This window comes from Burkholderia sp. BCC0398, from assembly GCF_902833245.1.
GTDB lineage: Bacteria > Pseudomonadota > Gammaproteobacteria > Burkholderiales > Burkholderiaceae > Burkholderia > Burkholderia sola.
Genome location: NZ_CADFEM010000010.1, coordinates 228149 through 285819, shown reverse-complemented (window position 1 = coordinate 285819; position 57671 = coordinate 228149). Strand labels below are relative to the sequence as shown.

The 57671-nt window shown below is 66.0% G+C and carries 46 protein-coding genes and 2 pseudogenes (2 of these 48 running past the window's edge); 27 read left to right on the top strand and 21 right to left on the bottom strand.

Going from position 1 to position 57671, the window contains the following annotated elements:
- Window positions 1–390, bottom strand: partial view of a GNAT family protein gene (locus HWX76_RS22995; RefSeq protein WP_050016240.1) — the 5' portion only. Its footprint begins 147 nt before the window's first position; 390 of the gene's 537 nt are visible here — the first part of the coding sequence; it begins with the start codon at window positions 388–390; its stop codon lies beyond the left edge, outside the window.
- A 12-nt stretch (window positions 391–402) separates the two neighbouring features.
- Window positions 403–1035, bottom strand: coding sequence for a LysE family translocator (locus HWX76_RS22990; protein ID WP_050016238.1), 633 nt, complete (start codon window positions 1033–1035; stop codon window positions 403–405).
- A gap of 304 nt (window positions 1036–1339) precedes the next feature.
- On the opposite strand from HWX76_RS22990, the gene HWX76_RS22985 reads away from it, so the two are divergent.
- The 3 genes from HWX76_RS22985 (at window position 1340) to HWX76_RS22975 (ending at window position 5430) form a co-directional block, all read left to right on the top strand.
- Window positions 1340–2533, top strand: a complete 1194-nt coding sequence (locus HWX76_RS22985; RefSeq protein ID WP_050016236.1) for a porin — start codon at window positions 1340–1342, stop codon at window positions 2531–2533.
- 96 nt (window positions 2534–2629) lie between these two features.
- Complete coding sequence (locus tag HWX76_RS22980; RefSeq protein WP_176016376.1) at window positions 2630–3061, top strand: GFA family protein; 432 nt, start codon at window positions 2630–2632, stop codon at window positions 3059–3061.
- Between the two features lie 443 nt (window positions 3062–3504).
- The gene (locus HWX76_RS22975) at window positions 3505–5430 is read left to right on the top strand and encodes an SMP-30/gluconolaconase/LRE-like region family protein (protein ID WP_050016234.1); all 1926 of its coding nucleotides are present in this window, start codon (window positions 3505–3507) and stop codon (window positions 5428–5430) included.
- A 13-nt stretch (window positions 5431–5443) separates the two neighbouring features.
- On the opposite strand, the gene HWX76_RS22970 is transcribed toward HWX76_RS22975, so the two are convergent.
- On the bottom strand, window positions 5444–7612 hold the full coding sequence (locus tag HWX76_RS22970; protein WP_050016233.1) for a TonB-dependent siderophore receptor: 2169 nt from the start codon (window positions 7610–7612) through the stop codon (window positions 5444–5446).
- A gap of 396 nt (window positions 7613–8008) precedes the next feature.
- Between HWX76_RS22970 and HWX76_RS22965 the strand changes: the two genes are divergently transcribed.
- Window positions 8009–8455, top strand: coding sequence for a hypothetical protein (locus HWX76_RS22965; protein ID WP_050016231.1), 447 nt, complete (start codon window positions 8009–8011; stop codon window positions 8453–8455).
- A 122-nt stretch (window positions 8456–8577) separates the two neighbouring features.
- Here HWX76_RS22965 and HWX76_RS22960 read toward each other — a convergent pair whose 3' ends face one another.
- Both HWX76_RS22960 and HWX76_RS22955 read right to left on the bottom strand, forming a co-directional pair.
- The gene (locus HWX76_RS22960) at window positions 8578–9543 is read right to left on the bottom strand and encodes a PDR/VanB family oxidoreductase (RefSeq protein ID WP_050016229.1); all 966 of its coding nucleotides are present in this window, start codon (window positions 9541–9543) and stop codon (window positions 8578–8580) included.
- A complete protein-coding gene (locus HWX76_RS22955; RefSeq protein ID WP_089489674.1) occupies window positions 9540–10619 on the bottom strand; it encodes an aromatic ring-hydroxylating dioxygenase subunit alpha in 1080 nt (359 codons plus the stop codon). The genes HWX76_RS22960 and HWX76_RS22955 overlap by 4 nt, the downstream gene beginning before the upstream one ends.
- A 202-nt stretch (window positions 10620–10821) precedes the next feature.
- Between HWX76_RS22955 and HWX76_RS22950 the strand changes: the two genes are divergently transcribed.
- Window positions 10822–11310, top strand: coding sequence for a MarR family winged helix-turn-helix transcriptional regulator (locus HWX76_RS22950; RefSeq protein ID WP_050016226.1), 489 nt, complete (start codon window positions 10822–10824; stop codon window positions 11308–11310).
- 66 nt (window positions 11311–11376) lie between these two features.
- Here HWX76_RS22950 and HWX76_RS22945 read toward each other — a convergent pair whose 3' ends face one another.
- Complete coding sequence (locus tag HWX76_RS22945) at window positions 11377–12123, bottom strand: TetR/AcrR family transcriptional regulator (RefSeq protein WP_176016375.1); 747 nt, start codon at window positions 12121–12123, stop codon at window positions 11377–11379.
- Window positions 12124–12294: 171 nt separating this feature from the next.
- Between HWX76_RS22945 and HWX76_RS22940 the strand changes: the two genes are divergently transcribed.
- From HWX76_RS22940 to HWX76_RS22900, 9 genes and pseudogenes are all read left to right on the top strand, one after another.
- Window positions 12295–13476: an isovaleryl-CoA dehydrogenase gene (locus tag HWX76_RS22940; RefSeq protein ID WP_124556307.1), complete on the top strand. Its 1182-nt coding sequence runs from the start codon at window positions 12295–12297 to the stop codon at window positions 13474–13476.
- 31 nt (window positions 13477–13507) lie between these two features.
- Window positions 13508–15115, top strand: a complete 1608-nt coding sequence (locus tag HWX76_RS22935) for a carboxyl transferase domain-containing protein (protein ID WP_050016221.1) — start codon at window positions 13508–13510, stop codon at window positions 15113–15115.
- Between the two features lie 19 nt (window positions 15116–15134).
- Window positions 15135–15920 (top strand): enoyl-CoA hydratase/isomerase family protein, encoded by a 786-nt coding sequence (locus HWX76_RS22930; RefSeq protein WP_124595029.1) that lies wholly within the window; start codon window positions 15135–15137, stop codon window positions 15918–15920.
- A gap of 36 nt (window positions 15921–15956) precedes the next feature.
- The gene (locus tag HWX76_RS22925) at window positions 15957–17957 is read left to right on the top strand and encodes an acetyl/propionyl/methylcrotonyl-CoA carboxylase subunit alpha (RefSeq protein WP_176016374.1); all 2001 of its coding nucleotides are present in this window, start codon (window positions 15957–15959) and stop codon (window positions 17955–17957) included.
- A gap of 526 nt (window positions 17958–18483) precedes the next feature.
- A pseudogene (locus HWX76_RS22920) lies at window positions 18484–18914 on the top strand (STM2901 family protein).
- Window positions 18914–19252, top strand: coding sequence for a DUF1493 family protein (locus HWX76_RS22915; protein ID WP_050016211.1), 339 nt, complete (start codon window positions 18914–18916; stop codon window positions 19250–19252). Before HWX76_RS22920 ends, HWX76_RS22915 begins: the two are co-directional and overlap by 1 nt.
- Before the next feature lie 229 nt (window positions 19253–19481).
- Window positions 19482–19640, top strand: coding sequence for a hypothetical protein (locus tag HWX76_RS22910; protein WP_235356265.1), 159 nt, complete (start codon window positions 19482–19484; stop codon window positions 19638–19640).
- Between the two features lie 42 nt (window positions 19641–19682).
- Window positions 19683–21797, top strand: coding sequence for a phospholipase C, phosphocholine-specific (locus HWX76_RS22905; protein WP_050016208.1), 2115 nt, complete (start codon window positions 19683–19685; stop codon window positions 21795–21797).
- Between the two features lie 310 nt (window positions 21798–22107).
- Window positions 22108–23250 (top strand): DUF2827 domain-containing protein, encoded by a 1143-nt coding sequence (locus HWX76_RS22900; protein WP_176016373.1) that lies wholly within the window; start codon window positions 22108–22110, stop codon window positions 23248–23250.
- Window positions 23251–23692: 442 nt separating this feature from the next.
- On the opposite strand, the gene HWX76_RS22895 is transcribed toward HWX76_RS22900, so the two are convergent.
- Entirely contained in the window at window positions 23693–24124 is a 432-nt protein-coding gene (locus HWX76_RS22895) for a hypothetical protein (protein ID WP_162484456.1), read from the bottom strand.
- Between HWX76_RS22895 and HWX76_RS22890 the strand changes: the two genes are divergently transcribed.
- Window positions 24038–24841, top strand: a complete 804-nt coding sequence (locus HWX76_RS22890) for an EAL domain-containing protein (RefSeq protein ID WP_050016204.1) — start codon at window positions 24038–24040, stop codon at window positions 24839–24841. The genes HWX76_RS22895 and HWX76_RS22890 overlap by 87 nt on opposite strands.
- A gap of 70 nt (window positions 24842–24911) precedes the next feature.
- Window positions 24912–25328, top strand: a complete 417-nt coding sequence (locus HWX76_RS22885) for a hypothetical protein (protein WP_050016199.1) — start codon at window positions 24912–24914, stop codon at window positions 25326–25328.
- Between the two features lie 24 nt (window positions 25329–25352).
- Here HWX76_RS22885 and HWX76_RS22880 read toward each other — a convergent pair whose 3' ends face one another.
- From HWX76_RS22880 to HWX76_RS22840, 9 genes are all read right to left on the bottom strand, one after another.
- Complete coding sequence (locus HWX76_RS22880; protein ID WP_050016197.1) at window positions 25353–26489, bottom strand: DUF2827 family protein; 1137 nt, start codon at window positions 26487–26489, stop codon at window positions 25353–25355.
- 28 nt (window positions 26490–26517) lie between these two features.
- The gene (locus tag HWX76_RS22875; protein ID WP_124556315.1) at window positions 26518–27672 is read right to left on the bottom strand and encodes a DUF2827 domain-containing protein; all 1155 of its coding nucleotides are present in this window, start codon (window positions 27670–27672) and stop codon (window positions 26518–26520) included.
- 14 nt (window positions 27673–27686) lie between these two features.
- Window positions 27687–28832 carry a DUF2827 domain-containing protein gene (locus HWX76_RS22870; RefSeq protein ID WP_089489672.1) on the bottom strand — a complete coding sequence of 382 codons (1146 nt, stop codon included), beginning with the start codon at window positions 28830–28832 and terminating at the stop codon, window positions 27687–27689.
- 387 nt (window positions 28833–29219) lie between these two features.
- Entirely contained in the window at window positions 29220–29891 is a 672-nt protein-coding gene (locus HWX76_RS22865) for an OmpA family protein (RefSeq protein WP_050012208.1), read from the bottom strand.
- A 121-nt stretch (window positions 29892–30012) separates the two neighbouring features.
- Entirely contained in the window at window positions 30013–37464 is a 7452-nt protein-coding gene (locus HWX76_RS22860; RefSeq protein WP_176016394.1) for a YadA-like family protein, read from the bottom strand.
- Between the two features lie 960 nt (window positions 37465–38424).
- Window positions 38425–39327, bottom strand: a complete 903-nt coding sequence (locus HWX76_RS22855; RefSeq protein ID WP_050012211.1) for a hypothetical protein — start codon at window positions 39325–39327, stop codon at window positions 38425–38427.
- A gap of 93 nt (window positions 39328–39420) precedes the next feature.
- The gene (locus HWX76_RS22850; RefSeq protein WP_006480563.1) at window positions 39421–39639 is read right to left on the bottom strand and encodes a hypothetical protein; all 219 of its coding nucleotides are present in this window, start codon (window positions 39637–39639) and stop codon (window positions 39421–39423) included.
- 235 nt (window positions 39640–39874) lie between these two features.
- Window positions 39875–40525 carry an NAD(P)H-dependent oxidoreductase gene (locus tag HWX76_RS22845; RefSeq protein ID WP_050012212.1) on the bottom strand — a complete coding sequence of 217 codons (651 nt, stop codon included), beginning with the start codon at window positions 40523–40525 and terminating at the stop codon, window positions 39875–39877.
- A 317-nt stretch (window positions 40526–40842) separates the two neighbouring features.
- Entirely contained in the window at window positions 40843–41148 is a 306-nt protein-coding gene (locus tag HWX76_RS22840; protein ID WP_050012213.1) for an NIPSNAP family protein, read from the bottom strand.
- Window positions 41149–41429: 281 nt separating this feature from the next.
- Here HWX76_RS22840 and HWX76_RS22835 point away from each other — a divergent pair, with 281 nt between their 5' ends.
- Entirely contained in the window at window positions 41430–42248 is an 819-nt protein-coding gene (locus HWX76_RS22835; protein WP_050012214.1) for a GNAT family N-acetyltransferase, read from the top strand.
- Between the two features lie 121 nt (window positions 42249–42369).
- Here the strand turns inward: HWX76_RS22835 and HWX76_RS22830 are convergent, their stop codons facing one another.
- Together HWX76_RS22830 and HWX76_RS22825 are read right to left on the bottom strand one after the other, a co-directional pair.
- The gene (locus HWX76_RS22830; RefSeq protein ID WP_176016372.1) at window positions 42370–43722 is read right to left on the bottom strand and encodes a DUF3999 domain-containing protein; all 1353 of its coding nucleotides are present in this window, start codon (window positions 43720–43722) and stop codon (window positions 42370–42372) included.
- Window positions 43719–47105 carry a DUF2339 domain-containing protein gene (locus tag HWX76_RS22825; protein ID WP_050012216.1) on the bottom strand — a complete coding sequence of 1129 codons (3387 nt, stop codon included), beginning with the start codon at window positions 47103–47105 and terminating at the stop codon, window positions 43719–43721. The genes HWX76_RS22830 and HWX76_RS22825 overlap by 4 nt, the downstream gene beginning before the upstream one ends.
- On the opposite strand from HWX76_RS22825, the gene HWX76_RS36735 reads away from it, so the two are divergent.
- The 9 genes and pseudogenes from HWX76_RS36735 to HWX76_RS22780 all read left to right on the top strand — a co-directional run bounded on the left by HWX76_RS36735 (window position 47074) and on the right by HWX76_RS22780 (window position 54836).
- Window positions 47074–47400: a hypothetical protein gene (locus HWX76_RS36735; RefSeq protein WP_124654743.1), complete on the top strand. Its 327-nt coding sequence runs from the start codon at window positions 47074–47076 to the stop codon at window positions 47398–47400. The two genes, HWX76_RS22825 and HWX76_RS36735, sit on opposite strands and share 32 nt — an antisense overlap.
- Before the next feature lie 188 nt (window positions 47401–47588).
- Window positions 47589–48880 (top strand): annotated as a pseudogene (locus tag HWX76_RS22815) (glycine betaine/L-proline ABC transporter ATP-binding protein); the annotation flags it as partial.
- Window positions 48873–49769 (top strand): choline ABC transporter permease subunit, encoded by an 897-nt coding sequence (choW, locus tag HWX76_RS22810; RefSeq protein ID WP_021163994.1) that lies wholly within the window; start codon window positions 48873–48875, stop codon window positions 49767–49769. The pseudogene HWX76_RS22815 and the gene choW, both read left to right, overlap by 8 nt.
- Window positions 49770–49877: 108 nt before the next feature.
- Complete coding sequence (locus HWX76_RS22805) at window positions 49878–50876, top strand: GlxA family transcriptional regulator (protein WP_050012219.1); 999 nt, start codon at window positions 49878–49880, stop codon at window positions 50874–50876.
- A gap of 103 nt (window positions 50877–50979) precedes the next feature.
- A complete protein-coding gene (locus HWX76_RS22800) occupies window positions 50980–51927 on the top strand; it encodes a choline ABC transporter substrate-binding protein (protein ID WP_050012220.1) in 948 nt (315 codons plus the stop codon).
- 294 nt (window positions 51928–52221) lie between these two features.
- Window positions 52222–52848 carry a trimeric intracellular cation channel family protein gene (locus HWX76_RS22795; protein WP_176016371.1) on the top strand — a complete coding sequence of 209 codons (627 nt, stop codon included), beginning with the start codon at window positions 52222–52224 and terminating at the stop codon, window positions 52846–52848.
- Window positions 52849–53223: 375 nt separating this feature from the next.
- Window positions 53224–53775: a PAAR domain-containing protein gene (locus HWX76_RS22790; protein WP_080334163.1), complete on the top strand. Its 552-nt coding sequence runs from the start codon at window positions 53224–53226 to the stop codon at window positions 53773–53775.
- A gap of 28 nt (window positions 53776–53803) precedes the next feature.
- A complete protein-coding gene (locus HWX76_RS22785) occupies window positions 53804–54424 on the top strand; it encodes a M35 family metallo-endopeptidase (protein WP_235356158.1) in 621 nt (206 codons plus the stop codon).
- Window positions 54384–54836, top strand: coding sequence for an OmpA family protein (locus tag HWX76_RS22780; RefSeq protein ID WP_176016370.1), 453 nt, complete (start codon window positions 54384–54386; stop codon window positions 54834–54836). The genes HWX76_RS22785 and HWX76_RS22780 overlap by 41 nt, the downstream gene beginning before the upstream one ends.
- A gap of 61 nt (window positions 54837–54897) precedes the next feature.
- On the opposite strand, the gene HWX76_RS22775 is transcribed toward HWX76_RS22780, so the two are convergent.
- Complete coding sequence (locus HWX76_RS22775) at window positions 54898–55323, bottom strand: PACE efflux transporter (RefSeq protein WP_124638485.1); 426 nt, start codon at window positions 55321–55323, stop codon at window positions 54898–54900.
- Between the two features lie 147 nt (window positions 55324–55470).
- Here HWX76_RS22775 and HWX76_RS22770 point away from each other — a divergent pair, with 147 nt between their 5' ends.
- Window positions 55471–56415, top strand: coding sequence for a LysR substrate-binding domain-containing protein (locus HWX76_RS22770; protein WP_176016369.1), 945 nt, complete (start codon window positions 55471–55473; stop codon window positions 56413–56415).
- Here the strand turns inward: HWX76_RS22770 and HWX76_RS22765 are convergent.
- Together HWX76_RS22765 and HWX76_RS22760 are read right to left on the bottom strand one after the other, a co-directional pair.
- Window positions 56402–57556, bottom strand: coding sequence for an exo-alpha-sialidase (locus HWX76_RS22765; RefSeq protein WP_176016368.1), 1155 nt, complete (start codon window positions 57554–57556; stop codon window positions 56402–56404). The genes HWX76_RS22770 and HWX76_RS22765 overlap by 14 nt on opposite strands.
- A gap of 75 nt (window positions 57557–57631) precedes the next feature.
- Window positions 57632–57671 carry the 3' portion of a MoaD/ThiS family protein gene (locus HWX76_RS22760; protein WP_050012225.1) on the bottom strand. It continues 230 nt past the right edge of the window, so 40 of the gene's 270 nt are visible here — the last part of the coding sequence; its start codon lies off the right edge, out of view; it ends in the stop codon at window positions 57632–57634.

The window sequence follows — 57671 nt, the reverse complement described above, 5'->3', positions numbered from 1 at the left end:
CATGCGGTTGAAGCCGCCTTCGTCGAATGCCCACGCGGTGACGGCGTCGCACACCGCGCTCGCGATGCCGCGCCCCCAGTGCGACGGCGCGAGGTCGTACGCGATCTCCGCCGAACGGTTCACGGTGGACACCGTATGCAACCCGACCGTCCCGGCAAGTGCGCCCGATGCGGTGTCGACAATCGCGAGGCGCCGGATCGAATCGGGATCGGTCGATTCGATGTTGTCGAACAGCGGCAGCAGACCGTCGGGCGAGCGCAGGTTCCAGCTCGTGTGACGGAAAACGTCGGGGTTCGACAGGTACGCGTACCACGCGTCGAGGTCCGCGCGTTCGAGTTGCCGGAGCGACAGGCCGGGGAATCCGGCGCCCGGCGGCGCGGCGACTCTCATCGAACCGGGCGCCTACGCGGCATGGCGCCGGTACAGCGCGAGCGAACCGGCGAGCGCGAGCAGCATCGCGCCGCACGTGCGTTCGAGCCACAGCGCGCCCGAGCGCTTCAGCAGCCGCACCGCGCGTGCGCCGAGCAGCGCGTAGCCGAACATCACGACGCCGTCGAGCAGCGCGAACGTGAGGGCGAGCGCGACGTACTGCGGCGCGAGCGGCGCCAGCGGATCGAGGAACTGCGGCAGGAACGCGGAGAAGAACAGATAACCCTTCGGGTTCGTCACCGCGGTCAGGAAGCTTTTCGCGAAGATCGACGCGTTGCGTTCGGTTGCCGCACCGGGTTGCGCGGCCCCGACGTCGAGCGCCCCCTTCGACGTGAGCAGCCGGATGCCGACATAGGCGAGGTAGGCGGCGCCAAGCCACTTCACGACCGAGAACCAGAACGCCGACGCCAGCAGCAGCGCGCCGAGGCCGAGCGCGACCGCGACGACCAGCACGAAGTCGGACAGCATCGCGCCCGCGAAACCGTAGGCCGCGCGGCGCACGCCGTAGCGCGAGCCGTTGGTCAGCGCGAGCAGCACGGTCGGGCCGGGCGTCGCGATGCCGACGAACGCGACGGCGGCGAAGATCAGCAGGGTCGTTTCATGCATGAAGGAGCTCCCGATGGAAGGCGCGCAGCCGATTATCGTCTGCGTCGCGACGCGCTGTACAGGCGCGGCGACCGCGCTCCCGGCCGGTCGCCGACTATCTCAATTTTGACAAGAAACTGTTGCCATTATTCCGCTTTGGAAAGGAACCGGTTCCAACTACCATACCGGCCGCAGCGGGCATGCCCGCCCGTCGTCGCGCGCGGACGTCGCCGGTCTCGCACCGCCGGCGGATGTCGGCGCCCGCGCGTGATATTCGCAAACAGCCAGCCAGAACAACGGGTTCACCGCCCGGAGACAACCAACCATGAACAAGCAACTGATCGCAGCCCCGCTGCTGCTCTCGCTCGCCGGTGTCGCCGCCGCGCAAAGCTCCGTCACGCTGTACGGCATCGTCGACGCGGGCGTGACCTATCGCAGCAACGAACGGGTCGGCTCGGCCGGCGCGTACACCGGGCATTCGAGCGTTGGGCTCACGACCGGCAACCTGTCCGGCAGCCGCTGGGGCATCAAGGGTTCCGAGGATCTCGGCGGCGGGATGCGCGCGCTGTTCGTCCTCGAGAACGGCTTCGACATCACCAACGGCACGTCGGGCCAGGGCGGCCGCCAGTTCGGCCGGCAGGCGTTCGTCGGCGTCGGCAGCGACCGCTACGGCACGATCACGCTCGGCCGCCAATACACGTCGCTCGACGACTTCGTGAGCCCGGTCGGCCCGTCGTCGTTCATCGGCGGCTTCGGCGCGCACCCGGGCGACATCGACGATCTCGACCAGACCGCGCGCGTCGACAGTTCGATCAAGTACACGAGCGCGAACTACGCGGGCTTCACGTTCGGCGCACTGTACGGCTTCGGCGGCCAGCCGGGCAGCATGAAGCAGCGCAACACGTGGAGCGTCGGCGCCGCGTACGCGGCCGGGCCGCTGCGCGTGGGCGTTGGCTACGAGCGCTCGGACAACAGCAAGACGGGCGCGACCGATCCGACGGCGGGCAAGTGGCAGAGCACCGACGACGGCCTGTTCAATTCGTCGATCAACGAAGGCTATGCGAGCGCGCAGTCGCAGCAGGTGATCGCGACCGGCGCGACGTACGACTTTGGCCCGGCCGTCGTCGGGGTGAACTACAGCAACGTGCAGTACCGCAGCGGCGCGCAGTCGCTGTTCTCCGGGCATGCGACGTTCAACGTCGCGGGCGTGTTCACGCGCTGGAACGTGCAGCCGCAGACGCAACTGTTCGCCGGCTACAGCTATACGCGCGGCAGCGACGTCGACGGCATCGACAACCGCGCGCAGTATCACAACGTCACGCTCGGCGCCGTCTACGACCTGTCGAAGCGCACCAGCGTGTATCTGCTCGGCGCGTACCAGCATGCGTCCGGCACGACGCTCGACGCGCTCGGCCGACCGGTGGCCGCGACCGCATCGGTGTCCGACAAGGCGAACGGTCACTCGTCCGATTCGCGCTCGCAGGCGATCGTGAGCCTCGGGCTGCGCCAGAAGTTCTGACGCACGGTCGTTGCGCGTGCAACGGAGCCCGCGGCCGAGGCGAGCCCCGTTGCATGCATGCTCCTATACTGTTGCCTCCCTTTTCGAGGAGACGACATGACCCGAACGCTTTCCGCGCACTGCCTGTGCGGTGCCGTGACCGTCACGCTGCGCGGCGAGCCGGCCGCGCGGGCGAACTGTCATTGCGCGACCTGCCGCGATTTCTACGGCACGCCGATGCTGTCCGCGACCGCATGGCCGCCGGAGCAGGTGACGATCGACGGCGGCCACGCGACGTTTCCGCACCCGTCGAAGTCGATGGCGCGCACGTGGTGCGCAGCGTGCGGCGAGATCGTGTTCGGGACGAACCGGCTCGGCATGCGTGTCGTGCCGAACAGCCTGACTGCGCGGGCGTACGGCGGGCCATTGCCGGGCGACCTGCAGCCGACGATGCACCTGTTTTACCGGCAACGCGTGCTCGACGTCGTCGATGCGCTGCCGAAATACGTCGACGGCTGGGACGGCCCGACGCTCGATCCGGCGAACTGAACATCGCCGCCGCGTGCCGGTACGGCCGGCGCGCGGCCTTCCCCTCCGCATTCCTCTTTCCTTCCTGTTTTCCCTCCCGTGCCCGAAATCGCGAAAAGCCGATCGCGCCGCACAATAATTTTTCTCTTTCATTTTAATTTCGATTTGTAATAATCGAAAAGAATTCCGGGATGAAAAGGCAATACGGCATGTCAGAAAAAATGACGGATTTGTATTGGATGACCCGGAAGAAAATGCCGGGGAATGCGCCGGAACCGTGCGGCTGGCAGGCCGTCGCGGCGCGGTTTCGAAGATTTTTCGATCGTTGACGAAAAAGCGCCGGACGCCAAAAGGCGTGGAGTGAATAATTCGGGGGGACGGCGAATGCGCATTTGCCGGAATCACCAATATTTCATGCGCCGCGATTTACAGTGTCGACCATTGTTCGTCTGGGAGCATTATTCATGTCAATGAAACAAATCCGCGCGGCGTTGCTCGGAATGTGCATCGCACTGCTGGCGCCGGCAAGCCACGCGCAGGCGCAGTACTCGACCGACTGGCTCGCGAACACGTACGGCACGCTGGCCTCGCACGTCGGCAACGGCGCGCGCTCGATGTGGGTCGCGCCCGAAGGCGTGATCTACACGGCGTCGCGCTGGGACGAGAACGCGGGCGGCGTCGCGATCTACCAGAACGGCCAGCCGCTCGGCACGATCGGCATCCACGACGAATTCCACGGCGGCGCGATCACCGGCAATTCGACGTCGCTGTTCGTCGCGCTCGGCTACAACCGCACGTTCGGCAGCGGCTCGGTGGGTCGCTACAACCGCAGCACGAACCAGCGCGACCTGCGCATCCCGGTCAGCACGTGGACGGGCATCCAGTATGCGGACGTGATCACGGGCCTCGCGACGGGCGGCAACCTGCTGTACGTGAGCGACTTCTACGGCAACCGCGTGCGCGTCTATACGACCGACGGCGTGTGGCAGCGCGACATCGGCGTCACGGGCCCCGGCGCGCTGGCGCTCGATGCGGCCGGCAACCTGTGGGTCGCGCGCAAGAGCGCGGGCGTCGTCGCGCAGTTCAGCGCGACCGGTGCGGCGATGAACACGCTCCAGATGGCGGCCGGCGCGCGGCCGGCGTCGCTGTACTTCGATGCGCCGATGGGCCGGTTGATGGTGGGCGACGAAGGGCCCGACATGAACATCAAGGTGTACGGCGGGCTGCCCGGGATGCCGGTGCAGGTCGGTACGTTCGGCGTGCAGGGCGGCTATCTCGACACGACGACGGGCATCAAGGGGCAGGTCGGCGACAAGCGCTTCACGCGCGTCGCGGCGCTCGGCAAGGATGCGGCCGGCAACCTGTACGTGCTGAACAACGCGTGGGGCGGCGGCTGGGATCTCGGCCGCAACGGCAGCACCGATCTGCATTCGTACAGCCCGGTCGGCACGCTGCAATGGAAGCTGCAGGCGCTGAACTTCGAGGGCATCGCCGCGCCCGATCCCGCGACCGACGGCGCGTTGTTCTTCAGCGGCAACAATGTGTATACGGGCACCGCGGGCGGCACGTTCGTCGCGAACACGATCGACCCGTTCACCTATCCGAAGGACCCGCGCCTCGACATGAACGACTATCAGCGCGGCCAGCACTTCGGCCAGCTCGTGACGGTCGGTGGCAACCGGATTCTCGTCGCGTCGGGCCAGAACCCGGGCAACTTCAACTTCTATTACTTCAACACCGCGAGCGGCTATATCGCGATTCCGGCCGGCTCGCTGCCCGGCAAGCCGTTCAACACGACGCTTCAGGTGACGGCCGGCTTCGACATCGACGGCAACGGCGACGTGTGGGCCGGACTGAACGGCTCCAACGTGATCACGCGCTACCCGATGACGGGCTTCGACGCGACCGGCAAGCCGTCATGGGGCAAGCCGGTGACGACGGCCGTGCCGAGCAGCGTGGCGCCCGTGACGCGCATCCTCTACCAGGCCGACAGCGACACGATGATCCTCGCGCAGGGCCTCGCGGGCAACTGGGACTGGACCGCGATGAACGGGCACATCGAGGTCTATCGCGGCTGGAAGAACGGCAACACGAGCACCCCGAACCCGGTGATCAACCTGACGAGCGCGAACCCGAAATCGATCGCGGCGGCCGGCCACTACCTGTTCGTCGGCTATGTGCACACGGTGCCGAACATCGACGTATTCGACCTGAACACCGGCGCGCTCGTCACGACGCTGACGAACTCGAACGCGTCGGCGATGGACGTCGGCAACGACGTCGACTCGATGTACGGCGTGCAGGCGTACCTGCGCTCGACCGGCGAATACGTGATCACGAAGGACAACTACAACGGCTCGAGCATCGTCGTGTATCGCTGGCGTCCGTGAGCGCGTCAGGCCGTCAGAACGATACCGTCGTCGTCAGCGTGACGAGCCGCGGCTCGCCGACCGCGACGATCAGGTTGCTGTTGCTCGACGGATAGTAGGTCTTGTCGAGCAGGTTCTTCACGTTGAGCTGGAAGCGGGTCGGGAACTTGCCGATCGTCGTTTCGTACGCCGCGAACGCGTCGACGGTCACGTAGCCGGGCAGCGAGAAGCTGTTCGCGGTGTCGCCGGGCCGCGCGCCGACGAGCCGCGCGCCGCCGCCGAAGCGCCAGCGCCCGGGCAGGTTCGCGATGGCCGTGTCGTACACCGCGAACAAGCTGCCCGTGTGGCGCGCGACGTTGACGAGCGGCGTGTTGCTGTCGCGATCGTTCGCGTTCGTATACGCATAGCTGCCGATCACGCTCAGGTGGCGCGTGATCTGCCCGGCGACGTCCAGCTCGATCCCGCGCGAGCGCGCGGTGCCGATCGTCGACGTGATGTCGCCAACCGTGACCGCGACGTTGCGCTTGTCGATCTGGTAGACGGCGAGCGTGCCCGTGATCGCGGGCTTCAGGCTGAACTTCAGCCCGGCCTCGAGCACGCGGCCGTATTCCGGCGCGAGCGGCGCCGCGACGTTCGACGCGACGTTCGGCTTGAACGAGCGGCTCACGTTCGCGTAGGCGGTCAGCGCCGGCGTCAACGCATACGCGAGCCCGAACTGCGGCAGCCAGACGCTGCCGCGCGAGCGGTCGGCGAACACGAACGGCCGGCCCATCCCCGATTCCTGCTGCCAGTTTTCCCAGCGCAGCCCGCCGACCGCAGTGAGGCGATCGGTGATCTTCACCGAGTCCTGCACGATCGTCGAATACGCATGCACGACCGAGCGCGAATCGCTCTGCTTCGGATTCGGCACGCCGCCCGGCGCGAGCAGGTCGTACGCGGGATCGTAGAGATTGAAGCCCGTCGTCGCCTTGCCGCGGATTGTGTCGCCGCGGAAGCTGCGCTGCCGCTCGTATTCGCCGCCGACGTAGATCGCGTGTTGCATGCCCGCGAGCGTCACGTTGCCGAGCAGGCCGAGCGTCGCGATCTGGTCCGAATCGTTGCGCCCGAGGTTCGCATCGGACGAGCGCGTGAGCGCGCCGGTCCTGCTGTTGAACGCGGTGGCGCGGGTGATGTATTGGTCGTAACGGTCGCGGCCCCAGCCGTAGGTCGCGCGTACGCGCCATGCATCGGAGAAGCGGTGCTCGATGCGCGTACGCAGCGTTTCCTGGATGCCGCTGCTTTGCGACCACGCTTCCTCGTAGCGGCGATAGCGCAGCGCATCGTCGAGCTGGCCGTTGACGAGCACGGTGCCGCGGTCGAACGGCATCGTGTAGTCAACGTACTGGTAGCTGACGTCGATCGACGTGTTCGCGTCGTGCCACGACAGCGCGGGCGCGATCAGCGCATTGCGTTCGCGGCCGAAGCTGCGCCAGTAGCGGCTGGTGTCGTATTCGCCGGTCAGCCGGAATGCGAGCGTGCCGCCCGCGATCTGGCCGGGTTTGCCGAGCGGCCCCGTGAGATCGAACTGGGCGGTGCTGCCGCCGTGGTTCGTGCGCGACGCGGAGATCGAACCGCCGAACGTGTCTTCCGGCTTGCGCGTGACGAGATTGATCACGCCGCCCGGGTCCTGCATCCCGTACAGCAGCGAAGCGGGGCCCTTCAGCACTTCGACGCGATCGATCGTCGCGAGATAGCTGTGCAGCACCGGCGTGCGCACGCCGTCGACCAGCACCGAGCCGTCGTTGTTGGACCCGAAGCCGCGCTTGATGAACGCGTCGCGCGTGCCGCCGAGCGTGTTCGTCTGCGTGACGCCGCTGATGTTGCCGAGCACGTCGTCGAGCGAGCGCGCCTGCTGGTCCTGCATCACGCTGCTGCTGACCACCGCGACCGATTGCGGAATCTCCTTCAGTGGACGGTCGTCGCCGCCCGCGATGCTCGTCGTGCGCGGCTGATAGCCGATCGTCGGATCGACGGTGGCCGATGCATTGACGCTGATCGCCGGGAGTTCGTGTTCGGCGGCGGTCGCCGGAGCCGGTGCGGGGGCAACGGGTTCGGCGCCGGCCGCATGCGCGCCGGTCGCGGCGCACAGGGTGAGCAGGGCAGGCAGGCGCGTGTGCCACGGACGCGGGGTCCGGACACGGCAGGGCGTTCGACGGGATGGCATGAATCGAGGCGGGAAGAGGCGTGCTGAGGATGGTGGCGCGGGCCGCGGCGTTGCGTACAGGACGCGCATGATATATGTAATGAGAACCATTTGCAATTGTAATGGGGCGACCGGGCAACGCTTGGCCCTGGGTTGCCGGCCTGTCGGCCGTCTGCTACCGTAGCGGCCAAAATCAGACGCAGTGAAATTCAACGAGAGAGCCGGGGGCCGCACCATGTCATCTTCCTGTCACGTCGCGCTCGGCGCGACGCCACGCACCGCGCACGACCGCGCGGGCGACGAAGTGATCGCAGCCGTGTACCGCCATTCGAACGATTAAAGCGACGCAAGCGCATTCCGCCGGCGTTGCGCCGGGCTTCGATCATTTCAACCACCACGCTAGACGGGAGACCACCCTTGAAGAAGATTTCCGCGCCGTTCGCGGCGGCTGCCCTTGCGGCCTGCGCGCTGCTGACGGGCGTTCACCAGGCCGCGTGTGCGGCTTCGAACGCCGAACCTGCGATCGACGCGCACTACGGCGCGATGATCGAGGCTTATACGCAGGACATGGCCGCCGCGAAGGCGAAATACGACGGCAAGCGCGTCACGTTCGTCGGCGCCGTGATCCGGATGGGCAGCGACCCGGGCGGCACGTACTTCGGCGCGCTGACGGCCGACGGCGAGCAATTCGACACGCATTTCGACGTGGCCGACCAGGACGCGCTGAAGCCGAAATTCCCCGGCGGCGAGATCAAGCCGTTCGTTACGTCGGCGGCGTTCCGGTTCAGTTGCGTGAACGAAGGCTATGTCGATGCGCCGGTGCTGCCGGGGTTGAAGCTGTCGCATTGCCGGCTCGCCGATTGAGCTGACTGAGCGATGGGCGCGGGGCGGCGTGCGATGGTTGGGCGGGTTCGGATTGCAGCACCATCGATCGTCTTCGTTATCGTGGGGTCGGCCGCCGCGTGTCGGGCGGTCCGACTACCGATCTACAGATCGAGCACCAGCAGGTTGGTGCGCGATCGCGAGCAGCACGGCATGAACTGGTCGCCGGCCGCTTTTTCGTCGTCGGTCAGATACGCATCGCGATGATCGGGCTCGCCTTCGAGCACGCGGGTCAGGCAGGTGCCGCACACGCCTTGCTCGCACGACGTCAGCACGTCGACGCCGTTCGCCGCCAGCGCCGCGATCACCGTGCATTCGGCCGGCACGTCGATCACCTTGCCGCTGCTCGCGATCCTGACCTGGAATGCACGATCCGCGCCGGACGATGCGACCGCGCCGCCGAAGAACTCATAGTGCAGCCGTGCGTCGGGCCAGTCGCGCTCGCGCGCGGCGTTCAGCACCGCATCCATGAAGCCGCGCGGGCCGCATACGTACAGATGCGTGCCGTCGGGCGCGCCGGCCAGCACGGCAGCCAGATCGAAGCGTTGCGCAGGAGCGCCGTCGTCGACGTGGAAGCGGACGTGATCGCGAAACCCGGCCGCATTGATCCGCTCGACGAAGGCCATGCGATCGGCCGAACGCGCGCAGTAATGCATGTCGAACGGGATGCCGGCCGAGCACAGCCGTTCCGCCATGCTCAGGATCGGCGTGACGCCGATCCCGCCGGCGAGCAACAGATGGTGCGGCGCGTCGGGCGCGAGCGGGAATTGATTGCGCGGCAGGCCGATCCGCACGGTATCGCCTTGCCGGACTTCGTCGTGAATCGCGCGCGACCCGCCGCGGCCGTCGGCCTCGCGCAGCACCGCGATCTGATAGCGATCGCGTTGCGCCGGGTGGTTGCACAGCGAGTACTGGCGCACGAGCCCGCCCGGCAGATGCACGTCGATATGCGCGCCAGCGTCGAAGTGCGGCAACGGCGAGCCGTCGTCGCTGACGAATTCGAAGCCGCAGATGTCGCGCGCTTCCTGCCACTTGCGGGCTACGCGGACCGTCAATGTCGCGCCGCTCATGACGCTTCCCTGACCTGCGCGACTGGAATCGCGGGCCGCTGCGGGCTCGCCGCGTTTTCGGCGGCGAGCAGCCGGTCGATCACCTTGCGCGACAGCACGCCGCCGGCGTCGATGTTGAGCTTGAGCAGCGTGCGCTCGGGCCACTGCTCGAGATTGCGCTGCTGTCGCTCGAGCATCTCGAGATCTTCCGAGAAGATCTTGCCCTGGCCTTCGCGGATCTCGGCGGTCAGTGCGCGATCGTCGGGCCGGAAGTTGCGCGCCATCCCCCAGAAGTACCAGATCGACGTGTCGGTCTCCGGTGTGATGAAGTCGACCACGATCGACGACGCCTTCTTGTGCGCCGGCGCGTCGTAGCCGCCGTGGCCCGCATGCGCGACGCCCACTTCGATCATCACGTGGCTCGGCGGCGTGAAGCGGCAGATCTGCCAGCGGTCGACCGGCACGTCGTCGGCGAGCCCGTTGCCGCGCAGCGCCATCCGCCAGAACGGCGGCGGCATCACGTTCTCCATGAAGCGGCTCGTGACGACCTCGTCGCCATGGCTCACCGTCTTCGGCGGCGCTTCGTCGATTTCCTTCTGGCCGATGCTCGACGCATGCACGTAGGTCTCGTGCGTGAGGTCCATCAGGTTGTCGACCATCAGCCGGTAGTCGCAGCGGATGTGATACAGGCCGCCGCCGTGCGCCCAGGCCGGATCCTCGGCCCACGCCAGCGCGGGCAGTTTGGCGGGATCGGCTTCGGACGCGTCGCCCGGCCAGACCCACACGAAGCCGTACCGCTCGACCGCCGGGAAGCTGCGAATCGGCGGGAAACCGCCGACCCGCTGGCCCGGCATGCCGGCCGCCTTGCCGTTGCACCCCATTTCGAGCCCGTGATAGCCGCACACGAGCACGCCGTCGCGCACGAATCCCAGTGACAGCGGCGCGCCGCGATGCGGGCAGAAATCCTCGAGCGCGGCGACCCGGCCGTCCGCCGCGCGGTAGAGCACCATCGACTCGTTGCAGATCTTGCGGCCCAGCGGCTTGCCGTCGATTTCATCGGGCGTGCACGCCACGTACCAAGCGTTCTTGAGAAACATGTTCTTTGTCTCCTTCGGGGACGGTGCCGCCGGGGATGCGGCTCGATCTTCATTCCGTGTACTGAATGAGATTCAGTGTACGCATTGAGATTGGCGGAAACAAGGCGAGCGGTATACTGGTTTTCCCGGGAAATGGCGCGACGCAGCGCCATGCCGACGGCGCGCGCAACCGGCGTGTGCCGCCTATGTCATCGACTCATTCATGGAAAAAACGAATCCCGCCGACCTGCCGGCTTTCCCGATCGACCTGTACGACGAACCGGGGCACCTGATCCGGCGCGCGCACCAGATCGCGGTCGCGATGTTCTACGAGAAGCTGGGCCGGGACGTGACGCCCGTGCAGTACGCGGTGCTGCGGATGCTCTACGAGAATCCGGGGCTCGACCAGGTGACGCTCGCGCAGCGGGTGGCGCTCGACACGTCGACCACCGCGGATCTCGCGGTCCGGCTCGAAGCGAAAGGATTGATCGTCCGCGAAGTGCTGCCGCGGCGTCAGCGGCGTCTGTTGTTGACGCCGGCGGGCGTCGAGTTGCTCACCCACCTGATTCCGTCGGTGCAGGAACTGCGTGCCGGGCTGTTCGACGGGATGGGCGAAGATGATTCGCAGGAATTGATGCGGCTGTTGCGCAAGTTCGTGCATTTGAACAACGAGCAGAGTCGCGCGCCGCTGCGCGTCAGCGAGGATTCGTAGTGGCGCCGAGCCGTGAGCGACGGCGCAGAGGCTGCGGCGAGGCGGTCGCCGCGCTGCTCATCCGCGTCACGCGCGTGACGCTTTCCCTTCCAGCCGCCGCACCGCTTCCGCCACTTCATTCCTGAAGCGCACCAACGCCGCCTGCTCCGGCGCCGGCGGCTGCATCGCGGCCCACAGCATGTCGATCAACTGCGTGGCCGTCGTTTCCGTATCGAGCTTGCGGTGCCCGAGGATCGCATCCCACAGCACATGCTCCATCGGGCCGAACACCATCGAGCGCAGCAGGCTCAGCGGCAGATCCGCGCGAACCTGCCCGGCCGCCTGGCCGCGCGCGAGCACGTCCATCAGCGGCGCCGTGTAGCGGCGCTGCAGCGCGGTGAGTTCGTCGCTCAGCGCATGCTGCTTCGCGCGGCCTTCCGACAGCACCAGCGCGCACAGCCCCGTCCCGTTCACGAGCATCAGCCGCAGGTGCGTGCGCACGATGAACGCGAACTGCTGCTGCACCGATGCGTCCCGCGGCATCCCGTGTTCGAACGCGGCGATGATTTCGTCGTACCAGTCGGCGATCACTCGCGCGCACAGCTCGCGCTTGCCGCGGAAATAGCTGAACACCGTCGCCTCCGATACGCCCACGCGCTGCGCGATCTCGGCGGCCGTCGCATGCTCGTAACCCTTTTCGGCGAACACTTCACGGCCGGCGCGCAGAATGTCCTGCACGCGCTGCTGGGATTTGCGCCCGGCGGGTGCGCGCGGCGTGTCGGCGCGGTCGGCTTTGGCGGTGGCGGTCATGGTGTCGGCGGGAGCGGCTGTCATGCTCGCATCATATCTGAGTATCACTCAGAAAACTATTGACGCCGAACCCGGCGAGGCGCGAAACTGTGCAAAATTTCCGCTGCATTGGTCAATGAATACCCGTATTCATTCGATTTGAGCGAAACTCAGAAATCGGTGAGTGCGACACACTTTCTGGAAGACGGAGGAGACATGATCAACCTGCCCGGCGTGCAATTCATGCTCGGTGAAGACATCGAGATGCTGCGCGATGCCGTCGCGACGTTTGCGGCGAAGGAAATCACGCCGCGCGCGGCGGAGGTCGACCGCACCGACCAGTTCCCGATGGATCTGTGGAAGAAGTTCGGCGATCTCGGCGTGCTCGGCATGACCGTCTCCGAGGAATACGGCGGCGCGAACCTGGGCTACACCGCGCACATGGTCGCGATGGAGGAGATCTCGCGCGCATCGGCGTCGATCGGCCTGTCGTACGGCGCGCACTCGAACCTGTGCGTGAACCAGATCCACCGCAACGGCACCGAAGCGCAAAAGCAGAAATACCTGCCGAAGCTCGTGTCCGGCGAACACATCGGCGCGCTCGCGATGAGCGAGCCGAACGCCGGCTCCGACGTCGTCAGCATGAAGCTGCGCGCGGACAAGCGCGGCGATCGCTACGTGCTCAACGGCACGAAGATGTGGATCACCAACGGCCCCGACTGCGACACGCTCGTCGTCTACGCGAAGACGGACGTCGAAGCGAATTCGCGCGGCATCACCGCATTCATCGTCGAGAAGGGGATGAAGGGCTTCTCGGTCGCGCAGAAGCTCGACAAGCTCGGCATGCGCGGTTCGCACACGGGCGAGCTCGTGTTCCAGGACGTCGAGGTGCCGGAAGAGAACATCCTCGGCCAGTTGAACGGCGGCGTGAAGGTGCTGATGAGCGGCCTCGACTACGAGCGCGCGGTGCTGTCGGGCGGCCCGACGGGCATCATGGCCGCGTGTCTCGACGCGGTGGTGCCGTATATCCACGATCGCAAGCAGTTCGGCCAGTCGATCGGCGAATTCCAGCTGATCCAGGGCAAGGTCGCCGACATGTACACCACGTTCCAGGCGTGCCGCGCGTATCTGTACGCAGTCGGCCGCCATCTCGACTCGGCGGGCAGCGACCACATTCGCCAGGTGCGCAAGGACTGCGCGGGCGTGATCCTCTACACGGCCGAGAAGGCGACGTGGATGGCCGGCGAGGCGATCCAGATCCTCGGCGGCAACGGCTACATCAACGAATACCCGGTCGGCCGCCTGTGGCGCGATGCGAAGCTGTACGAGATCGGCGCCGGCACGAGCGAGATCCGCCGGATGCTGATCGGCCGCGAGCTGTTCGCGGAAACGATGTAACGCCCTACGTCACGCGAACGGAGCCCCGTCGATGCCGATCATCGAATCGAAACTGAACCCGCGTTCGGAAGACTTCCGCGCGAATGCCGCCGCGCTCGAGGCGGTCGTCGCCGACCTGCGCGCGAAGATCGAACAGCTCGCGCAAGGCGGCGGCCAGGCCGCGCGCGACAAGCACCTGTCGCGCGGCAAGCTGCTGCCGCGCGATCGCATCGCGCAACTGCTCGATCCGGGCGCGCCGTTCCTCGAGTTCTCGCAACTCGCCGCGAACGGCATGTACAACGACGACGCGCCGGGCGCGGGCGTCATCACCGGCATCGGCCGCATTGCCGGCCGCGAATGCGTGATCGTGTGCAACGACGCGACGGTCAAGGGCGGCACCTACTACCCGATCACCGTGAAGAAGCACGTGCGCGCGCAGGAAATCGCCGCGGAAAACCGGCTGCCGTGCGTGTACCTCGTCGATTCGGGTGGCGCGAACCTGCCGAACCAGGACGACGTGTTTCCCGATCGCGATCACTTCGGCCGCATCTTCTTCAACCAGGCGACGATGTCGGCGGCGGGGATCGCGCAGATCGCCGTCGTGATGGGTTCGTGCACGGCCGGCGGCGCGTATGTGCCGGCGATGAGCGACGAGTCGATCATCGTGAAGGACCAGGGCACGATTTTCCTCGGCGGGCCGCCGCTCGTGAAGGCCGCGACCGGCGAGGAAGTGAGCGCCGAGGATCTCGGCGGCGGCGACGTGCATACGCGCCTGTCGGGCGTGGCCGACCATCTCGCGCAGAACGACGCGCATGCGCTGTCGATCGCGCGCAACATCGTCGGCCACCTCGCGCCGAAGATCGCGCCGCCGGTCGCGCTGCGCGAGCCGAAGCCGCCGCGCTACGACGCGAAGAGCCTGTACGGCGTGATTCCGGTCGATACGCGCAAGCCGTTCGACGTGCGCGAGGTGATCGCGCGCATCGTCGACGATTCCGAATTCGACGAATTCAAGGCGCGCTTCGGCACGACGCTCGTCACCGGCTTCGCGCACATCTGGGGCCATCCGGTGGGGATCGTCGCGAACAACGGCATCCTGTTTTCCGAATCGGCCGTGAAGGGCGCGCATTTCATCGAGCTGTGCTGCCAGCGCAAGATCCCGCTCGTGTTCCTGCAGAACATCACGGGCTTCATGGTCGGCCGCAAGTACGAGAACGAAGGCATCGCACGGCATGGCGCGAAGATGGTGACGGCCGTGTCGAACGCGAAGGTGCCGAAGTTCACGGTGATCATCGGCGGCTCGTTCGGCGCCGGCAACTACGGAATGTGCGGCCGCGCGTTCGGCCCGCGTTTCCTGTGGATGTGGCCGAATGCCCGGATCTCGGTGATGGGCGGCGAACAGGCCGCGTCGGTGCTCGCGACCGTGCGCCGCGACGGCATCGAAGCGAAGGGCGGTTCGTGGTCGCCCGAGGAAGAAGATGCGTTCAAGCAGCCGATTCGCGACCAGTACGAGCGCCAGGGCCATCCGTATTACGCGAGCGCCCGGCTGTGGGACGACGGCGTGATCGACCCCGCACAGACGCGCGACGTGCTCGGGCTCGGCCTCGCCGCGTCGATGAACGCGCCGATCGACGACACGCGCTTCGGCGTGTTCCGCATGTAACGCCCGGGAGGACCGACCGATGCGATACGAAACGATCAAGGTCAGCGAAGCCGGCCGCGTGGCGACCGTCACGCTCGCGCGTCCCGACGTGCGCAATGCGTTCAACGAGACGACGATCGCCGAGCTGACCACCGCGTTCGAATGGCTCGATGCGCACGAAGGCGTGCGCGCGATCGTGCTCGCCGCGGAAGGCGCCGCGTTCTGCGCGGGCGCGGACCTGAACTGGATGAAGAAGATGGCCGGTTACTCGGACGACGAGAACCGCGCCGATGCGCGCAAGCTCGCGCGGATGCTCGAAGCGATTCATCGCTGCGGCAAGCCGGTGATCGCGCGCGTGCATGGCGACGCGTATGCGGGCGGCGTGGGCCTCGTCGCGGCGGCCGACATCGCGATCGCCGCGGACGGCGCGAAGTTCTGCCTGTCGGAAGCGCGGCTCGGGCTGATTCCCGCGACGATCGCGCCGTACGTCATCCGTGCGATGGGCGAGCGCGCGGCGCGCCGCTACTTCACGACGGCCGAAGTGTTCGACAGCGCGCGCGCCGCATCGCTCGGCTTCATTCACGACGCGGTGCCGGCCGACGCGCTCGACGAAACGGTCGCGAAGCTGGCTGCGACGCTCGTCGCGAACGGCCCCGACGCCGTGAAGGCGTGCAAGCGGCTCGTCGCCGACGTGGCCGGGCGCGCGCTCGACGCGACGCTGATCGAGCAGACCGCCGACTGGATCGCGAAGACCCGCGCCGGTGCGGAAGCGCGCGAAGGGATCGCGTCCTTCCTCGAAAAGCGCACGCCGTCGTGGCGTGAATGATTGCGTGACCTCAACCTTCCGGACGACATCGAAGCCATGTTCGACAAGATTCTGATCGCCAACCGCGGCGAAATCGCGTGCCGCGTCGCTGCGACGTGCAAACGTCTCGGGATCGCGAGCGTCGCCGTCTATTCCGACGCGGATGCGAACGCGAAACACGTGGCCGCGTGCGACGAGGCCGTGCATATCGGCGGCTCGGCCGCGGCAGACAGCTACCTGCGCATCGAGCGCATCATCGACGCCGCGCGCGCGACCGGTGCGCAGGCGATTCACCCCGGCTACGGCTTTCTGTCGGAGAACGAAGATTTCGCGCACGCGTGCGAAGAGGCCGGCATCGTGTTCATCGGGCCGCCGGTCGACGCGATCGCGGCGATGGGCTCGAAGGCTGCCGCGAAGGCGCTGATGCACGCGGCCGCCGTGCCGCTCGTGCCCGGCTATCACGGCGACGACCAGGACGCGGCCAACCTGCATGGCGAAGCCGATCGGATCGGCTACCCGGTGCTGCTGAAGGCGAGCGCAGGCGGTGGCGGCAAGGGGATGCGCGTGGTCGAACGCTCCGACGATTTCCCGGCGGCGCTCGCGTCGTGCCAGCGCGAAGCCGCGAGCAGCTTCGGCAACGACCGCGTGCTGATCGAGAAATACCTGATGCGCCCGCGCCACGTCGAAGTGCAGGTGTTCGGCGACACGCACGGCAATACCGTCTACCTGTTCGATCGCGACTGCTCGGTGCAGCGTCGTCACCAGAAGGTGCTCGAGGAAGCGCCGGCACCGGGTTTGCATGCGGACGTGCGCCAGGCGATGGGCGAGGCGGCCGTCGCGGCCGCGCGCGCGGTGGGCTACGTCGGTGCGGGCACCGTCGAGTTCATCATGACGGGCGAAGCGTTCTACTTCATGGAGATGAACACGCGCCTGCAGGTCGAGCATCCGGTGACCGAGATGGTCACGGGGCTCGATCTCGTCGAATGGCAATTGCGCGTCGCGTCGGGCGAACCGCTACCGCTGAAGCAGGAGGAACTGCGCGTGCACGGTCATGCGCTCGAGGCGCGCCTGTACGCGGAGAACCCCGCGCGCGGCTTCCTGCCGTCGACGGGTACGCTGAAGCATCTGCGGCTGCCGGCAGGCGTCGAATTCGACATCGGGGCAGCGGTGCGCGTCGACAGCGGCGTGCGCGAAGGCGATGCGATCACACCGTTCTACGATCCGATGATCGCGAAGCTGATCGTGCACGGCGCGGATCGCGCGGAAGCGCTGGGCCTGATGCAGCGTGCGCTGCGCGCGTGCGAAGTGGTCGGCCTGCACACCAACGCCGCGTTCCTGCAGCGGATCGTTGCGTGCGAGCCGTTCGCGATCCCCGATCTCGACACGGGTCTGATCGAGCGCAACCACGAGGCGCTGTTCGCGCCGCAACAGCCGCCGCGTGCGACGCTCGCACTCGCATGTGCCGCGCTGCTCGCACGCGAGCGTGGCGCCGCCGCGCAGGAAGGTGCGTGGCCGTGGTGTTCGCTGCCGGACTGGCGGCTGAACGGCGGCTATCGCCGCACGCTCGAATGGCACGCGACCGAGCGCGAAGCGGACGTGACGGTCACGTACGAGCACGACGGCGCCGGCACGCGCATCGCGATCGGCGACGCGGCGGCGCAACCGTTCGCATGGACGCGCGGCGCCACGCCGCTCGATTTCGACGTGACGCTGGGCGGCGTGCGCAGCAGCGGCCGCGTGTATGCGGACGGCGACACGTTCCACGTGTTCACGCAGGGCGCGGCCGAGACGTTCGAATGGCGCAACCTGCTTGCGCATGCGGGCGACGCGGAGCAGGGCGGCGGCCGCCTGACCGCGCCGATGCCCGGCAAGGTGATCGCGGTGCTGGTCGAGCCGGGCCAGAAGGTCGAAGCCGGTACGCCGCTGATCGTGATGGAAGCGATGAAGATGGAGCATACGATCGGCGCGCCGAGCGCGGGTGTCGTCGCGGAAGTGCTGTACGGCGTCGGCGATCAGGTCGCGGACGGTGCGCAGTTGCTGATGATGGCGGAAGGCTGAGCGTTGCATACACGTGAGGGCCGTTGCCGGCTCTCACGCACGGGCCGTCGTGCCCCGCATTATCCGGGCGTCCCCGACGCGATCCGGCTGCGAATACCTGATGTGCCTTTCATCAGGACGACATCGCATTCTTGTGCAGTGATCGTCGCTCTCGTCGCGCATAGAAAAAAACAAATAATTTGCGTGTCGCATCTTCAAGATTTTTGAATAATCCCGGATTCTCGCCGGTGACCGGCGCGCTCGACCCGCGCTACTTTGCCCCGGCCGGTTTGCTTGCCCATTGCAACAGTTGTTCAAAGATCGAAACCGGGCCCTGTCCAACTTCTTCGCCAAAACGCGCTGCCTGCTTCCTCTTGTGAAGAAAGGCCGCACGCGATCGCGACTGCTTTCCGGAGTGCCCGGAAAGTCCGGCTCGATTGGAGAAACGGCTGCGCGTTTCCGCCCGTGCGCGACATGGTTGCGTTAGCGTAATCGCCGGGATGTGCGGGCCAGTGTCCTGCGCAATGTAGCCGAGAGAAAGACTGAGATGGCGAACAAATATAAATACGGAATTCATATCGACCTTACCCGCCAGAACTTTTCTGCCTGATTGTCATCGACGTGGCCTGTGATGAATTGGGTATCGATGATGCTGTCGGGATCGCAATGATTTTGTTAGGTCAGAGGTTCGTGCCGACCCGAGGGAAATTCGGCGGAGCGGTTAAGGGGACTTCGATCGCATCCAGGGTATCGAGAAAAGTGTTGCCCTATGAAATCAAGTACAAAATTCTGCCGACGGTAACGTCATTCAGGAGCCTCCTGCTGCTCAAGATCAAATTTACCCGGGAGCTCGGCGCCTTTGTCGGTCGGGCCGTGCCGGTGGTCGGCTGGATCATTACCGCTATCGATATATCAGTCATCATGTATCGCTCGACAGTCACGTACAATGGCTTGGTCAAGCAGGAGGATCGCTTTTAATGGACGGTCGTCTGATGGAGATGGTGCGGGATGAGGCCGATTCGCCACTATGGGGCGAACTCGAGATTACCGAGGACACGGATCTCTGCATCGATCTTGAAATTTCCGACAGGGCCATGTTGAGATTGATGCGGAGATTTTCGGAAACGTTTGGTGTCGATATTTCCGGTTTCGACATTGATTATTATTATCCTGCGCGGAAACTGGGAATGAGTCGATTCTTGATGGCGGTATTCAGGTCGCCATTTAGCGCCGACGCCAGGGACAAAATACTGGAGCGTCCGCTCACCATCAAAATGATGGAGGCGGCGATTGAAACCGGACGGTGGACGATGTAACGGTTCGAAAAAGGGCCAGCCGATGGCGCACCTGTCATTTCCGCATCAACGCGGTGATTTGCATGCGCGTCGGCCCCTGTCGCGCGACACCGTCGTGTCACAAGTCGAACATAGCATCTCGGCGTCGATATGACCGGCGCGGCTTCGCGTCCGCGTCACGTCATCATCCTCACGGAGAACCGTTATGCGAACGTCGGCCCTACGGCCTTTCGCGGTCGTCGGCCTGGTCATGCTGACCGCCGTCCTCGGCGCCTGCAACGACGACCTGACCGCACCCGCCGCGCCCGTCGCGCAGCAGAAGGCCGCGTGTGGCGGCGCCGTGGTCGCCACCGCGCAGATGCGCTGCCCGCCGGGTTTCACCGCGCCTGCTTCGTCGCCCGCTTCCTGATACCGGCCGTTTCCACCAGAAATCCCATCAAGAGCAACCAGCATGGCCATCCATTCGCGACGCGATTTTCTGAAGTTCTCGGCCGGCCTCGCCGGCGCGACCGCCGCCACCGCACTGCTGCCGGAATCGATCCGCAAGGCGCTGGCGATCGAGCCGAACACCGTGACAGGCACGATCCAGGATGTGCAGCACATCGTCGTGTTCATGCAGGAGAACCGCTCGTTCGACCACTACCTCGGACATCTAAGCGGCGTGCGCGGCTACAACGACCGCTTCCCGGTCACGCTGCCGAACGGCAAGCCGGTGTGGTTCCAGCCGCGCCAGGAAGACAAGTCGAGCGTGATCGCACCGTTTCGCTACGATACGACCAATCCGGGCGTCAACGCGCAATGTATCGGCGGCCTGCCGCATACGTGGGCGACGACGCACGGCGCGATCGACAACGGTCGCGCGGACCAGTGGGCCGTGCAGAAGTCGAACATGACGATGGGCTATCACGTTCGCGACGACATCCCGTTCCACTACGCGCTCGCGGATGCGTTCACGGTGTGCGACAACTACTTCTGCTCGATCCCGGGCAACACGCACCCGAACCGCATGTACCTGATGACGGGCATGGTCGATCCGCTCGGCACGGGCGGCGGCCCGCTGCTCGACAACACCGACTACATCGACAACCCGTTCGACAAGGTCCAGCTACCGCCCTTCAACTGGACGACCTACCCGGAGCGGCTCGAAAAAGCCGGTATCTCGTGGCAGATCTATCAGCAGGGCACCGGGTTCGACAATTTCACCGGCAACTACGGCACGAACATGCTGGCGTGCTTCGACAACTTCGTGAACGCGCCGGCCGGGTCGTCGTTGCAGACGCGCGGGATGAGCACGCGTCCGATCACGCAGCTGAAGGCCGACGTGCAGGCGAATGCGCTGCCGCAGGTGTCGTGGCTGCTGCCGCCGGCCGCGTATTCCGAGCATCCGAAGTTCACGCCGCTGTACGGCGCGTACTACCTGTCGACGATCCTCGATGCGCTGACGTCCAATCCGGACGTGTGGAGCAAGACCGTCCTGCTGATCATGTACGACGAGAACGACGGCTTCTTCGACCATGTCGTGCCGCCGTCGGCGCCGACGCTGCCGGGCTCGGGCATGAGCACCGTGGACGTATCGCTCGAGCGGCACAACGTCGTGACTGCGACGCAAGCCGGCACCTATACGGCCGACAACCTGCCGTACGGCCTCGGCCCGCGCGTGCCGATGTTCGTCGTGTCGCCGTGGTCGAAGGGCGGCTTCGTGTGCTCGCAGGTGTTCGATCACACGTCGGTGCTGCAATTCATCGAGAAGCGCTTCGGCGTGATGGAGACCAACATCTCGCCGTGGCGTCGCGCGATCTGCGGCGACCTGACGTCGGCGCTCGACTTCTCGAAGTCGGATGCGACGCTGCCGACCCTGCCGAGCACGCAGGCATATGTCGCGCAGGCAGACCTGCAATGCTCGCGCGCGTCGTCGCAGACCGCGCCGGCCAGCACCGCGCAGCAGGTCGTGACCGCGCAGGAACCCGGCACGCGGCCGGCGCGCGCGCTGCCGTACGAATTGCACGTGACCGGCCAGCTGCAGGCGCAAGGCTATGCGCTGACGTTCGCGAATACCGGCACGCAAGGCGCGCACTTCTGGGTCTATACGGGCGATCCCACCGCGATGCCGCGCCGCTATACGGTTGAAGCGGGCAAGCAGTTGACCGATACGTGGGCGCTCGATGCGAACGGCAACTACCTGGCGAGCGTGTGGGGGCCGAACGGCTATTTCCGGCGCTTCGCGGGTTCGGCCGCCGCGGATGGCGCTGCCAAGCCTGAAATCACGCCGTGCTACGACACCGCGAACGGCGATGTCTACGTGACGATCGCCAATGCCGGCACAGGCCCGCTCACGGTCACGGCAACCGATGTCGCATACGGCGGCGCGGCGCGCACGCTGACGGTCCCGGCCGGGCAGCGCGTCGAAGCGCACTGGGACCTGTCGTGCAGCAGCCACTGGTACGACCTGCAGTTCACCGTGGCGGGCAATGCCGGCTGGACGCGCCGCATCGCGGGTCACGTCGAAACCGGCAAGCCGAGCATCACCGATCCGGCGGCCGTGGCGCCGACGATCGCGGCGATCTGACGACGGCAACCTAAGCGACGACGGGCCGGCCGGTGGCATCCGCCCGGCGCGTCGCGTTGACCGATCGATGGCGGTGCGACGAAGTCGCACGCTGCCCGCTCGAATGCCGCGAGAAAACCGGCCGCCGGGCGGCACGAGTGTCGCATGACGGTCGGACGGATTGGCGCTGCCGGTGGCGGCGCTGACCATCCCTGACAGTGTGCGGCCGGCGCTCCGCTAGAATGCCGGATTGCCGCCGCTTGACGCGGGCGGCGCGTCGCGCGCTACACTGCGCCTAGCCATCCCCGTTCAATCTTCCATCCCGCCGACGATGACGTCTCCTGTCCTGACCGGCCTGCGCATCGGTATCACGATCGGATTGCGTGCCCCCGACGAAAGCCTGTGGATCAACGGCATCAAGCAGAACGCGCTGTTCCTCGCGAAACTGCTGATGGCGTCGCCGCACAGCTACCGCGTGACGCTGGTCAACACGACCGACGTGCCGCTGACCGACGCGCTGCCGTGGGATCGCAGCGTGTACGACACGCGCGCGTTCGCCGACATGAAGGACGCGCTCGACGTGGTGATCGAGCTTGGCGGGCAGATCGACGGCGAGCAGACGGCCTACCTGAAAGCGCGCGGCGCGAAGCTCGTCAGCTATTGCTGCGGCGTCGAGTACATCAACGCGATGGAGTCGATGCTGTTCGGCCGCCGGCTGTGGGATTCGCTGTTCATCAACCGCGGCTACGACGAGGTGTGGGCGATTCCGCAGATCGCGCCGTCGTCGCTGCCGTTCCTGCAGTCGCTGCGCCGCTGTCCGGGACGCGTGGTGCCGTTCGTGTGGGATCCGATGTTCCTGACCGAACGCGCACAGTCGCTGCCCGAGCACGGCGAATACCGGCCGCGCAGCGAGCCCGGCAAGCGGCTCACGGTGATGGAGCCGAACCACAACGTCGTGAAGTTCTGCGTGTATCCGATGCTGATCATCGACGAGGCGTATCGCCGCGACCCCGACGCGATCTGCTTCACGCACGTGACGAACGCAGATCGCCTCGCGCACGACAGCCCCGAGTTCGTGATGCTGATGAACTACCTGGATATCGTGCGCGCGGGCAAGGCGAGCTTCGTCGGGCGCTTCGATACGCCGCTGTTCCTGGCCGACCTGACCGATATCGTCGTGTCGCATCAATGGTCGAACCCGCTGAACTATTTCTATTTCGACGTGTGCTGGCAGGGTTATCCGCTCGTGCACAACGCGAGTCTCGCGCCCGATCTCGGCTACTACTATCCGGACAACGACGTGCAGCAGGGCGCCGATGCGCTGCTGCGCGCGCTGCATACGCACGACGACGACTGGCAAGCGTATGCGCGACGCCAGCGCGAGATCCTTCGCCGTTACACGTCGGCGAATCCGGCGCTCGTCGCCGAGTACGACGCGCTGCTCGCGAACCTGATCGGCGCGCCGGCCGCCTGAGGCCGGTGTTCCGCGGCGCACGGTCGTTGCGCTCCGCTCGCCTCCCGCCGTCGGGTTTGTCCCGCCCTCATGTCTGACGAAATGATGCCGTTAAAAAAAGAAACCGACGAACCGGATGGGTTCGACGGTTTTCGAAGGCACGAAATTGACGGCTCCGAGGGAAGTCCGTCAAAAACAAGTTTATAGGTTAACAAGTTGGAAAGATTGTTAAATATGTTTCAATCTATAATCTTCATATAATTGAAATTGGTATTATGGATTAAGCGAGACTGATTCCTGTTGGAAATTTAACAATATCGTTGGGAACGCGGAAATTGCATGCCGCAGTGATCGAATGGCGCGCGGCGGCAGGTATCAAGAGTGAGGCGGCACGTGCGGAGAGCGGCATTTCTCCCCGACATATCGAGCGCGGGCGGTACTTCGTCGCATAGTATTTATCTGATCAATTGACGGTGCCCCGATTCGAGCGACGAGCGAATCCGGGAAAAGAAGATTCGGATAAAACGGTCTGGATGAAAAATATAAGCGATTCGGATTTGAGGTTCTTGTAATTCGCGTTGTGTAACCTGTCGCACTGTTGGTATCGCGCGCGCGTGGTGTATTTCAGGTAATCGAATATCGTAAAAATATCGAATTTGACGGTGCCGAAGCGACCAGTACGCTCCCCGGAAAAAATCGACATACAGGATGGGCCGGGTAGGCGGCGGAGCGCGTCGAGGTGGGCGCGTTCCGTCTGGGTGTTGAGGTCGAGCCGCGATCGGCGGCTCGCCATTTGCCGGAGCGCCGGATGAATGCGGTCGAAGCTCGCCAGGAGGCGAATCGGAAAGCGAATCGCGATGAAATCGATCTCGTGTTCGGCGCGCGCGACGATCATCCCGACCTTGCGTCGGTACGCAGTTTCGTCGAAAGCCGGCTCGGATTCGCGCACGAACCCGTCTGCCGCGCCGACCTGTCGGGCGGCGTGCTGTACGAGGAACGCCTGGCGCGGTTGCGGTGGGGCGAGCGCGATGCGCTGCCGCCGCTCGTCTTCTTGCCGCGCCTCGAAGCGCTCGGCCTGATGCGCTGGTTCGACCGGCTGGTGGTCGGCCGTACGATCGATGCGCTGCGCGCCGATCCGGGCGCCGTGTACGGTTGCAACGTCGCGGCGGCGAGTGCGGTGGTGGACGACGCGTGGCTGGCGATTTTCAGGCGGCTCGAGCGCGAGCCGTCGGTGGCGGCGCGGCTGGTCGTCGAGATCACGGAGACGGGGCCGCTGAACCCCGTCGCGGGCCGGTCGTTCGTGTACCGCTTCCGGCGGGCCGGGTGCCGGATCGCGATCGACGATTTCGGTGTCGGCTTCAGTGCATTGAACAATCTGGTGGTCGGCAATCCCGACATCGTGAAGCTCGACCGCTCGATCCTGTCGATGATCAAGCGCAACGCGATCGGGCGCTACCAGTTCCGGCGGCTGATCGCGTTTGCGCATGAAGGGGCGCGGCACGTCGTCGTCGAAGGCGTGGAAAGCGAGACCGACCGGCAGATCATCGTGGATGCCGGCGTCACGTGGGCGCAGGGCATTCGCTTTTCATGGCGATCGCCGGCCGCCGCGTGATAGCGGAAACGGGCAGGGCGGCGCGCGCGGTGCGCGTCGGGGGCGGGACGAATCGCAAAGGGGCGTGGGCATGACGGAGACGAAAGCCGGAGGCGGAACGGGCACGCAGGCGATCGATGCGCGCGAGCTGGTCGCGATCGCCGAGCTGGCCGACATGCTGCGGCAACTGGGCGCCGAATCGGCCGATGCGCCGATCGACGTCGCGCCGTATCTGGACGGTCTGACACGCGTCGCACGCCGTATTCGGCGAATGATGCCGCTCGACGCGGGCGGCCGCGAACTGGCGGCCCGGCACTACTACGCGGGCGTCATCGCCGGCGCGTGCGGCGACGAGTCGGCGATCGCGCGCGGCGTATCCGACAGCCTCGTCCGGCAATCGGCCGACGCAGGCCGGTCGGCCGCCCGTTGTTTCGCGGTGCTCGCGCGCATCGGGCGGCGGCATGGCCGCGCGTTCGCCGCGCAAAGCGGCGATCGGGTACTGGCGTAACGCAACCGGCGCGTGCGCAGGCAATCAGCCGAGCGGGCGGCCGGCGAACAGGTGCTGGATCTGCGTGGAATAGGCGCGAACGTTGTGCTCGGCGAGCGTGTCGACCCGGTGCAGGCAGCGGCGGGCGGCCGCCGCGTAGTCGTCGAGCCGTGCGTCGTGCGTTTGCGCGGCGGTCGCGATCGCGCGCGCCGCATCGAAGATCTCGAAGTCCGGATAGTAGTAGCCGACGTCGCGCAGGAACGGCGAGTTGTGCACGAGCGGGTAGTTGCCGTACAGCGCGTCGTACAGCAGGTAGTTCAGGCCGTTTTCCCAGTGGTGCGACACGACGATGTCGGTGTGATGCGCGGCCCACGCGACGAACGGCGCGCGCACGTCGGCGGTGGCCTTGCCGTCGCGCACCATCTCGAGCCCGAGCGCGAGATGCTTGAAGGCGACGTTTTCCTTCTTGTCGAACGTGTTGGTCATGTACACGTGCTCGACGAGCTCCGGATGCTCGACGTAGCACGCGTTCGCGGCGAGCATCGGCACGATCGCGCTCTTCACGACGTTCAGGTTCGGCTCGAAGAACGCGATGCGCTTGGCCGGGCCGCGGTTGCGATAGCCGAAGCGCGCCTTCAGTTCAGGGTCCGCGTCGAGGCTGCGTTCGATGAAATACGGCGACCAGATATGCGGCAGCTCGATCACCGGCGCGCGGTACACGGCCTGGAAATACGCGGCGCACGTATGCATGTGCTGCGGATTGGTCCAGATCTCGTCGAACTGCACGCGGTGCGGGTTTGGCCGCCAGTCGTTCTTCTCGAAGTTGATCGTCTCGACCGCGATCACGTAGTCGTTGCCGAACCGATACGACACGCACTTGCCGCCGCGCTGGCGCACGACGTCCGTGTGAGACGGATCGACGAACGCGTTCATTTCGATCAGCAGGTCGGTCTGGTGAACGACGGCCGACAGCGGCCGCAGCGCGTCGCCGAATGCGTCCATCATCAGCGCCTGCGGATACGCGGCGATGCCGTCGTCGTGCGCGAGCCAGACCTCGCCGATCAACGGCGACTGCTTCAGCAGCATGTACAGGTACACGCAGTGCTGGTTCGCGCCGTTGTACCAGATCGACTGCGTCGCGTCGCGCTGCACGTTGATCGTTATCGCGACATTGAGTTTCATCGGCTCGGCTCCGTGGGACGAGGATCGGTCATGCGTCGCGATAGAGCGTGGCGATCGCGTCCGTATAGGCCGCGACGTTCTCGGGGTTGTAGATGCTGACCGAGTCGAGCACGTGCTTCGACTGCTCGCGGTATGCGTCGAGATTCGCGTCGTGCTCGGCGAACGCCTGCAATAGCGCGCGGCCGCCCGCCTGGCAGTCGAAGTCCGGATAGAAATACCCGGCCTTGCCGAGGAACGGCGAGTTGTGGATCAGCGGATAGTCGCCGTACAGCAGCTCGTAATACAGGTAATTCTGTGCGTTCTCCCACGTGTGCGACACCACCGCATCGCCGTATGCAGCCATGAACTCGTACACCGCATAGCGGCTTTCGAACGTCGTGATGCCGTGGTTCACGATGTCGAGGCTCTTCGCGAAGTGGATGAACGTCGCGTGATCCTTCAGGTGGATCGTGTTGCACACGCGCACGAATTCGAGGAATGCCGGATTCGCGCGATACGCTTCCTCGGTCACGAGCATCGGAATGATGCTCGTCTTCACCATGCAGATGTTCGGCTCGAACATCGTCACGCGCCAGCGCGGCTTGCCGGGCCGATAGCCGAACGACAAACCGGCGCCGAGCGTCGCGCGCGCCTTGTCGAACAGCATCGGATGCCAGATGTGCGGGACGATCGTGACCGGTGCGCGCAAGCCCGTCTGGTAGTAGTGCAGGCACGAGCGCTCGAATTCGGGAATCGTCCACACCGCGTCGTACGGCGCGCCCGAGAACAGGAAGCCCGACGGCTTGTCGAACATCGCGCGCTCGATGTCGATCACGTAGTCGTTGCCGACGCGCATCGTGACGACCTTGCCGCCGCGCTCGCGGAACGCGCGCAGGTAGTCCGCGCCGAATTGCGCGCTCATCTCGATCAGCACGTCGCAGCGCTCGAGCGCTTCGTCCATCGACAGCAGCGGCACGTTCCACTCGCCGAGCATCATCTGCGGATCGGCGACCTGTTCGCCGCCGTTGACCATCACGGCATCCGCGACGAGCGGCGACTGGCGCAGCAGCAGGATCAGCAGCAGGCAGTTCTGGAAAATGCCGTTTTCCCACAGCGACTGGCCGGCGCCGCGCACGAACAGCGACACGCCGACGACGAGACGCTTGCCCTCGCCGGGCGCTTGACGGGCATTGGAGTCCGACATGTGTATGCTCCGGTTCAGGCGACCAGACGCGAGACGAACGCGTCGAGGTTCGCGGGGTTGTCGATCGAGACCGAGTGCAGCAGCCGGTCGGCTTTCGCACGGTAGTCGTCGAGACGTTCGTCGTGATGCAGCCACGCTTCGAGCAGCGCGCGACCGCCGGCGGCCGAGTCGAAGTCCGGGTAGTAATAGCCGGCGTCGCCGATCAGCGTCGAGTTGTGGATCAGCGGATAGCCGCCGTACAGCACGTCGTAATACAGATAGTTCTGCCCGTTTTCCCAGTGGTGCGACACGACCGCATCCGCGTGGCGCGCCATGAAGCCCGGCAGGTCGATGCGCGGCTCGAACGTCGCCTTGTGCTGGCGCACGAGATCGAGGCTGTTCGCGAAGTGCACGAAGGTCGGATGTTCTTTCATGTGCATCGAGTTGACCACGAACATGTGTTGCACCGCATCAGGCCGCGCGCGGTAGAGCTCGTCGCAAGCGAGCATCGGGTAGTGGCAGGACTTCGCGACCGAGATGTTCGGCTCGAGCATCGCGAGCTTCCATGGCCGCTGGCCGGGCCGATAGCCGAACGTCGCGCCTTCGTCGGCGAGCGCGGCCACGCGGCGCTCGAGGAAGTACGGCGACCAGATGTGCGGCATCAGGTGGACGGGCGCGCGCAGGATCGTCCGCAGCATCGGCGCGGCGGTCTTGTCGTATTGCGGCAGCAGCCACACTTCGTCGAACGGCGCGCCGTTGAACACGTGCCCCGACGGTTTCCCGAAGATCGGCGTTTCGCCCAGCCCCGCATACACGTGCCCGCAGAAGAACGCAGCGGTCTTCTTGCCGAGCGCCTTCATGTGCCGGAGCCATTCGACGGGCAACTGCGCGCCCATTTCGATCGCGACGTCGAGTTCGTGCGTGACGTCGGCGGGTTTCACGAGCGGGATGTCGAGGCCGTCGAGTTCGAGGCCGGCCGGCAGCGCATTGGCGTCGCCGCCGTTCAGGAAATAGACGGGGCCGACGCGATCCGAGCGCTTGAGCATCATCGCGAGGAACGCGATGTTCTGGTGAATGCCGTTTTCCCAGATCGCCTGGCCATCGCGCGCGAACAGCGAGATGCCGACCGCCGGCCGGTGCTTGCGGGTGCCGCCCGCGGCGGCTTCATTGATGTCCGTCACCGGTTGTTTCCTCTGCAGCGTCGTGCGTCCGGCATCGCGTCGAGCGTCTGGCCGGCAGCGGCGCGCCGTGGATTGTCATGGTTGGATTCGCGCCGGTGCGCCGCGGTGCGCGAATCGGTCGACGAGATTCGCGAAGGCGGCGGCCGGATTCCGGCGTGTCGTCGGGCACGCCTGGCACGGCGCGCGTCGGGCGGGCTGCCCCGGCGACTGTTTGCGGCGATTGTGGCATGGAAACCGCCGGTTTTGGCAGCGCGTGACGAACTTTGACATAGCCGACGGCCAACGGGAGCGGGCGCAGGCGTTGCGGCGCCCGGTGGTCCGGCGGAATTCCGGCGCGGCGCGTGCGGCCTGCCGGATCGCGCGGCCGCATGCGCGGCCGCGGGCGGCTCAGTGCTGCAGCCGGATTTCGACGCGACGGTTGCTGGCGCGGCCTTCCGGCGTCGCGTTCGAGGCGACCGGATCGGCCTTGCCGCGGCCCGAGACCGTCATCGAATCGGTCTTCAGTCCATGCGCCTTCAGATAGGCAGCGACCGATTCGGCGCGGTGCTTCGACAGCGCGAGGTTGTAGTCGTCGCTGCCCACCGAGTCGGTGAAGCCAGTGACCGTCACCAGCGAGTACGTGCGGTCGGCGCGCTCGCTCAGCAGCCGGTCCAGCGATTCGCGCGCGGTCGGCGCGAGCGTCGCGCGATCGGTCGCGAACAGCGCGTCGCCCGACAGGTTCACGCGTTCGATGACGGCGGCGGCGGCTGGTGCGGGTGTGGCGGCCGAGGCCGCCTCGACCGGCGCGGCGCCGCACTGGAACACCAGCGTGGCCGGATCGGCGTTGTCGCGCAGCGCGCGGGCCGAGTCGACGGCGCGCACGGGCTCGTCGCCGCAGATCTTGCGAGCAGCCTTCATGCAGGTCTGCGGGCCCGACAGCAGGCCGTGGCAGTCCACCTGGAAGGTGCGCACGCCGTCGCGCGGCTGCAGTTCGGAGGCGCTGAAGGTCGGGCCGGATGCGGTCGAGCACGCGGCGAGGACCGTTGCGGAAAGCGCGAGCGCAAAAGCGAGTTTGTTCACGGTGACGTCCTTAAAGCTTGGGTTGACCGAGGCCCGCCGCGCGGCGCGCAGCGGGGCTCGTCCTGCCGTCGGCGCCGCGGGCGTCCGGCTGGCGAGCCGGACGCCCGGGCGGCGCGACGCGTTACTTCCACTGATACAGCATGCCGGCGCCGATCACCTTCTGACCGCCGCTGAAACCGCCGTTGACCGACGCCTTCAGGTTCTCCGTGATACGCGCCTGCATGCTGACCGCCATCGCCTTCTGGCCGAGGAAGGTCGACGTGCCCACGCCCATCCCGAAGTTGGCGTCGCGATCGAGCTGCGGGATCGACGCCATCGCGCCGACGGCCGCGATACCCTGCTTCGCCATCTGGTCGGTCTGCTGCAGTTGCGAACCCAGCGAGTTGATCTGCGCCTGCTGGCCCGACAGTGCCGTCGACAGCGTCGTCTGCACTTGCGTCAACTGGTTCACGTTCACCGCGTCGGTGCCCTGCGTACCGGGCGCGACGTTCGTGATCTGGCGCTGCTGCTGGTCGTTGCCGACCGACACCACGTTCGAGCGACCGCCGTCGTTCGACGCCGCGCCGATCGCCACGGAGTTCGAACCGGCCGTGACGACCGGAAGGTCGTTGCCCTTGCCGTTCAGGTCGGCGGCGACGCCGTTGTTGTTCGCCGTACGCGCCGTGTTGTTGTTGATCGTCGTCGACAGCTGGCTCACTTGATCGCCGAGGTTCGTCACGCCGGTCGACAGCGAGGCCACCGTGCTGTTGGTCGAACTCAGGCCGGTGGACAGCGAACCGATGCCGGTCGACGTGGACGTGGACAGCGACGTCAGGTTGCTGTTCGTGGAACTGAGCCCCGTCGACAGCGAGTTGATCGCGGTCGACGTGGACGTGGACAGCGACGCTACGTTGCTGTTCGTCGTGCTCAGGCCGGTCGACAGCGAATTGATGCCGGTGGACAGCGACGCGACGTTCGACGCGGTGGACGTCGACAGCGTGTTGAGCGCGTTGTTCGTCGCGTTCAGCTGGCTGCCGTTGATCGCGTCCGTGCTCGTGGCCGAGATCCGGCCCGCGGCGACGTTCGTGATCTGGCGTTCCTGACCCGGTGCGCCGACGCTCACCACGCCGACCGGCGAGCCGCCCGCGAACGGGTAGGTGACGCCGCCGATCGTGGCGCTCGAGGTGCCGACCGCCGCGGCCGTGACCGAGTTCGCGCCGAGTGCGATCGAGTTCGCGACGTTCGCTTGCGCGTTCGTGCCGAAGGCGAGGGCGTCGGCGGCCGTGGCCTTGGCGGCCGAGCCGTAGGCCTGGGCGCCGGTGGCGCTGGCCGTGGCCTGGCTGCCCAGCGCGATCGTGTTGTCCGCGGTGGCCTGGTTCGCGCTGCCGAGGGCGAGCGCGCTGGCGCCGGTTGCCGTGTTCTGGTTGCCGAGGGACACCGCGCCGTCGCCGGTTGCCGTGTTGTTGGCGCCCATCGCCACCGCGCCGGTGCCCGTCGCCACGTTCGGATCGCCGATCGCGACCGCGCCGTCGCCGGACGCCGTGTTGCCGGAGCCGATCGATACCGCCTTGCCGCCCGTTGCCGATGCGCTCTGGCCGATCGCGACCGCACCCGCCGTCTGCGCGTTCGAACCGTCGCCGACCGCGACGCTGCTGGCGCCCGCCGCGCTGGCGTTCACGCCGGCGGCGAGGGCGTTGGTGCCGGTGGCGCCCGTGTTGTCGTAGTTGGCTTGCTGCACGCCGTTGTCGTTGACGCTGTAGTAGTGCGTCTTCGCGGCGTTGATCGCGGTCGAGGTGGACGTGGACAGCGACGCCACCGAGCTGTTCGTGCTGCTCAAGCCGGTGGACAGCGAGCCGATGCCGGTCGAGGTCGACGTGGACAGCGACAGGATCGTGCTGTCCGTGCTGCTCAGGCCGGTGGACAGCGAGCTGATGCCGGTCGAAGTCGAGGTCGACAGGGACGTGATCGAGCTGGTCGCCGAGGAGAGGCCGGTCGAGGTCGAAGTCGACAGGGAGCTGATCGAGCTATTCGCCGACGACAGGCCGGTCGACGTGGAGGTCGACAGCGACGTCACCGAGCTGTTGGTCGAGCTCAGGCCGGTGGACAGCGAGTTGATGCCGGTCGAGGTCGAGGTCGACAGCGAGGTGATCGAGCTGTTGGCCGACGACAGGCCGGTCGAAGTCGACGTCGACAGCGACGTGATGGAGCTGTTAGCCGACGACAAGCCGGTCGACGTGGAGGTCGACAGCGACGTCACCGAGCTGTTCGTGCTGCTCAGGCCCGTGGACAGCGAGCTGATACCGGTCGAGGTCGAGGTCGACAGCGAGGTGATCGAGCTGTTGGCGGACGACAGACCCGTCGAGGTCGAAGTCGACAGGGAATCGATCGAGCTGTTAGCCGAAGACAGACCCGTCGAAGTCGAAGTCGACAGCGACGTGATCGAACTATTGGCCGACGAGAGGCCCGTCGAAGTCGAGGTGGACAGCGACGTGATGGAGCTGTTCGCCGACGACAGGCCGGTCGACGTGGAGGTCGACAACGACGTCACCGAGCTATCGGTCGAGCTGAGGCCCGTCGACAACGAATTGATACCCGTCGAGGTCGAGGTCGACAGCGACGTGATCGAGCTATTCGCCGACGACAGCCCCGTCGAGGTCGAGGTCGACAGCGACGTGATCGAGCTATTCGCCGACGACAGCCCCGTCGAGGTCGAGGTCGAGAGCGACGTGATGGAGCTGTTCGCGGACGACAGGCCGGTCGACGTGGAGGTCGACAACGACGTCACCGAGCTATCGGTCGAGCTGAGGCCCGTCGACAGCGAATTGATGCCGGTCGAGGTCGACGTGGACAGCGACGTGATGGAGCTGTTGGCCGACGACAGGCCGGTCGAGGTCGAAGTCGACAGCGACGTGATGGAGCTATTCGCCGACGACAGGCCGGTCGACGTGGAGGTCGACAACGACGTCACCGAGCTATCGGTCGAGCTGAGGCCCGTCGACAGCGAATTGATACCCGTCGAGGTCGAGGTCGAGAGCGACGTGATGGAGCTGTTCGCGGACGACAGACCTGTCGAAGTCGAAGTGGACAGCGACGTGATCGAGCTATTCGCCGACGACAGGCCGGTGGACGTGGAAGTCGACAGCGACGTCACCGAGCTATCGGTCGAGCTGAGGCCCGTCGACAGCGAATTGATGCCGGTCGAGGTCGACGTGGACAGCGACGTGATGGAGCTGTTGGCCGACGACAGGCCGGTCGAGGTCGAAGTCGACAGCGACGTGATGGAGCTATTCGCCGACGACAGGCCGGTCGACGTGGAGGTCGACAACGACGTCACCGAGCTATCGGTCGAGCTGAGGCCCGTCGACAGCGAATTGATACCCGTCGAGGTCGAGGTCGAGAGCGACGTGATGGAGCTATTCGCCGACGACAAGCCGGTGGACGTGGAAGTCGACAGCGACGTCACCGAGCTATCGGTCGAGCTAAGGCCCGTCGAAAGCGAGTTGATGCCGGTCGAGGTCGACGTGGACAGAGAGGTGATCGAGCTGTTAGCCGACGACAGGCCGGTCGACGTGGAGGTCGACAGCGACGTCACCGAGCTATTGGTCGAGCTGAGGCCGGTCGACAACGAGTTGATGCCGGTCGAAGTCGAAGTGGACAGCGACGTGATCGAGCTATTCGCCGACGACAAGCCGGTGGACGTGGAAGTCGACAGCGACGTCACCGAGCTATCGGTCGAGCTAAGGCCCGTCGACAGCGAGCTGATGCCGGTCGAGGTCGACGTGGACAAAGAGGTGATCGAGCTATTCGCCGACGACAAGCCGGTGGACGTGGAAGTCGACAGCGACGTCACCGAGCTGTTGGTCGAGCTGAGGCCGGTCGACAGCGAATTGATACCCGTCGAGGTCGAAGTCGACAGTGAGGTGATCGAGCTGTTGGCGGACGACAGACCCGTCGAAGTCGAAGTCGAGAGCGATGTGATGGAGCTGTTAGCCGACGAGAGGCCGGTCGAAGTCGAAGTCGAGAGCGACGTAATCGAGCTATTCGCCGACGAGAGGCCCGTCGAGGTCGAAGTCGAGAGCGACGTGATCGAGCTATTGGCCGACGACAGGCCGGTCGAGGTCGACGTGGACAGCGAGGTGATCGAGCTATTAGCCGACGACAGGCCGGTCGAGGTCGACGTGGACAGCGAGGTGATCGAGCTATTAGCCGACGACAGGCCGGTCGAAGTCGAAGTGGACAGCGAGGTGATCGAGCTATTGGCCGACGACAGACCCGTCGAAGTCGACGTCGACAGCGACGAAATGGCGCTGGTCGCGGTACCGACTTGTTGGGCGACGGAATAAAGCTGGCTGCCGTTGATCGCGTCCGTACTGGTCTCGGTTACTTGGCCGGCGGCGACGTTGGTGATCTGCCGTTCTTTGTTGAAGTCGCCGACGCTGACGGTGCCGACCGGCGTGGCGCCAGCGAATCCGCCGAACGTTACGCCGTTGACGGTCGCGCTGCTCGTCGGGCTGGCCGGGGCAGTCACCGAGTTCGCGCCGAGCGCGACGGAGTTGTTCGTGCCCGCGACAGCACCGGTGCCGATGGCGACGGCGTCGGTGCCCGTCGCGGTGCTATCGGCGCCGGTCGAGTTCGCGTGGAAGTACTTGATGCCCTGGCTGTTGATGTTGTTGATCGCCGAGCCCACGCTGTTGGCCGTCGACGTCGTGCCGTTCGCGTTGTACGTGGTGTACGCCGGAGCCGAGACCGTGCCCGTCGTCGGGTCGTACGTCGAACCACCGCCAAGTGCGGACGCGGTGCTGTTACCCAGGTTGTCTGTCTTCGTCGAGACCGAGCTGAGGCCAGTGGAGAGCGAGTTGATGCCGGTCGAGGTTGAGGTCGACAGCGAAGTGACCGAGCTGTTAGCCGAGCTGAGGCCCGTGGACAGCGAGTTGATGCCGGTCGAAGTCGACGTCGACAGCGAAGTGATCGAGCTATTCGCCGACGAGAGCCCCGTCGACGTGGAGGACGAAAGCGACGTGACCGAGCTGTTTGCCGAGCTGAGGCCGGTGGACAGCGAGTTGATACCAGTCGAAGTCGACGTCGACAGCGAAGCGATCGAGCTGTTGGCCGACGAGAGACCCGTCGACGTGGAAGACGAAAGCGACGTGACCGAGCTGTTAGCCGAGCTGAGGCCAGTGGACAGCGAGTTGATGCCAGTCGAGGTCGACGTCGACAGCGAAGTGATCGAGCTGTTAGCCGACGAGAGCCCCGTCGACGTGGACGACGAAAGCGACGTAACCGAACTGTTTGCCGAGCTGAGGCCGGTGGACAGCGAGTTGATGCCGGTCGAAGTCGACGTCGACAGCGAAGCGATCGAACTATTCGCCGACGAGAGCCCCGTCGACGTGGAAGACGACAGCGACGTAACCGAACTGTTTGCCGAGCTGAGGCCGGTGGACAGCGAGTTGATACCAGTCGAAGTCGACGTCGACAGCGAAGTGATCGAGCTGTTAGCCGACGAGAGCCCCGTCGACGTGGACGACGAAAGCGACGTGACCGAGCTGTTAGTCGAGCTGAGGCCGGTGGACAGCGAGTTGATACCAGTCGAAGTCGACGTCGACAGCGAAGCGATCGAACTATTCGCCGACGAGAGCCCCGTCGACGTGGAAGACGACAGCGACGTAACCGAACTGTTTGCCGAGCTGAGGCCGGTGGACAGCGAGTTGATACCAGTCGAAGTCGACGTCGACAGCGAAGTGATAGAGCTATTCGCCGACGAGAGACCCGTCGACGTGGAAGTCGAAAGCGACGTAACCGAGCTGTTTGCCGAGCTCAGGCCGGTGGACAGCGAATTGATGCCGGTCGAAGTCGAGGTCGACAGCGAAGCGATCGAGCTATTAGCCGACGAGAGGCCCGTCGACGTGGAGGACGACAGGCTCGTGATGCTCGACGTCGTCGTGCTTGCCACTGCGAAGAGCTGGCTGCCGTTGATCGCATCCGTGCTGGTCGCGCTGACGAGGCCCGCGGCGACGTTCTGGATGCGGCGTTCCGCGTTCGGCTGACCGACGCTGACGATGCCGCCCGTAGGCGTCCCGGCCTGATACGTGCCGAACGACTGGCCGCCGATCGTGGTGCTATTGACGGCGGTGGTGCCGCCGGACGTCGTCGTCAGTGCACTGTTCGTGATGGAACTGCTGCCGAGTGCGATCGAGTTCGCGACGTTCGCGGTCGAACCGACGCCGATGGCGATGGCGTTCGACGCCGAAGCATTGGCATTTTGCGCGAACGCGACCGAACCGGCACCCGACGCAGTCGAGTTCGAACCGAAGGCCGTTGCGTAGGAGTTCGACGCCACGGCTGCCGCACCGACGGCGACCGCGCCGGCGCTGCCGCTGGCCGTCGAGCCGTTACCGAGCGCGAGTGCGTCCGTGCCGCTCGCGATCGAGGTGGCGGCAAAGCTGCCGACGTTACCGAGCGCGATCGCGCCGGTGCCGTTCGCGGTGGCCGCATTACCGATGGCGACCGCGCCGTTGGTGCCCGTCGCCGAGGCCGAGCTGCCGATCGCGACGGAGCTGTTGATCGCCGTGCTGTTGTTGCCGAGCGCCACGGCGCCCGTGCCGTTCGCCGAGTTGTTGTTGCCGAGCGCGATGGCGCCGGAGCCGTTCGACGTGTCGTTCGCGCCGATTGCCAGCGCGCCCGTGCCGGTCGCGCTGTTCGGATCGCCGATTGCAACGGCGCCGTCGCCGTTTGCGCTCTGGCCTCGGCCGATCGCCACTGCACCGCCGGCAGCGGTGGCGCTGTTTGCGGTAGTGCCGGACGAACCGATCGCCACGTTCCGGCCCGTTGCGCCGGAGACGACGCCGTCGCCCTGCGCGATGCCGTACGCACCGTTGACGGTTGCGCCGCGGCCGACTGCAATGCCCGACGTGGCGGCCGACGCGACGGATGACTGCCCGCCGATCGCGATACCGTCCGCCGCGGCCGATTGGGCGCCCTTCGTTGCGTTGCTGCCGATGGCGATTGCGCCTGCGCCCGAAGCGATGGTCGAGTTCGCCTGCGACAGCGGCGTTGTTCCATTGCCGCCCGCGCCGCCGATCGCGACGGAGTTCAGCGCGTTCGCAGTCGAGCCGAAGCCGAGTGCGGTCGCGCCGGCACCGCTGGCGGTGGTTTCGAGGCCGGCCGCGACGCCCCAGAGGCCGGCCGAGCTGAGGAAGCCCATCGCGGTGCCGCCCTTGCCGGTGACTTGCGAGTAGGTGCCGTAGACCGTTGCTGCGAGATTGCCGTTGCCGGATGCGTTACAGCCGGTCACGGTCGACCACGTGCCCGAACCGTCGGTGGGATACGCGTTGGTGTCGCCCATTGTCGTGCGCCCGGCGGCCGTGTTGCCGCTGCTGGACGTACAGCTTGATACCGTGAACTGCCCGAATCCGTTCACTGTTCCGGGAATGTAAGTCGACGCGCTTGCAAGCGACGGCAGGCTGATCGCCAGAGCCGCGACTGCTGCCACCACGACGGCCGACTTGTTCGGCTTGCCCCGTGCCGAATCGATTTCCGATGCTGCAACCCAGGCGCCGAGCGCTTCGTTCCAGATCGAGCGGTATGTGCGGTTCATGTCCTGCTACCTCCAAATGTGCACGCCACACACCGGTCTCTTTTGTTAGAGGATTGCTCCGTGCGCTCGCGCGAATCTCAAAATTGATGGGCGGATTTTATTGGAGGTGGATTTTGTAGATTGACAAAAAGTGATAAATGAAGTGTTTTTAAAGTTAAAGAATGGTTAATGCATCACGTTTTGACGTGCTGCGGAGAAACGAATGTCAAAGATATGAGGATGGGTCGGGCAGGGTTCGTTTTACTGTTGGCTTGGCGAAAATTATCCATATAAATCAATGGCTTATGATGGTTGTGTGCGATAGGAAACACGATCGATCCACCTAAAAGTAAGACGAAACGGAGCGCAAACGTTTGCGCGCCATCGAATACTTTCATGTTTGTAATGTTTGAGGGTGGGGTCGTGGATAATGTTATTGATATTTTATTAACTTATTAATATTTTGGTTTGTGTTGAATTTGTGTTTTTATTTACTGGTTATCTGGTAATTGAATTTGTCTGATGTCGGGTGCATTGGTTTGTGCTGATCTGCGCATTTCGCGCGGCGCCGGAGCCCGAGGGACGGGCGTTGCGGGCTGCCCGGGCCGTGGAAGTTGTAAAAAAGTGCTACAGACACGCAGACGAAACAATTCGCGTCAATTTATCGGTTTTGTCCTATTGACGATCGCGTTGGCGTCGGTGTTAAGGCGGAATCGGCGCGCGTGCCGGAAGTCGAGCGGGCGCGCACGCGGCGGGTGTTCCGCGCGGCGTCGACAGGCCGTCGAAGATCGAGCGTTGGCGGGAGCGGCGGTGTCTGAAATGTCAGATCCGGCGTGCGGCAATGTGTCTGCCGTGCCGCTGGCGCTCGATGTGTCGAGGAAAAAGAGGGGAGGAAGCGAATGTATCGGGCGCGCCACACTCGAACCACGGGCGGGGGCCGATCCGGGCGCTTGCCGCATGATCCGCGGCAAGCGCCCGACTTCACTTCTTCAGAAACCGCAGCGCGAGCCGCGCCATCCGCGGCACGAACATCGGACGCAGCAGACGCTTGTCGTAACCGGCCATCCGCCGGTCGTTCTCCACGAGACACAGCTCGATCAGTTCGCGCGGGTTCAGCGCATCGCCGATATCGGCGGTGCCGGTCGCCGGAAAATTCGCGTCACGCGCGGCGCCGTCGGCATCGATGCCGCGCGCGATATTCATGCGGTCACGAATCAGTTGCACCCACACGGCCGCGACGCGTGCGAAGAACCACGGCCGGCGCCACCACGGCATCGTGCGCCAGTACCATGCGTACCAGTTCACGAAGAACAGGATATGGCGGCCTTCTTCCTGGATCACGGGCTCGAAGGTCTCGACGAGCTCGGGCGGGAAATAGCCGGAGCGCTGCGCGGAGCGGAACAGGCCGAATGCGAAAAAGCTGTCGATGCATTCGCTGAAGCCCGTCATCATCCACGACCATTCGGGATCGGCGGGCGCCGGATAGGCCGGCTCGGGCGCGAGCCGGATACCGTACGCCTCGACGAGCTTCGACAGTACGACCTTGTGGCGGGCTTCCTCGCCGCCGTCCATCTCGAGCGCGCGGCGCAACAGCGGATCGTCGACCGTCGCGGCGTAGGTCGCGACGCGAATCGACGCGCGGCCTTCCGTTTGCACCGCGATGTCCCAGATCGGCAGCGACGTGAGCCGCCTGAGTTCGGCCGGCTGGAGCGCCGGCCAGTCGATTACCGCCGGCTTGTACGGATTGTGTGTGTCGAGCAGCATCCGACAGAACATCTGCTTGTGCGCATCGGAACCGATCCGGACCGGACCCTGCCTCTCGAAGGTCCAGTTGCGCATCGCGTGATCTGCGGCTGCATGCTCTTCCTGCAGCGTGTCGGTCATGGCTATTGTTATGCGATTACGGATCGAAAGATTCTGGCACAGCTTCCGTCATCGCGTATTTTCGGGCGGCCATGTGCACGCGGCCCGCGCGGGTCACGCGTTCGTGTCGACCCAGAGGCGGCCCCAGCGCGATGCGTACGCGAGGGCGTGCTCTTCCTCGAAGAAGAAATCGATGGCGTCGAACGACACGGAGCGCGGCGACGGCCCGCCGCTCGCGCGTTCGATCGTCAGGTTGGCGGCGAACAGCCCGTTCGGCAACCGGGCGGCAGCGGGAGCGACTTCATAGCCCTTGTAGCGGATCGTACGGTTCATGGCGTGCGCATAAAAAGTTCGGACTTTCAGCGTACGAAAACCTGCCGGCCGCGTGAACCAATCTTTCGGCCAATGCAAATCATGCGGTGGGCTGAATCGTTATCGGGGCGGTGCGCGGGAACGATGTGTTCGAGCGGCGAGACGGACGCGCCCGGCACATCGCCGTGCGTCGGAAGACGCGCCGCGCACCTGCGTCGAACCGTGTCGACCGAAGGGGCGCGGCGGAATGCGGAGCTTACTGGTTGGCGACCTTCAGCACGGGCGCGAGCGCATCGACCGAGGCCGCATGCGAGGCCGCACGATGCGACGCGAACGCGAGCGCGAATTCGGCGGCTTGCGCGCCGACCGTCTCGAGTTGCGCGACGACCTTCGGATCCGAGCAGCTATCGGCGCTTTCGAAGCGCGTTTCCAGCGTGTTGACGGTTGCGCCGAACGGTGTCGGCCAGCCGCGCAGTGCGTGGACGATCGAGCGCAGCGACGTCAGCACGGTGCCGGCCGCCTGCCAGCCGTACGCGGTGACGATCAGGCCGACCGCGCGGCCGTCGAGATACGGGCGGCTGTCCGCGCGCAGTTCCTCGAGCGTGTCGAGCGCGTTCTTCACGAGGCCGGACACGCCGCCGTGATAGCCGGGCGTCGCGATGATGATCGCGTCGGCCTCGCGCACGGCGTCGATCAGCTCGCGTTGCGCGTCGGTCAGCGTTTTGTGTTCGGGTGCGTAGTGCGGCAGCGTATGCAGGAACGGGCCGTCGAACAGGCGCGTGCGCGCGCCGGCGGCTTGCGCGCCGCGCAGCGCGAACGACAGTGCGCGTTCGGTGGACGATGCGGCCCGGGTGGTCCCGCCGATGCCGACGACGAACGGGCGGCGGTGTTGATCGAATGCAGTCAAGGGGCGCTCCTGGGAGTGGCTTGCCCGGCTAAGCACAGGCTTAAAACCAGATGGTAACGACCCCGCCGCCACTCTGAAAACGACTTTTCGTTCTATCGATATGCCGCGCGGCGGGGCAATCGTGTGCGCGGCCGCGCAGATCGATAGCAGAAATGCTTGGTTGGGACGGTGCGCCGCGGTCGATAAGATGGGCTCGTCTCCTCCATGATGTCTCTACTGACATGGGTTGGCCCCGCCGCGCGGATGCTGGCGGGGCTTTTTTTCGTCCTCGGCCGGAAAACGGGGCGCGATGTGCGGCGATGGGCCTGTTTCGTCCGTTACTCGAACACCGGCCGGAAGAAGCTGCGCTCGTAGCTGACGATGCACCGTGTTTCCTCCGCGTAGCGGAATGCGGCCTGGCAGGCCGGATCGTCCTTCGAGCGTTCGCGGTAGCGCGCGTAGTCGGCGAGGCTCGGGAACGAGAACATCGCGAGCGCGATGTTGTTCGCGCCTTCGGACGGCAGGAAGTAGCCATGATGCGTGCCGCCGAACTGCTCGACGAGCGGAATCCACATCTTCCCGTAGGTTTCGAATTCGACGAGTTTGTACGGATCGACGACGTAGCGAAGGAAGCAGGTGATCATGGGCGCTCGCGATGCGGTGACGGAGCAGCGAGTCTGGAGCGTGGGGCGGTACGTGTCAACGCGCGTGCGCGCCGGGCGTCGATTTCAACGCTTGGTGCGTTGCTTGCGCGAGCAACGATCGGCGCTTCGATGCGTTCGCGCATGACGTCCGCACAGCTTCGAAACGCACCGTACTCGCCGTGTCCACCAGCCGCGTTACCCCGGATTTTTACGACATTTTTTCTTGCGACGGCGACCGGCGCGCTCCTAGACTTCGGGCATCTTCACCACGGAGCATGGCCATGTCGATACCCTGGAACGCGATCGCCGAACGCACCCCTGCCGCGCCGCCTTCCGCGTGCGCCGATCGGGTGATCGTCCGGCGTTTCGATCCGGCAATCGACAGCTATGCGCAACTCACGCCGATGCTGCATCGTGCGTTCGCGCGGCTCGGTGCGATGGGGCTCAACTGCACGTGCGTCGATCAGGACGAAGACGTCACGCGCCGTCGCGCGGAAGCGGGCGAGTGTTATGTCGCCGTATGCGGCGGGCGTGTCGTCGGCACGGCCACGCTGTATGCGACCGATCCGTCGTCGGCCTGCTCGCTGTATCGGCGCGAAGGCGTCGCGAGCGTGCGCCAGGTGGCGGTGGACCCGACTTGCCAGAGTCGCGGGATCGGCGCGTTGCTGCTGTCGTTCGCCGAGCAGTGGGCCGCGTTGCGCGGCTATGCGTTGCTCGCGCTGGATACGCCGCATCCGGCTTCGCACCTGCTGGCGTTCTACGGCGCGCAGGGCTTCGAGGTGGTCGACGTGATGCGCTTTGCCGGCAAGCGCTACGACAGCGCGATCCTGTGCAAGCGGCCCGTTGCACGTGCCGCGCGGCGCGTGTCGCCGGCGTCGCGGCTGGCGGCGCGTGTGGCGGCCGTGCGGTGGATCATGCATGCGTGGGCGCCGCGCGTCGTCGCGACGGGCCGGCGCGAGTCGGGCCTGCGTCGCGGCGGAGGTTTCGCGGCGCGCCGCGCGGCCGGGGCGGCCAGTTGCCGGTCGTCGCCGTGGCGACCGCGTCAGCACGGCCGCTTCGTGGCCAGAGAGCGGCGGGCGGGTTCCGATTCGCGCCGCTGACGCGTCGCATCGCCTTCACGTAAAGACGGGCGCGGGCACTCGATGAATCGGTGCGACCGCGCATGGCGATGGCCCAAGGAACCGGCCGGCGCGTCAAGCGGCTCGCAAATGCGTGTGGACGTCACTCGTCGCGGCTGCGCGTGTCGCCGCCGCCTTTCGCGACGCGCCACGCGATCGCGCCGAGCACGCCGACCGCAACGATCAGCGCGCCCCACAGCACGTAGCGACGCCCGGCGTCCGCATCGGCGGCTGCCGCCGGCGCGACCGCCGACACGGGTAGCGCCGCGCCGACGCGGGCCGGCCGTATTTCGGGCGCCATACCGACCAGCAGCGCGTCGCGGCTCACGGCCGACGACATGAGCGATGCATCGCCCACGCCGAGCGTAAATGGCGGCGTGCCGCGCGCGACGAAGATCAGCGCGGCCGGATGCCAGCCGATCGCGACCGCTGGCCGGCCGCCGCCGAGCCCGCCGTTGCGCATGTCGACGACGATCCGCCACGCGCGATCCGTATTCGCCGCGAACTCGAACGGTGGATTGCGCTGCTCGCCGCCCTTGCCCTGCAGCCGGAACAGCACCGCGGCCGCGACGTCGCGCCACGGCGCCTGCGCATCGGCGCGGCTTTGCAGCGTCGCGCGCGCGACGGTGTTCGGCTGCGGCAGGTCGATGCGCACGCGGTCGACCGGATACGCGCCGTCGGTGTCGAACAGATACTCGCCCGGCGCAGCGCCGGCGCGTATCCGTACGGCGTCGCGCCACTGGCGCGGCACGGACGCCGTGTCGGCGCCGCGTGCGTCGCGCGGATGCGTGTCGGCGTCGATCGACGCGATCGCCGGCGCGCCGTCGAGCCAGTCCAGCCGCAGGTAGCGCGGCGTCGCACCGTCGAGTGCGATGCGCTCCTGCACCAGCAGGTCGTTGCCGCGGCCGACTTTCAGCAACTGCGTGCTGCCGAGCGGCCGCCAGTTGCGCAGGTCGTCGCTGGCTTCGACGGACACGCGCCCCTGGTAGCTGTCGTCGTTCACGTGCACGAGCAGCGCATCGATGCTGCCGTCGGTATGCGACAGGTCGACGACGTCTGCGCCGTGCCGAGTGCGCGAAGGGGGGGCGACGGCCGCGCGCAGCGCGCCGTCCGGGCCGACCGTCACGCCGAGCGGCGCGTTGCCGTTCTCGGCGCGCGCGGGCGGCAGCGGGAACCAGTGCACCGGCGTGCGCGACGGCGGCACGGCGGGCGCGGCCGGCGCGTCGAGCGAATACGGCACCGGCTCGCCCGCGCCGTTGAAGATCCGCACGTCGCCGAGATCGTCGCGCCGGCTCGCCGCATACACAGGCTGCGGCACGGTGAGCTGGTAATACGCGGCGCTGCCGTCGAGGTCGAGCGCGAAGCGCTGCGTGACGCGCCCGGCGTTCGATGCGCCGTCGGCCGCCGCGAACGACGCGAGCAGGCTCAGCCCGAGCAGGGCGGCGAGTCGTTTCATGGCTGGCCGTCCTGTTGCGCGGCGGCCTTCGGCGGCAGCGGCGAGAAATAGCCGATCAACAGCAGCAGCACGCCGATGCCGATGAACGACACGATGCGCTCGATGCCGGTGACGTGCGACAGGTCGAACAGGAACAGCTTGACGACCGTCAGCGCGAGCAGCGCGGCGCCGACGAACCACAGCGGGCGCAGCCCGCGGCGCGTGGCCCAGATCGTGATCGCGAGCGCGCAGACCGTCCAGTACACGGACACCGATGCCTGCACGAGCGTCGATTCGGCCATCGCGCCGAATGCGTACGGCACGCCGGCCCAGTGATGCAGCGTGCGCAGCAGGATCGCGTTCAGCCACAGGAAGCCGGTCGCGCCGGCCGCACTGAGCAGCTCGACGCGATACGCGCCGAACGACCAGCCGAGCTTGCGCGCGCGCACGAACCACGACGCGGCGAGCGCATAGACGACCGCGAGCACGAGATCGAGCGGGTTGAACAGCGGCACGCGCGCCCAGCTTCCGCCGTCCTGCGTGAAGTTCGCGTAGAAGGTCCACGCCCACATCACGACGATCAGCGGCAGCGACGCGAGCGCGCAGAGGCGGGCGATGCCGTCGCGGCGCGTGAGCCACATCCCGGCGAATGCGAACAGGCTCCAGCCGACCATGAACACCTGCTGGATGCCGAACGACGACAGCACGGTGTCGACGTCGTAGCCGAAGTGGAAGCGGTGATGCAGCGTGCGTAGCATCAGCGCGTTGAACCACAGGAACACGGTCGCGATCGCGAGATAGTCGACGACGCGCGGATGCCACGCGATGCCGAGCGTCTTGAGGCGACGTAGCCACGCGGCGAAGGCGACGAACACGAGACCTTGCGCGATGTCGAGCGGATTGAGCAGCGGCAGCCAGAAGAGCGGCGCTGCGTCGCCGTCGCTGACCGTGCTGGCGAGGCTCCACAGCCACAGCAGCGCGGCGAGCGGCGCCGCACCCCACACCTGGTATGCGCGCGGGAACGCCGCGACCGGCCAGCGCAGCCGGGAGCCGGGGCCCGACACGAGCAGGAGCAGCGTGCCGAAGCCGTACGCCCATGCGCTCCAGCTCCATGCGCCTTCCGGGACGAACGCGCGCAGGCGCCAGAAACCTTCGAGCGACAGCAGCCCGCACACGGTCCAGAACGTCAGCGTATGCAGCGGCGCGAGGATGCGCGTTGCAACGGACGGCGTCGCGCCGTTCGCGGCAGCGGCGCCGGTCGTGCCGCGCGACTGGCGCCACAGCAGCCCAAGCCCCGCGCCGACGGCCACCGGCCACGCGAACGCGCCCATGCCCGACAGTGGCGCTTCGTGCGCATCGAACGCGCGCAGCGCGAGCAGCGCCAGCACCGGCGTGAGCGCGAGTGCGGGCCATTCGGCGAGCGGCCACGCGAGCCGGCGGCGTGCGACGTGCGCGAGCCACGCGGTACCGGCCGCGAACAGCGCGGTCGTATCGACGACGAAGCGATCGGCATGCAGATCGACGTGACGGCTCGCATGGACGAGGATCTCGTGCAGCCCGCCGCTGACCCACCACAGCAGCCCCCACGCGGCAGCCGCGACGCCGATCTCGGGCATCCACGCGTGCCATGCGCGCGCTTCGCCGCGCCCGTGCAGCCACCAGCCGGTGAACAGGCCGGCGAGCGCGATCAGCAGCATCGCGATGGTCGGGCCGTTGAGCACGGGCAGCGCGGTCGCGTCGGCCGGACTCAGCAGGCTCGTGAAGAACGCGCCGGCCGCGGCGACCTGCATCAGCAGCCCGAAGCCGAACGCGAGCAGGCGTTTCTGGCGCACGCCGAGCCATACGACGGCCGCGCCTTCGATGGCCCACGCGGCGCTGGTCGTCGGCCCCGAGAACGCGAGCGGCACCGCGAGCGTCGCGAAGATGACCGCGAGCGCGAGCATCGATTCGAACAGCAGCCCGAGGCGGTCGCGGCGCCGCGCGAGCCATGCGGCGATCGCGACGTAGAACGCCGACAGCGCGACCGCACTCCACGCGAGCGCGAACGGCATGCCTTTCACGAGCGCCGCCTGCAGCGCGGTCGCGACGATCGGCGTGCCGAACACGAGCGTGCCGTCCACGTAGTGTCGCAGCGCGAGTTCGCGTTTCACCGCATACAGCAGCGCGATGCCGACGTACATCAGGAAGAACAGGATCAGGAACGGCTCGGTGCTCGCGAACAGCGCGGGGCGATAGGCGGTCACGCCCCACGCGGAGCCGATCGTGAACGTGAACACGAAGCCGAGCAGGTTCAGCGGGCGCCAGGCCTTGAACCACGCGATCGCGAAGATGCCCGCGTTCAGCAGTGCGTAATAGCTGAACAGCGCGACGTGGTTGCCCTGGCCGGTCGACAGCAGGATCGGCGCGAGAAAGCCGCCCGCACTGCCCATGAACGCGAGCGGCAGCGCGTTCTGCCGCACCGCGAGGAACGCGCTCAGCGCGCAGACCGCGACCATCAGCGGGAACGCGGCGCCGATGGGCAGTAGTGCGTAAAGCTTGGTCGCGGCGAAGATGGTCAGGTACAGGATGCCGACGCCGCCGCCTTGCAGCACGAGGCCGTATGCGGCGCGGCGCGGCCGCACGCGCCAGCCGATCGCGAGCAGCGCGGCCGCGGCGAGCGCCGTGCCCGCGAGGCGGAATTCGATCGGCAGCATCGCGTTGTCGGCCGCGTACTTGAGCAGGAACGCGACGCCGAAGAACAGTACGATGATCCCGACACGCACGACCGTGTTGCCGCCGAGCAGCCAGTCGCGCGCGGCGCCGAACGCGCGTTCGGCGAGGCCGGGTTCGCGCGGCGCGGGCGGTTGCGGTGGGGCAGGGCGGATCGGGGTGGCTTGTGCGGTGGCTGCGGCGTGAGCGTTAGCGTGAGCGGACGCAGCCGAGGTGCGTGCTGCGGTGGCCGGTGCGGGCGGTGTCGCGGGCGTCGTCGTCGAAATGGATGCCGGTGTGTCGGCGCGCACGGCGACAGGTTGTTGCGCGGGCGGTGTCGGGAAGTGTCCCGGCAGCGGCGCGGACGCAGCGTCGGCCGAAGCCGTTTGCGCGATGCCGCCGGAGGTCGCCCCACCGGCCTTCGCGCCCGCCAGTTGAGCGCGCAGCGCGTCGAGTTCGCGTGTGAGTGTGTCGACGGTTGCTTCGAGGCGCGCGACACGCTCGGCGAGCGGTAACGGAGTAGGCGACGTCGTCGCGGCGATCGCGAATGCGTCGGGTGCGGCGCGCGGCTTCTGCAGCTTGCGTTGCCGCAGCGCGTGTCCAAGCCAGAACCCGCCGGCGGCCCCCAGCAGCGAGCCGCTCGCGGCAGAGAAATCCCCGATCAACGCGGCGATGCCGCCCACGATGAAGCCGATTACGGCGAATGCCCAGTTCAACGCCTTGCTCCCTCTCACTATCGTTATCGTCCTTCGATCGCGGATCACACCGGATCGAGGCAGTTTCAGCACGGCCGGCAGGCGAACCGGCATGCGCGCGCCGTGCGGCCGGGCCCTCGTGCGCAAGGCCCGCGGCAACGTCGCGATCGGCGTGTTTGCGGGAATGTATCACAGCGCGCATGCTCCTATTTCCGGGGTTGGCGCGGTATCGCGGCGTGCGCCGTCCGGTGTCGCCATCCGGCTTTTTGCACGGTCATGCTTTTTACTGACGCATGCGGTGGTCGCTTTCGTCTGAATAGATCGACGCCGGAACGGACGTCAACTTGTCGCAAAGCGACGCGTGCCCGATACGGTCTGGCGCAAAACCTCATGCGCCATTCGCCGCGCTGCTGCGCACAAGTCCGGCGGGGGATGCCCGTCATTGCTGGCCGTGCGCGTATTGCGCCGCCGCAATCGGCGGCGCGGCCCGCCGGGCGGGGCTGGCGGGTGTGTCGTATTTGCGCAAGCGTTTGTCGTAATTCGTCGGCAGGCCGGGGTTTTTTCTGGCAACTATGTAGGCACGCTATGACAAGCGCGAGTCCCCGCTACACGAGGAGAAGGTTTCGATGGATGCCCCCAAGGTTGTGGTCGAAGGTCTGTGCAAGGTATTTGGAAGTAACCCGCAGCAGGCGCTCGACATGCTCGCCGCCGGCGCGACGAAGGACGATGTGCTCAAGCGCACCGGCCAGGTCGTCGGCGTGCACAACGTCTCCTTCGATGTGCAGGAAGGCGAAATTTTCGTGCTGATGGGCCTGTCCGGCTCCGGCAAGTCCACGCTGATCCGCCTCGTGAACCGGCTGGTCGATCCGAGCGCCGGCAAGGTGCTGATCGACGGGCTCGACGTCGCGTCGGCGCGCCGCTCGGCGCTGACCGCGCTGCGCCGCAAGGACATGAGCATGGTGTTCCAGTCGTTCGCGCTGATGCCGCATCGCACCGTCGTGTCGAATGCCGCGTTCGGGCTCGAAGTGGGCGGCATGGGCAAGAAGGAGCGCGAGCGCCGGGCGATGGAAGTGCTCGAGCAAGTGGGTCTCGCGCCGTTCTCGCACAAGCTGCCGTCCGAGCTGTCGGGCGGCATGCAGCAGCGCGTCGGCCTCGCCCGCGCGCTGGCCGTGAACCCGTCGCTGATGATCATGGACGAGGCGTTCTCCGCGCTCGATCCGCTCAAGCGCCGCGAAATGCAGGACGTGCTGCTGCAACTGCAGAAGGAGCAGCGCCGCACGATCATGTTCGTGTCGCACGATCTCGAGGAAGCGCTGCGCATCGGCAACCGCATCGCGATCATGGAAGGCGGCCGCCTCGTGCAGGTCGGCACGCCGCAGGACATCATCGCGAACCCGGCCGACGATTACGTGCGCGCGTTCTTCGACGGCATCGACACGAGCCGCTATCTGACGGCGGGCGACCTGATGCAGACGGGCGCCGTGCCGACCATGTCGAAGTGCGATGCCGCGAACGTCGCCGCTTCGCTGAACGGCAGCGCCGACTACGCGTTCGTACTCGATGCCGCACGCAAGATTCGCGGCTTCGTCACGCGCGAGGCGCTCGGTCAGGACACGCCGTCCGTGCGGCCGATCGAAAGCATCCGGCGCGATGCGTCGCTCGAACATGTCGTCGCGCGCGTGGTCGCGAGCCCGAATGCACTGCCTGTCGTCGACGACGACGGCTGCTACTGCGGCTCGGTCGATCGTGCGCTCATCCTGAAGGCCATCACGCGTTCGCGAGGTTCCCATGTCTGAAATGATTCCGCTCGGTACCTGGGTCGACCAGTCCGTTCACTACCTGCTCGACCACGACGCGAAGACGTTCGACGCGATCGGTCAAGCGATCGAGGGGCTCGCGGCATTCGTCGAGCATGGCCTGCAGGCGATCCCGATGTGGCTGATGATGGCGATCTTCATCGGCGTCGGGCTGTGGCGGGTGGGCTGGCGCTTCGCGCTGTTCACCACCGCATCGCTGCTGCTGATCTTCGCGACCGGCTTCTGGGACCAGACGGTCATCACGCTCGGCCTCACGCTGTCGTCGACGATCATCAGCCTCGTGCTCGGCATCCCGCTCGGCATCTGGGCCGCGAAGAGCAAGTGGGTCGCCGCGATCGTTCGCCCGATCCTCGACCTGATGCAGACGATGCCGGCCTTCGTCTACCTGATTCCGGCCGCGATGCTGTTCGGTCTCGGCCGCGTGCCGGGGATCCTGTCGACGGTGATCTTCGCGATGCCGCCCGCGGTGCGTCTCACGAGCCTCGGCATCCGCCACGTGAACCGCGAGATCGTCGAAGCCGGCCAGGCGTTCGGCTGCACGCCGTGGCAACTGCTGTACAAGGTGCAGTTCCCGAACGCGCTGCCGTCGATCATGCAGGGCGTGAACCAGACGATCATGATGGCGCTGTCGATGGTGATCATCGCGTCGATGGTCGGCGCCGGCGGCCTCGGCAACGACGTGCTCGCGAGTATCCAGCGTCTCGACATCGGCCTCGGCTTCGAAAGCGGCCTGTCGGTCGTGCTGCTCGCGATCATTCTCGACCGCATCACCGAGAGCTTCGGTCGCGCGCCGGGCACCGTGAAGGCGCCGCTGTTCTCGGGCCTCAAGCAGCTCTTTCGCGTGAAGGCTTCGCCCGCGCAGGCCTGATCTTCGGCGGCCGGACCACGCTCCTGCCGCTCACCCTGAATGGATAACGGCTCCCGCGGCTTCGGCCGCGGGGCTGGCCCTCTACAACCTCCTCGCCAGGAGACCGATGTGACGTCCGCCGTCGCTGTCGCGCCCGCCGCCTGCGTTTCACCGGTTTCGTCCCTCGCCCATTTCGGCTTCCTCACGCTGCCGAACTTCTCGATGATCGCGTTCTCGAGCGCGGTCGAAGTGCTTCGGATGGCGAACTACGTCGGGCGGGCGGATCACTACAAGTGGTCGATCTACTCGCTCGACGGCGCGCCCGCGCATGCCAGCAACGGCATCGCGGTGCGGCCCACGCAGGCGCTCGACTACGACAACCTGCCCGACGTGATGATCGTGTGCGGCGGCATCCGCATCCGCGACGTGGTCGACGCGGGCGCGCGCGATACGCTCGCGGCGCTCGCCGAACGCGGGCTGCCGCTCGGCGGCATCTGCACGGGCGCGTACGCGCTGATGTCGAGCGGCCTGCTCGACGGCTATCGCTGCACCGTGCACTGGGAGAACCTGTCCGCGCTGCATTCCGAATTTCCGCAGGTGGGCTTCGCCGACGAGCTGTTCGTCGTCGATCGCGACCGGCTGACCTGCACGGGCGGCACCGCGCCGCTCGACCTGATGCTGAACCTCGTCGGCATGCGGTTCGGCCAGCAGCTCGCCGCGCAGGTCTCCGAGCAGTTCATCCTGGAGCGCATCCGCAGTTCGACCGATACGCAGCCGATTCCGGTCGACGCGCGCGTCGGCTTCTCGCGCGCGGAGCTGATCGAGGTCGTGCGGCTGATGGAGGCGAACATCGAGGAGCCGCTGTCGCTCGAGGAACTCGCGCGGCTCGTGCGGCTGTCGCAGCGGCATCTGCAGCGCATGTTCAAGGTGTACCTGAACGTATCGCCGACCCACTATTACCTGACGCTGCGCCTGAAACGCGCACGCGACCTGCTGCGCACGACCGACGCATCGATCGCGCGCGTGACGACGGTCTGCGGCTTTCATTCGCCGTGTCATTTCAGCAAGGCATACCGCGCGCAGTTCGGCCATGCGCCGAGCTACGAGCGCCGGCTGCCGGGGCGCTGAACGGGGCAATCATTCGGTCCGCGACGTCGCCGGGATCGCGGCGCGCGGCTTCAATAAACGATCCCGGATTCAAGCAAACGACATCACTTTGAGGAGAAGCAAGATGAAGCGCCTATTGATCGCAGCGGTGTGCGGGATCGGGATGACCGCACCGATGTCGGCCGTCTATGCGGCCGATCCGCCCGTGTGCAAGAACGTGCGCTTCGCCGATGTCGGCTGGTCCGACATCGCGGCGACCACGGGCCTCGCATCGACGATGCTGCAGGGGCTCGGCTACAACCCGACGAAGACGATCGCGTCGGTGCCGATCACGTTCGCGGGGATCAAGAGCAAGCAGATCGACGTGTTCCTCGGCTACTGGTCGCCGACGATGGACCCGATCATCCAGCCGTTCACGAAGGCCGGCACGATCAAGGTGCTCGCGACGCCGAACCTGACCGGCGCGAAATACACGCTCGCGGTGCCCGACTACGTGTACCAGGGCGGCCTGAAGTCGTTCGCGGACATCCAGAAATACGCGGACAAGCTCAACGGCAAGATCTACGGGATCGAGCCCGGCAACGATGGCAACGCGCTGATCAAGAAGATGATCGACGGCAACCAGTTCGGCCTCGGCAAGTTCAAGCTGGTCGAGTCGAGCGAGGCCGGGATGCTGGTCGAGGTGAATCGCGCGATCCGCGACAAGCAGTGGATCGTGTTCCTCGGCTGGGAGCCGCATCCGATGAACGTGCAGATGAAGATCGACTACCTGACCGGCGGCGACGACGTGTTCGGCCCGAACTACGGCGAAGCGAAGGTGCTGACGGCGACGCCGCCCGACTACGCGCAGCGCTGCCCGAACGTCGCGAAGTTCGTGTCGAACCTGCAGTTCACGACGGCGATCGAGAACCACGTGATGGTGCCGATCATGAACAAGCAGGACCCGAACAAGGCTGCCGCCGCGTGGCTGAAGGCGAACCCGGACGCACTCGACAAGTGGCTGGCCGGCGTGACGACGATCGACGGCAAGCCGGGCCTGCCGGCAGTGAAGGCGTATCTCGGCGCGCATTGAGCATGACGCGTCGGGCTTTGCGGCTGCGGCCCGAAGCCTGACGTGAATGTTGAGCCGGGGTAAGCGGGGTGACCTGCTTGCGCCGGTTTCTTGCTACGTACTTCGTGCTCGCGCCGACGGCGGGCGGGCGATGCGCTAGACTGCTCGATCCCCGATCGAGGAGACGGCCATGGCCCGCAACCCGCTGGATGCATCCGGACGGCAACACGCAGCCGGCACGTGGCCGAATCACGCGACCGCTTCGGTCGACGCAGGCTGCAACCGGACCGTCCGGTGCTTCGACCATTCATTCGCATGAGGCGCATCGAGCAAGTCGTGCTGGCCGCCGATCTCGCGGGCACGGGGGTGTTCGCGATCGAGGGCGCCAATGCGGCGATCGGCGCCGGCCTCGACCTGTTCGGGGTGATGGTGCTGTCGCTCGTCGTCGCGCTCGGTGGCGGCGTGATTCGCGACCTGCTGATCGGCGCGCGGCCGCCGAGCGCCGTGAGCGACTGGCGTTATCCGGCGCTCGCGTTCGCCGCCGGGCTGTTCGCCTTCGTGTTTCATGCGCGGGTCGCGTCGTTTTCGCCGTCGCTGCTCACGACGCTCGATGCGGCCGGCCTCGCATTGTTCGCGGTCGCCGGCGCGGTGAAGGCGCTCGAATTCCGTGTCCACCCGTTCATTGCAACGCTGATGGGCGCCGTGACCGGCTGCGGCGGCGGCGTCGTGCGCGATCTGCTGCTCGCGCGGATACCGGTCGTGCTGGTCACCGACATCTATGCGAGCGCAGCGTTGCTCGGCGCGGTCGTCGTTGTGTTGTGCCGGCGACTCGGTTGCCCGTCGGTCGTCGCGGCCGTGCTCGGCGGCGTCGCATGCTTTGCGTTGCGGATGGCGGCGGTGCGGTTCGGCTGGCAGTTGCCGAAAATTGCCGGCGGGGCGTAGGCCTCCGGCTCACGACCCCCTCGTCGCCGCCGGCACGTCGAACACGCCTTTTTCTCGTGTTCAGGGCTATTCGTGTGCTGGATCGTGCTCTGTTCGAACGATCCAGAATTTGAGTAATAGAAGTACATAAAAGTTAGTTATACGAATTTCGAACTCGTATGATTGAAAGCTGCTTCCGGATCGTGCATTTTGGTGGGAGTCAATTGCATCAATTTCACGAAGGAGAATTCGGATGCAGCACAAGCAGAGAATACTTGCGTATTCATCGACTGTCGTCGGCTCATCTGCCCAGCGCGGCGGGCGGGGCAACGAGACCGTCAACTGCCAGACGGTCGTAGTGCCTGCAATCGCATGCGTTGAACGGGAGGATGGCGCATGATCCGCTACTTCCTCGCCGAAGGTGACCGAGGCGGCAGTGCGACGATCACGGAAGGCCTGCCGACCGTCACTTGTTCCAACCCGCCGCCGCGCGTGCATATCGCTACGCTCGGCATGAAAACCTACTGTACTGCTTGCGGGAAGAACGGATTTATCGCGCCGAAAGGGCCGCGATGGCCCGGAACCGGGCCGAACGGCAAACCCTGGGCGTTGAGCGGTGACGTCAACGTTTGTGGATGCAATCCGCCGCCCGTCTTTTATGCCGAGCGTGGCATGAAGATGATATTCACGACCGAGCAAGCAGCTGCATTGACTGAACCGATCCGAAATCACCCTGAATCAGCGTTCGCGGCCAACGACGAGCAATATGTCTTGTGTGATGAGCGAAGCGGTAGGCCGCTTGTACATGTTCAGTACCGCATATACACAACTTCGGGGCGGGTCTTCAGCGGTGTCACGGATTTCGAAGGAAACACCCAGCGTGTAGCCACACGTGGCGCCGAAAAACTGAGGCTCGAGATCATGGAGAATGATGACAATGCCCTGTAACGAATACGTTTGCGTTCACGATTCTGCCGTGACGAACACCGTGCAGGGTTCGAAGCTTAAGGTATTCCTGACACTCAACGGTCCGCCAATCTGCCCGGCCATGACCGACGCGGAATTCAGAAAGCTGATGATGCAACTACGCGATGAGGGCGCCGACTTGGTGAAGGAGCGGCTTGAGAGATTGGCCGAGTGGTCGCCAGAAGAGCGTAGGCGTGTCTGGACGTGGTTCGGCGCGAGCGACCACGAGATTCGCCACCGTCTTGTCACGGGGTTGACGGCCACCCTTGCAGTTATGCGGTCGCTAGGTCCGGCGAACTTTCTGAGAGCTCACCCCGATCTGGATCGATCGCTTGGATGCTTGCCGACCAACAAAAATGTTGGCACTGTTGCGCACGTATGTGGTCCAGACACTGCAACGCGCACAATCAGCATCCACGAAGAATTTTGCACGATTCGTGACAGAAGCCGGGCAGCGACTTCCAAGTTGTCGACAATCATCCACGAGTGTACTCACTTCACAGATACGTTCGGAGCCGGCGATCCAAAGTATGGAATCACACGCTTTCTGCCCGAGTGGGGCCAAAATAACCCAGATATGGCTATTAAAAATGCAGACAGCATTTCGGCATATGTTATCTGGCTTGATTAGCGGCGTAGTCTTATTGTTTGTGACTGGACCTTTGTATGCTTGCGACAGTGTCGAGAGCTTGCCAGGACAAAATTTCGATCTTATGTTCGCGCAGAATTCTGCAGCGGTGAGTGTGGAGCAAGCGAAGAGACTGGAAGCCTGGGTATCGAAAATGCTGTCGCAGTTTCCTGTTCGAGAAGGTGTAGCCGTGAGTGGTGTAGCCGAGTCTGCAGAAATCGAACCCGATGAACTGTCTGTCAGAAGAGCCGAGTCCGCTCAACGGTTGTTGATGCATTTCGGGCTGAAACAGGAGCGCTACGCTGTTCACAGTTATGTCTATCAACGCATGAGTATTCAGGACAATGAGAACGCAAAACGTGCGGAGATAACATTGCTCCCCGGCTGTTCCGACCACTGTTGTATCAATAGGTAATGCATTTCGTGGCGCGACGGCGCATATCCAGGTCTTTTCCTTGCAATATGAGCCGCGTCGCTCATTTCCCCTTCGTCGCCGCCGGCACGTCGAACACGCGATCGAACGCCCACTGGAACACGAACGCGTAGCAGAAGAAGAACGCGAACAGCGCGATATCGACGACGAACGCATCGAACCATGAGATGTCGAGCCACCACGACACGACCGGCACGAGGATGAAGATCAGCCCGCCCTCGAATCCGGTCGCGTGGAGGATCCGCCGCCCGAGCGTACGCGCCGGCTGCCGGCGCGATGCTTCCCAGCGCTCGAACAGCGCATTGAAGAGCATGTTCCACAGCATCGCGATCGCCGACATCGTCGCCGACAGCGCGCCCGAGTAGACGAGGTCCTGCTTGAAGATCGCCGCGATCGCGGGCGAGATGCAGGAAATGGCGATCGCTTCGTAGAGCACCGCCTGCGTGATCCTGCGCGATAGGCCTTGCACGGGGTTCCTCCGGTTCGACGGCAACCGCCGCGGCGACGTGCCGCGACGTTCCGGAAGGCTAGCCGCGTTGCGCAGCCGCTTCAATTCACCTAATCTCACCCGGATTGAATCGAATTCAACCCGGCCGCATCCGGCCCGCGAGGCCCCGTGTTCTCGAAAATTCCCCTGACCGCATTGCGTGTGTTCGAATCGTCGGCGCGGCTCGGCACGTTCAAGGCCGCCGCGGAAGAACTGTCCGTGACGCCGGCCGCCGTGTCGCACCAGATCAAGTCGCTCGAAAGCCGCGTCGGCGTGCTGCTGTTCGAGCGCGGCGCGGGCGGCGTGCGGCTGACGGAGGAAGGCGAGCAACTGTTTCGTGCGAGTCACGATGCGTTGCTGGCACTGAGCCGCGGGCTCGACGCGCTGCGTCCGGACGCGGCCGATGCGCGCCCGCTCGTGCTGACCACCACGCCCGCGTTTGCGGCGATGTGGCTGATTCCGCGGCTCGGTGCGTTTCGCCGCGTCGATCCGCACCTGCACATCAAGGTCGAAACGGGGAACACGCTCGTCGATCTCGAACGCGATGCACGCGTCGATCTCGCGATTCGCGCGACGTCGCGCAGGTTTCCCGCACTGCACGAGATTGCGTTGATCGACGAGTATTTCGGCGCGTATGCGGCCGCCGGGTTCGACGCGCATCGCGCCGACGCGCCGCTCGACCTGATCGAAACCGTGTGGGATACGCCGCTACCGGTGTCGGTCGACTGGGCGTCGTGGTGTTGTGCGGCGGGCCGCGAAGCATGGCTCGAACGCGCGGTGTTTCGCCATTACGACGACGAGCATTACGCACTGCAGGCCGTGCTGCACGGGCAGGGTATCGCGCTGCTCAGCTCGGTGCTGGCCGCCGAGCATGTCGAGCGCGGCGCGTTGATGCCGATCGAGCCCACGGTGCGGCTCGACGGTGCGCGCTTCGTCGCACTGTGCCGGCCGGGGCGCGAGCGCGAGCCGCAGGTCAGGCGGTTTCTCGACTGGCTCGAAGCGGAAATCGCAACGACGCGCGAGGCGGTGGCTCGGATGGCGCCGGATGATGCTCGCGCCGCTACCCGAACCTGACGCAATACACCGGCGGCAAATGCGCCGATACCTGTTGCCAGTGCTCGCCGCCATCATCGGACGTCCATAACCCGCCGGTCGTCGACGCCATCGCGAGGCGCGTGCCGGAATCGTCCACCGCGAGCCCGTGCCGATACACGAGGTCGTACGCTGGTGCGGCCGGCAACCCGTTCGACAGGCTCTCGAAACTGCGGCCGCCGTCGCGCGTCCGCGTGACGACGAACCGGCCGTTCACCGGAATCCGGCACGCGTCCTTCACGGCCGGCACGAACCACGCGGTATCCGGTTCGTGCGGATGCACGGCCACCGCGAAACCGAAGCTCGACGGCTGCGCTTCGATCCGCCGCCAGTGTTCGCCGCCGTCGGTCGAGCGGAAGATCGCGCAGTGATGCTGCGTCCACAGCACATCCGGGTTGGCCGCGCATTGCACGACGCGGTGCGGATCCTGCATGTTCGGCTCGCCGCGCCGCTCGGGCGGCATGTAGTCGGCTTCCATGCCTTCGGCGGTCACGCGCCACGTCGCGCCGCCGTCCGCGGTTTGCCAGACGCCGCCGCACGAGATGCCGACGATGACGTGCCGGCTGTCGCGCGGATCGACCATCACCGAATGGATGCCCGGCTCGTCGTACCCGCCGCCGCCCCATTCGGCGCGTTCGGGGCGATCCCACAGCGGGCGGTTGAGTGCCCACGAATCGCCATGGTCGTCGGAGCGGAACAGGCCGCCGGGAATCGTGCCGGCCCACAGCACGCCGGGTTCGTCCGTGCCACCGGTTTCGAGCGACCAGATTTGCTGAAGCGTCCACGTTGGCTGCGGCGACCCGGCAGCGGCGGCTTCATCGTCGGAATCGCCGCTGCCTGCGTGCGGATCGGCACGGGTAGGCGACGCGTCGGCGGGCTGCGGCGGATAAACCGGGGCTGCACATTCCTCCCAATCGCCGGCGCCTGCGCGCAGCCGATGCAGTTTCACGCCGAAATGGCCGAGATTGAGCGCCGCATACAGCGTGCCGTCGCGCGGGTCGGCAAGCGCCATGCTGACGGGCTCGCCGATGAAATGCGGTTCGCCGGGCGTCCAGCCGTCATGACCGTCCGGTTGCAAGACGAACAGGCCCTTGCGGGTGGCGACGAGCAGTCGATCGTTCATGTCGGATGTCTCCGGATGGTCAGCCTTGGTGCGACGGCGCTTGGTATCGGGGAATGCGCCCGTGCATCCGTCCCTTTATCCGCCGGTCAGCGCCTGCACGACATACACGCGGCTG

Excerpts from the sequence above, each read along its gene's own strand:
- HWX76_RS22935 (WP_050016221.1), top strand. The coding sequence starts at position 13,508 with ATGCCGATCATCGAATCGAAACTGAACCCGCGTTCGGAAGACTTCCGC.
- HWX76_RS22830 (WP_176016372.1), bottom strand. The coding sequence starts at position 43,722 with ATGAAACGACTCGCCGCCCTGCTCGGGCTGAGCCTGCTCGCGTCGTTC.
- HWX76_RS22800 (WP_050012220.1), top strand. The coding sequence starts at position 50,980 with ATGAAGCGCCTATTGATCGCAGCGGTGTGCGGGATCGGGATGACCGCA.
- HWX76_RS22915 (WP_050016211.1), top strand. The coding sequence starts at position 18,914 with ATGGACGGTCGTCTGATGGAGATGGTGCGGGATGAGGCCGATTCGCCA.
- HWX76_RS36735 (WP_124654743.1), top strand. The coding sequence starts at position 47,074 with ATGAAGCCGATTACGGCGAATGCCCAGTTCAACGCCTTGCTCCCTCTC.
- HWX76_RS22790 (WP_080334163.1), top strand. The coding sequence starts at position 53,224 with ATGATCCGCTACTTCCTCGCCGAAGGTGACCGAGGCGGCAGTGCGACG.
- HWX76_RS22835 (WP_050012214.1), top strand. The coding sequence starts at position 41,430 with ATGTCGATACCCTGGAACGCGATCGCCGAACGCACCCCTGCCGCGCCG.
- HWX76_RS22900 (WP_176016373.1), top strand. The coding sequence starts at position 22,108 with ATGACGTCTCCTGTCCTGACCGGCCTGCGCATCGGTATCACGATCGGA.
- HWX76_RS22980 (WP_176016376.1), top strand. The coding sequence starts at position 2,630 with ATGACCCGAACGCTTTCCGCGCACTGCCTGTGCGGTGCCGTGACCGTC.
- HWX76_RS22905 (WP_050016208.1), top strand. The coding sequence starts at position 19,683 with ATGGCCATCCATTCGCGACGCGATTTTCTGAAGTTCTCGGCCGGCCTC.
- HWX76_RS22885 (WP_050016199.1), top strand. The coding sequence starts at position 24,912 with ATGACGGAGACGAAAGCCGGAGGCGGAACGGGCACGCAGGCGATCGAT.
- HWX76_RS22765 (WP_176016368.1), bottom strand. The coding sequence starts at position 57,556 with ATGAACGATCGACTGCTCGTCGCCACCCGCAAGGGCCTGTTCGTCTTG.
- HWX76_RS22875 (WP_124556315.1), bottom strand. The coding sequence starts at position 27,672 with ATGTCGGACTCCAATGCCCGTCAAGCGCCCGGCGAGGGCAAGCGTCTC.
- HWX76_RS22860 (WP_176016394.1), bottom strand. The coding sequence starts at position 37,464 with ATGAACCGCACATACCGCTCGATCTGGAACGAAGCGCTCGGCGCCTGG.
- HWX76_RS22960 (WP_050016229.1), bottom strand. The coding sequence starts at position 9,543 with ATGAGCGGCGCGACATTGACGGTCCGCGTAGCCCGCAAGTGGCAGGAA.
- HWX76_RS22895 (WP_162484456.1), bottom strand. The coding sequence starts at position 24,124 with ATGATCGTCGCGCGCGCCGAACACGAGATCGATTTCATCGCGATTCGC.
- HWX76_RS22955 (WP_089489674.1), bottom strand. The coding sequence starts at position 10,619 with ATGTTTCTCAAGAACGCTTGGTACGTGGCGTGCACGCCCGATGAAATC.
- HWX76_RS22930 (WP_124595029.1), top strand. The coding sequence starts at position 15,135 with ATGCGATACGAAACGATCAAGGTCAGCGAAGCCGGCCGCGTGGCGACC.
- HWX76_RS22795 (WP_176016371.1), top strand. The coding sequence starts at position 52,222 with ATGAGGCGCATCGAGCAAGTCGTGCTGGCCGCCGATCTCGCGGGCACG.
- HWX76_RS22780 (WP_176016370.1), top strand. The coding sequence starts at position 54,384 with ATGCAGACAGCATTTCGGCATATGTTATCTGGCTTGATTAGCGGCGTA.
- HWX76_RS22950 (WP_050016226.1), top strand. The coding sequence starts at position 10,822 with ATGGAAAAAACGAATCCCGCCGACCTGCCGGCTTTCCCGATCGACCTG.
- HWX76_RS22925 (WP_176016374.1), top strand. The coding sequence starts at position 15,957 with ATGTTCGACAAGATTCTGATCGCCAACCGCGGCGAAATCGCGTGCCGC.
- choW (WP_021163994.1), top strand. The coding sequence starts at position 48,873 with ATGTCTGAAATGATTCCGCTCGGTACCTGGGTCGACCAGTCCGTTCAC.
- HWX76_RS22985 (WP_050016236.1), top strand. The coding sequence starts at position 1,340 with ATGAACAAGCAACTGATCGCAGCCCCGCTGCTGCTCTCGCTCGCCGGT.
- HWX76_RS22880 (WP_050016197.1), bottom strand. The coding sequence starts at position 26,489 with ATGAAACTCAATGTCGCGATAACGATCAACGTGCAGCGCGACGCGACG.
- HWX76_RS22970 (WP_050016233.1), bottom strand. The coding sequence starts at position 7,612 with ATGCCATCCCGTCGAACGCCCTGCCGTGTCCGGACCCCGCGTCCGTGG.
- HWX76_RS22945 (WP_176016375.1), bottom strand. The coding sequence starts at position 12,123 with ATGACAGCCGCTCCCGCCGACACCATGACCGCCACCGCCAAAGCCGAC.
- HWX76_RS22975 (WP_050016234.1), top strand. The coding sequence starts at position 3,505 with ATGTCAATGAAACAAATCCGCGCGGCGTTGCTCGGAATGTGCATCGCA.
- HWX76_RS22940 (WP_124556307.1), top strand. The coding sequence starts at position 12,295 with ATGATCAACCTGCCCGGCGTGCAATTCATGCTCGGTGAAGACATCGAG.
- HWX76_RS22890 (WP_050016204.1), top strand. The coding sequence starts at position 24,038 with ATGAATGCGGTCGAAGCTCGCCAGGAGGCGAATCGGAAAGCGAATCGC.
- HWX76_RS22850 (WP_006480563.1), bottom strand. The coding sequence starts at position 39,639 with ATGAACCGTACGATCCGCTACAAGGGCTATGAAGTCGCTCCCGCTGCC.
- HWX76_RS22840 (WP_050012213.1), bottom strand. The coding sequence starts at position 41,148 with ATGATCACCTGCTTCCTTCGCTACGTCGTCGATCCGTACAAACTCGTC.
- HWX76_RS22855 (WP_050012211.1), bottom strand. The coding sequence starts at position 39,327 with ATGACCGACACGCTGCAGGAAGAGCATGCAGCCGCAGATCACGCGATG.
- HWX76_RS22990 (WP_050016238.1), bottom strand. The coding sequence starts at position 1,035 with ATGCATGAAACGACCCTGCTGATCTTCGCCGCCGTCGCGTTCGTCGGC.
- HWX76_RS22910 (WP_235356265.1), top strand. The coding sequence starts at position 19,482 with ATGCTGACCGCCGTCCTCGGCGCCTGCAACGACGACCTGACCGCACCC.